Origin of the sequence: Pseudomonas sp. IT-P176 (assembly GCF_949767245.1) — a bacterium.
GTDB lineage: Bacteria > Pseudomonadota > Gammaproteobacteria > Pseudomonadales > Pseudomonadaceae > Aquipseudomonas.
The window spans coordinates 1-55659 of record NZ_CATKPN010000022.1; the positions used below are offsets into that span (position 1 = coordinate 1).

Here is a 55659-nt window from a genome sequence, read left to right on the forward strand (position 1 = left end):
GGTCTAATCCAACACCCCAGAGGCCCAGAGCTCAAGACCCAAGCAGGTCTCTCTCTCCACAGATGGAAAGTCGCACCACAGTTGTGAAGATACCTAAGCTAGTGTCAGGAAAGCCCAAGTATTGAGGGGCATCCTACTGCTCAAGCATCAAGCTGCGCCAAACGATTACAGGCGGTTCAACGGGCACAACGTCCGGTTGCTGCTTGCGCAACTCTGGCGGCGTCACCACGGGCGATGACGGTTGAAGCGGCAAAGGCTGCGCAGTGCCTGCGGTCGATTCATCGCTAGGCGGCTTGTTCATTTGAGGGTAACTACTACCTTGCCCTTGGCGCGTCCCTGCTCGACGTACTGCAATGCCTCGGCCGTGGATTCAAAGTCGAAACAGCGGTCAACCACAGGCTTGATGATTCCGGCCTCAACCAGCTCGGTAATGTGTTGCAGTTGGGCGCCATTGGCCCGCATGAACACGAACCCGTAACTGACGTTCTGCTTGCGTGCCTTGCGCCGAATACCCAGGCTCAGCAGGCGCATGATTTGCTGCAGTGGCCAGGACAACCCTTGCTCCTGCGCGAACTGCGCAGTGGGTGGCCCGGAGATGGAAATGAGTTGGCCACCGGGCTTGAGGACCTTGAGTGATTTCTCCAGTACGTCGGCGCCGAGGCTGTTCAACACCAGGTCATAGTCGTGCAAGACACTTTCGAAGTTCTGCTGGCTGTAGTCGATCACCACATCGGCCCCCAGCGCCTTCACCCATTCGACATTGCTGGTGCTGGTGGTGGTCGCGACAAAGGCGCCGAGGTGTTTGGCCAGTTGGATGGCGAGGCTGCCGACACCGCCGGAGCCAGCGTGGATCAGCACTTTCTGGCCCTTTTTCAATTGCGCGGTTTCCACCAGCACCTGCCAGGCCGTCAGCGCGACCAAGGGGATGGACGCAGCCTGTGCCATGTTGGTATTGGCAGGTTTCAGGGCGATCGCGTTTTGGTCAACTGCGATCAATTGAGCGAACGTCCCGATCCGCGCTTCGGGCGGGCGAGCATAGACGTGGTCTCCCGGTTTGAAACGCGTCACTTGCGAGCCAACCTCCACCACCACGCCCGCCAGGTCATTGCCCAATATCAGCGGTAATGCATAGGGCAGGATCAGTTTGAATTCGCCTTTGCGGATCTTCGAATCCAGCACGTTGACGCTGCTGGCGTGCACCTCGATCAACACATCCTCGGCGCCCACCGTGGGGGCGGGCGCTTCGCCAATGCGCCCGGTGTGCTTGCCATAGCGATCTATTAAAAATGCCTTCATCGTTGCGTGGCTCTTGTCGGTTGCAATAGGGGTGGGCGCAGGGTTTGCGGCGTTGCCGTTCGCTACAAAACAATCACGCCGGGTTTTGGTAGCGCTGGGCAACCGCAGACTGGCGGATCTGCTGCAGCAGGCCCTGGCGTGCGGTCTGCAGGCCATCCCAGCGCTCAGCTTCCTGCAGCGGCGGGATAGTCACCGGCTCGCGCCGATCAAAACCGACCAGTGCGGCATCCACCAGGTCGCCGACTTCCATGATTTCATTCAAGGTGTTGATGTCGACGCCGGAGCGATCCCAGATCTCCGTGCGGGTAGCGGCCGGCAGCACGGCCTGCACATAGACGCCCCGAGGCGCAAGTTCCAGGCTCAGGCCCTGGGAGAGGAACAGCACAAACGCCTTGGTCGCACCGTAGACCGTCATGCCGAACTCTGGCGCAAGGCCCACCACCGAACCGATGTTGATGATTGCACCATCGCCGGCCTTGGCCAGGCGCGGAGCGATGGCGCTGGCGAGTCGCACCAGGGCCGTGGTGTTGAGGGCGACCAGTTGCGCAATGCTCTCGGTGCTTTGCTCGATGAACTGGCCGGACAGCGCCGCGCCGGCATTATTGACGAGGATGCCGATACGGGCGTCGTCGCGCAGTCGGGACTCCACGGTTGTCAGGTCGCCGAGTTGGGTCAAGTCCGCTGGAATGACATCGATGGCGACCTGGTGTGTGCTGCGCAACCGGGCTGCCAGTGCATCCATGCGAGCCTGGTCGCGGGCGACCAATACCAGGTCGTGGCCGCGTTCGGCGAAACGTTCGGCGTAGACGGCGCCAATGCCGGTGGAGGCGCCGGTGATAAGAACAGTAGGACGAGTGCTCATGGGGTCATATCTCTTGCAGGATGGGTGATGACAGCAAGCGCGATCACTGATGCTCAGCTTGCGCTGGCGTTTGATTCAGCCAATGTCGGGTAGTCGATGTAGCCCGCCGAGCCGCCGCCATAGAGGGTAGCGGGATTGAAGGCGGACAATGGCGCGCCACTGCGCAGGCGTTCCACCAGGTCCGGATTGCCAATGAACGGGCGCCCGAACGCGATCAGATCGGCCTGGTCCGCGGCGACTTGCGAAGTCGCCAGGTCCAGGTCATAGCCATTGTTGGCGATGTAGGTGTCTTTGAAGCGCCGGCGCAAGGCGCCGAAATCGAAGGGCGCCACATCACGCGGGCCACCGGTCGCGCCTTCGACCACATGCAGGTACACCACGCCGAGGGCGGCGAGTTGATCGACGACGTAATCGAATTGCGCCTGCGGATCGCTGCTGGAAACGCCATTGGCTGGCGACACCGGCGACAAGCGCACGCCAGTACGATCCCTGCCGATTTCATCGACGACGGCGGCCGTCACCTCGAGCAACAGGCGCGCACGATTTTCGATCGAACCGCCGTAGGTATCGGTGCGCACGTTGGCGCTGTCCTTGAGGAACTGATCCAGCAGATAGCCGTTGGCGCCGTGAATCTCTACGCCATCGAACCCGGCGGCGACAGCGTTTGCCGCGGCCTGGCGGAAGTCGGCGACGATCCCCGGTAGTTCGTTGATGTTCAGCGCGCGCGGTTCGCTGACGTCTTCAAAGCGGTTGTTGACGAATACTTTTGTCGCGGCGCGCACTGCCGAAGGGGCCACGGGGGCGGCGCCGTTTTCCTGCAGGTCAACGTGCGACACGCGGCCGACATGCCAAAGTTGCAGGAAGATTTTTCCGCCCTTGGCGTGGACGGCAGTGGTCACTTCACGCCAGCCCTCTATTTGCGCCTGCGTGTAGATCCCGGGGGTGTCCTGATAGCCCTGGCCTTGCTGGGAGATCTGCGTCGCTTCGCTGATCAGCAGGCCTGCGCTCGCGCGCTGGCTGTAATAGGTGGCCGCGAACTGGCTTGGCACAAAGCCTGCGCCTGCGCGGTTGCGGGTCAGTGGCGCGAGGACGATACGGTTCGACAGCGTAAGGGTGCCGAGGGTGTAGGGGGTAAACAGATTCTGGTCGCTCATCTGGTATGTCTTCCGTGCCCGTTGGTGGAGGTCGGTGGTGCGTGCAATTAGGATGATGATCGAAATCTAAACTGTCAATAGTTTTGATTATGACCAACATCTATGTATCATTGCGGGCATGACTTCCCAATGCACATGAGGTATTGCACGTGAGAGTGACCAAGGCCCAGGCGCAGGCCAATCGGGAGCACATCGTTGAAACGGCCTCTGAGCTGTTTCGTCAACGCGGCTTCGACGGCGTCGGTGTGGCAGATCTCATGGCGGCCGCCGGCTTCACCCACGGCGGGTTCTACAAGCATTTCGCTTCGAAAGCCGACCTGATGGCCGAAGCCTCGGCTTGCAGCCTTGCCAAATCCCTGGCGGCTGCTGAAACGCTCGATGTTGCGGGCTTCATCGACGTCTATGTGACCCGCGAACATCGCGATGGACGCGGCACGGGTTGCACCATGGCGGCGTTGTGTGGCGACGCGGCGCGTCAAACGGATGATTTGAAAGCGACGTTTGCCGAAGGGATCGAGCACACCCTGCAGACACTGGGGGAGAAATACCCGACGAGGCCGGATGGCGCTGCGGATGAGGGGAGAAAGAAGATGATCGACCTGCTGTCCCGTGCGGTCGGTGCGATTGTTTTGTCGCGTGCCTGCCCGGATGACTCCGCCCTGGCGGATGAGATCCTGGAGGTGTGCCGCGCGCAAATGTTTGCTTCGTTGTCGCTCAATGAGGTGGAGACAGAGTAGGGGAAAGCCGCGCTCTGCAGCGCGGCTTCGGCTGGCGTCGCGGGTTAAAACTCGGTTATGACGGTTACACCAGCCGTCTCGAACCGATCCATATTGGTCAACGCGTCGATAGACTGCTCCAGGCTGATGGTTTTACCCACGAGTTTTTCAGGCGCCAGCTTGCCTGAGGTGATCATCTCGAGCATGGCGTCATAACGATGCGCTTGCATGCCGTGGCTGCCGTAGATCTCCAGTTCGTGCGCAATCACCTTGCTCATGGGGACCGCAGGCGTGGCGTGATCAGCGAGCATCAGCCCCACCTGGACGTGTTTGCCGCGACGGCGCAGGTTGTTGATGGAGTTGAAGCAGGTGGTGGGGTGACCCAAGGCGTCCAGCGAGACGTGGGCACCACCCTGGGTGATTTCCAGCACGGCTTCGGTGACGTCCGCGACGCACTGGGCATTGAGGGTGGCGACAGCGCCTAGCGCGCGTGCCAGTTCGAGTTTTTCCTCGCAAATATCGATGGCGATCACGTTCGCGCCGATGGCGTGGGCGATCATCACCGCAGACAGGCCGACTCCTCCGCAACCATGAACCGCTACCCACTGGCCGGCGCTGACCTTGCCTTGGTCAACGACTGCACGGAACGAGGTGGCGAAGCGACAACCCAGGCTTGCGGCGGTAGCGAATTCCATGCTCTCAGGCAATGAGACCAGGTTCAGATCGGCCTGATGGATGCCGACGTACTCGGCAAAAGAACCCCAATGAGTGAAGCCAGGTTGGAACTGCTTGTGGCACACCTGCTGATTGCCGCTGTTGCACTCTGCGCAAGCACCACACCCGCCTACGAACGGCACGGTCACACGGTCGCCGACCTTCCATCGCGTGACGTCTTTTCCCACCTCGGCCACGATGCCCGCGAGCTCATGACCTGGTACATGCGGCAGTTCAATGTCGGGGTCATGACCTTTCCAGCCATGCCAGTCGCTGCGGCATACACCTGTGCCAAGAACCTGGATAACCACACCATGCCGTTCCGGAGACGGATCTGCCACGTTCATCAGGCGCGGCGGCTTGGAAAACGCTTCGTAGACGACTGCTTTCATTCAAATTCCCTATGTTTGGATGGGCGATGCGACAGATGCGGACTCAACGGGCTACCCGTGCTGAGTCATTCGGCCTGGTGTTGTTTTTCACCCTCGATGCGCTTTGAAGCATCACTGTCCAGGCATCTCCATTATGAATAAACGCCTTGAAATTACCCTTCAAGTTGCAATTGACGGAGTGCAAGATCTGAAATTAACCTTCATTTATCGATCTGAATATGAGGAGTTATTTCATGCTTGAGCAACTTGATAAGGCGGACCTTGCAATATCAGAACGTCTGCAGCGAGACGGTAAGCTGTCGAATGTGAAGCTGGCCGAGCAACTCTCCCTCAGCGAAGCGTCCTGTTGGCGCAAGCAAAGACGGCTTGAAGAGTGCGGCGTTATCGAGGGATACCAAGCCATACTCAGTCGCAAGAAACTAGGGCTAGGCCTTACCGCTTTTGTGCAGATCTCGTGCACTGATCACAGCGAAGAAGCCACCGCATTGTTTGAAAAGATTATCCAGTCGGCCCCACAGGTATTGAGTTGCCACAACACCACGGGCGAGGCGGACTTTCTACTTGAGGTGGTTGCACGGGACTTGGATAGCTACAGCCGCTTTGTCGAAAAAGTCCTGAGGAAGCTCCCTGGCGTTTCAAGTATTCGCTCAAACCTTTCCCTGCGTGAAATGAAGACCACCAATCGACTGCCCGTCACCGAACTCTTGAGCATCTGAATGCTGGTAGGACAGGCGCCCTGACGCTGATGATCGATGTGCTCGACAAACTGACCGGCTACTCAACTAGACTCGATCACAGCTGCTCCTGACATCGCCTGGTGAGACTTCATGATTGCCCATACCCCCACGCTTTTTGCCTGTGTCGCCTTAGTAGCTACGATCATGGCGTTTTGTCTGATATTGGTCGGCCAGTTCAACCAGCGTGACGGCTTGCTGACCATTGGCTTTGGTTTGCTAGCACATGCCCTGGCTTACGTTGGATACACCTTATACGGCCATGCCCCGTTGTGGCTGACCTACGGGGCGGCGAACACATTGCTGGCGGTAGCCCTGGCTTTCTACGGGGCCAGTGTATTTCGGATCGTCGAGTTGCCCGTCGCCTGGTGGCGGATCTTCGCGCCGGCGGCATTGATGTTGGTATTGATGGCGAGTCTGATCGACACCCTGGAGCCGCGCATGCTCGCCGCCACGCTGGTGTTGATGGTGCAGTGCGGCCTGATCATCTACTGGACGCGCCGCTACGTCCCCGCTCAAGGGCGTGCGCGCATGCTGTTGATCATCGGCTCGAGTATCAGCCTGATTGGTTTGGGCATGCGGGTGCCCCGAAAACGCTGTGGCGGTTCTGGACGCGTTGCGCGCTTCGGTGGCTGAGTCACCGGCGCGGTTCGGTGAGGCAACCATCTCATTGCGCATCAGTGTGGGGGTGTGCTGCGTGGTGCCAAATGAAGATGACAGCATGGCAAGCCTGCTTGAACGTGCGGATGCAGCGCTTTATCAAGCCAAGGGGCAGGGGCGTAATACCTTGTGTTTGGCACCGTCGCATGTGCATCCCAGTAAAACCAACCGCGTTCATATCATTGAGCATTGACCGCCAGCACAAGCTGATACTCAGTAACCGTCCGATCAGCACCCTCTCCTGACCGTTCTCCAAATTAGCCAAGATAGTGGACACCATTTTTTAGTGGACACTATCTTGGATATAGCTCCCACTCGTCGCCCCGGTCGCCGCTCGAACTTCCCAACCGTATTCAAACGCAAGGTCGTCGAAGCTTCATATCAACCCGGCACTTCAGTGTCGATGATCGCTCGCGAGCACGACGTCAATGCCAACATGGTTTTTCGCTGGCGGCAGCAAGACCAGGACGGCGCATTCGGCCCGGTCAGCCAGAGCGCAACATTCTTGCCAGTCGAGGTGATCAAAGCACCCATCGACTTGCCGTCCGCAGCGCCGCTGCCGCAAGAATCCCATTCCGAGATCCTTATAGAAGTCGGAAAAGCCAAGCTGCGCATCACCGGCACACCTGACCCGCAGACCTTGCACCTCACCTTGCAGCAGTTGCTGCGATGATTTCACCTCCCGCTGGAACCCGTATCTGGATCGCCGCCGGCGTCACCGACATGCGCCGTGGCTTCGACGGATTGGCAGCATTGGTACAAACTCAGCTAGAAGCCGATCCCTTTTGCGGCCAGAACTTTGCCTTTCGCGGACGACGCGGTGGGGTGTTGGGCGGACGCTTACAATTGACCTTTGATAGAGTTCATTTGGCGATGGTTATGGTTGACTTCGCAGTTCGTTAAGTCAATGCGCGCGGATGATATCCGCTGGTGTTCGGAAACCGTCAGGACGGGAGTTTCGTCGTGCTGTTGCTCGAAGTCTTTCTCCAAACTCAGTATCAATTTTTGGCATTGAAAAACCATTGTAAAGATTCTGCAATTGTTGTTCCGGTATTTCTTTGTAGGCTAGTTCCTGTAGGTTTGGTGTTGCTCTCATAAAGCTGTGATTGTGCCTCCCGGAAATTATGGTTTGGGTATGTATGAAGTCTCCATGACTGCTTGCAAATTTATAATATAGTTCTTTGCCATGATCGTTGTGTGCTGTTGTTTTCGTATACCACTCCTCTCCGTTGTTATTTAACTTTGTAAAATGAGGTGTTGTTACTATTCTCCATTGTTCTCCGTCGCTTCCCATTGTTACCCATTGTTTTTTTGTGCTGTGAGTTGTGGTTTTTGTTGCTGTTTCAGATATGATGCCAGGGCCGTTTTTGTAGGCTGGAGATACATTGAATATACTCTTTACGAAACTCATCCACTTTACAACTCTGGCCAAAATATTTTCTACGGATCGCCCGCTGGAATCGTATTTGTTAATTGGGTCGCCCAAGCAATACGCATACGAATTTGTCCCTCCCTTCCCAAATGGACTCAAACTGTCCGGGCTGTTAAATCGCATCAACACCGGATTAAACGCCCTATACCCGTTCCCCAATAAATAATGCCCAGTCACCGCGTCCGGCCGTTCGCCGTTAAAGCCCAGCAGGCTGGTCAATCCGCTTTCGGCCTGGTGATGGCCGTAAGGCGAGTAGGCGATGGGGTGTTGCTGTTGATCGGCTGTGACGGCATGCAGCACTGAGCGTTGCAGGTCAGTCGCCAGCAACGTGCTTTTAACGGAACCGCCCTGGTTCTTGTGTTGCGCCAGCAGGAGGTCGCTATTCTGAAAGACACTGAATCCAATCGCCCCCTGTATTTCAGTGGCCAGGCGGCTTTTGCAGTAAAAACGCTGGTGAGCGGGGGCTTCCGGTTGAAGCTGGCTGATCAGGCGATCCAGAGGGTCGTAGCTGTAGCGGCAACGCAGAATGGGTTGTGTGGATTCCATGGAGGTCGCTCCAGATTCTCAAAGGGAGGGCGATTGAGTATCGGTCGGTCGGCCGCAGTTGGGTACTAGCAGAACTGATAGGTTCAGTGGTCTTTGCGACGGCTGGGCAGTCCGGAGCGCCGCAATCCCTGTGGGAGCGAGCTTGCTCGCGATAGCGGTGGGTCAGCCACCAAGTATGTTTGCTGTGCTGATGTCATCGCGGGCAAGCTCACTCCCTCCGGGGGCTCCGCTGTATTGAAATTTAGCCTTTTTCTGAAGCCGCACAGGTTTGCTCAACACCCTCAATTCAAGCCTAGTAGACAAGAAATGTATGTGCGCTAAGCGTTGTGCAGAATGAAGTCAAAATCCAGGGTGTAATAAAGCGAGTCGATCGAGTTCCCGTACGGATCGATTCCACTCTCATGGCGAACCCAGTCTGCAATCAGGGACGAACGGACACCGAATACCGCATCCGAATCCAGATAGTCGCCACCCTCTCGGAACACGTGGGTGACTAGACGCTGATATCCAGGGGCAGTGATCATGAAGTGCAGGTGGGCAGGGCGCCATGGATGCCGATTTAACGCCTCCAGCATCTTGCCAACCGGGCCATCATGTGGAATGGGGTAGCACTCAGGGACGATCGTGCGGAAGTGGTAATGCCCATTGGCGTCGGCCTGGATAATCGCCCGTCCGTGGTAGTCCCCCATATCTGGCTTCTGAACGTCGTAGAAGCCGGCGGCGTCGGCTTGCCAGACTTCGATGGTCGCATGTGGGATGGGGGTGCCATCTTTGGCCGTGACGGTGCCCTTCACAAACAAGGGCGAGCCTGGAAGCCCACCACTTATGTCTTCGCCCAAGTCGTAACGAGGGGCGTTGGCGACATGGAAGGGGCCGAAAACCGTGGCTTCAGTGCAGCCTTCCGGCTTCTTGTGATTCTGGGCGATAACCAACGTCGACAGGCCCAGCGTATCGGACAGGAGGATGAATTCCTGTCGTTTGTCGGTCGTGATATGACCGATTGCGGTCAGAAACGCGATACCCTTTTCCCATTCCTCCTCGGTCAAATTAGTCTCCCGCGCAAATGCGTGGAGGTGCTGAACGAGTGAAGTCACGATCTCATGCAGGCGCTGATTCTCGGTCCCGGCATTTCGAGTGAGGACAGCTTGTGTGATCGTCTGCTCATCTAGGTTTCGCATGGAGATGCATCCTTTTTTATTTGAGTCAGGAGAGACCTGAGGTGACCTACTCCCTAGGGAACATCAGCTGTTGGCTGGCAGATGCCTGTTCCCGAAACTATAGCGATACGGCAAAGTCACAGACGGTGGAATAAAATACAAAAAATGAAAATCTTTCTTTCACCACAGAAATAATCTTCCCCTTTTTTGTGTGGATGCCTAAGGATGGATCGATTTACTGAGCTCGAGCTTTTCGTATACACGGCTGAACTGGGAACGCTGAGTCGCGCGGCTGAAAAGTTGGAAATTTCCAATGCCGCTGCCAGTCGTCACCTCGCCGCGCTCGAAACACGGCTCGGAGTTCGACTGGTGGAGCGGAGTACGCGCCGTTTATCACTGACCAGCTCAGGGCGTGATTTTTATGCCAAATGCGATGATTTTGGTGGTTACAAAGCCAGTTGTCAGCAGCCTGGATACCCGAACCTTACCTGTACCGGAAGAATTTCTATGAAGCTACTTGAGATCAGTACGTTTATTGCTCGTTGGCCCTTGCTGGGCTTGGTACCCCCGCCGCCTGGATGGTGTCTCAAGACTGCGAAAACCAGGTTTTGGCCTTGCTGGCAGGCCTTGGCGCGGGTTATCGACGCCATGGAAACTGTGCCATCCACGAGAGTGCCGTTGTCGAGCAAGGGGCGGTGCTGAAAGGCGCGATTATCATCGGCGAAGGATCATTTGTAGCGGCGGGCGCTTACCTACGTGGAGGCGTTTACCTCGGCAGCAATTGCATTGTTGGCCCAAGCTGCGAAATAAAAAGCAGCTTCATGCTTGGTGGAAGCAAGTTGGCACATTTCAACTTTGTCGGCGACTCGTTAATTGGCGAGGGTGTAAATATTGAAGCAGGTGCAATCATTGCCAATTACCGTAACGAATTGGAGGGTGCGGATATCAAAATCCGCCATGAAGGCAATGTGATCGAGACAGGAGTGAATAAATTCGGTGCCTTAGTCGGTGACGGCTGCAAAATTGGGGCAAATGCAGTCATCGCTCCCGGCGCACTAATACGGCCAAACACCCACGTGCCACGTCTGGGGTTGATTGACCAGTTCGCCTACGACTAAGCAGCGCCAACTTTAGAGCTGCCCATGCTCGCTATCGTGAATGCTGCAGCGCCGGGGCCTTACTCGAAGCGAGTGGAGCTTGACGCTTAATGGTCGCCTTCGCTAAGGCCTCGGCAACTTCGCGGTTATTTCGCGAGACTGCCCCGTAGAAGGAACAGCGCAAGCGCGATCAGGCAGGCGGTCGTCTGCACACCGCCCAGTGCCGTGACCGGCGCAAATGTTAGTACCGATACCAGCCAGGTAGTCAGTGCAGCCGCCCCCATGGAAAAAAAGCCCAGCAGGGCGGAAGCCATCCCGGCTTCCTTGCCGAAAGGACCCATGGTGATGGCTGTGCCCAGTGGATTGGCCAGGCCCATGCCCCAAAGAAACGTGACCATTGAAAGGGCATACCACCCAAGGCTCGGATCGGACGGGCCTGCGAGGAGTAGCCCTGCGCCTGTCACGGCACAGGCAATACCGAGTGTGGTAATGAGTCTCGGGCCGTAACGGTGCGCCAGGCGCGGTGCCGCCATGCCAGCAGCGAACACAACGAATACTGTGCAGGCGAAGTACAGGCCTGTCTGCAACGACGTCAGGCCGATCCCTTTCATCAAAATAGCGGGGGCGGCGGCGAACGACGCGAACAGTCCGCTCATCAGCAGGCTCATCGAAAGGGCTGGTAGGATGAAGCGCTTATCGAGCGTCAATCGCCAATAGGCTTGCATGACGCTCTTGGCTGAATGCGGCGAGCGTCGGTCGGCTGGGTGGGTTTCACCAAGGCCGCGAACGTAGCAAAAGGCGAGCGCTATGGCCGCTAGCCCTACCAGGATAAAAATTGCCCGCCATCCAAGCGTGACCGACAGCACGCTCCCAGCCAGGGGGGAAAAACCTGGCGCTGCGGCGGTGGCAATCATGGTCAGCGACAAGGCACGAGCGAGCGCCTCTCCCTCAAACAGATCCCGCGCAATTGCGCGCGACAACACAGAGGCGGAGCACACGCCCAATGCCTGGATCACGCGCCCTGCAATTAGCGTATCGAGCGTGGTGGCGAGGCCTCCAATGACGGTGCCCACCACGAAGATCGCGAGTCCACCCAGCACCAGCTTCTTGCGCCCGTAGCGGTCAGCCAGTGGCCCGACCACCAACTGACCCAGGGCGAAGGCGATGAAAAAGCTGGACAGCGTCAGGCCAAGCTCGCGAGCGTCTACCCCCAAGTCTTCACCGATGACGGGGAACGCCGGCAGGATGATGTTCGTGGACAGCATGCTGATAGCCGCTAATCCTGCAAGCAACGCCACAACTCTCCCGGTCAGTGGCTGGCTCAAGGGTCGAGATTGCTCGCTGATAACCGCCAATGTGCCTTTAGCCTCCATGCGTCACCTCCGCTGCCGGCTGTATAAAAACAACGTGGGTAGCGTCGCCTTGGAGGCCAACCTGTCGATAGGCAAAGGATGTAGTTTTGACATCGGCCACCTGGCTTGAAGAGTGGGCAAAAGTTGTCGTCATGGATTTGAATCCGCTGGCTTCTTTATTTTCAAGGGCTTTCAGGTTCAAGTACGCGGCCGAAAAAATCAGTCCCCTGCGGTGTCATCCGCGTCGTCGCCAAGGCATTCGATGCAGGCATCCAGAAGATCGTGCAATGCGGCGACGCGCTCGATGCCCAACAGTTCGTTGAGTGCTGTTTGCGCGAGCTTCCAGGCGCGCTGTGCTTCAGCTCGCTTCGCGTGTCCAGCCTCGGTTGCGTCGACAAGACGGCTGCGCGAATCATCGCCTGCACCGACCTTCAGCAAGCCTTGGGCCGCCAAAGGCTGAAGGTTTCTGGTCAATGTCGAAGCATCCATCTGCATGCGCTTTGCCAGATCACCGGGACGAATTGGCCCTAGCTTGACGACATGCGATAGCAGCGCGTACTGCGTGTTTTTCAACCCGGTCTCTGCGACATAGTGGTCGTAGTGGCGCGTCACCATGCGTGTGAGCTGGCGAAGCTTAAGGTTGGTGCATCCTTGTGGCTTGATCGGTTTATTCATGCGGTATATTGTACCTACAACTATTGCATATACAAGTATACCAACAAGGAGCCACTGATGGATGTCGATCAGGTTGTTGCGCAATGGATTGAGGAGGAGCAGGCCGTCCGTGATCGTCTTCAGGCGCCTGATGCGATGCCCAGAGGGCAAGCTTTGAGCCTCACGGGGATGGAAGTCTTCGAGGCGATCTTTGCCGGGGAGTTGCCCCCTCCACCTATCGGAGACACTCTCGACTTTTTGCCGATGTACATGGAGCCCGGCGTGGCTGTCTTCCAGGGTCGGCCCGGGCGCAGGCATTACAACCCTATGGGCACCGTGCACGGCGGCTGGTTCGCAACGCTACTGGACTCTGCGGTGGGCTGCGCCGTGCATACAACGCTGGCGGTAGGCAAAGGCTATACCACGCTTGAACTGAAGCTTAATGTGGTGCGTGCCTTGACCGATGCGGTGCCGTTGGTGCGTGCTGAGGGCAAGGTGATTCATGTCGGGAGCCAGGTCGCCACGGCCGAGGGGCGGATCGTCGGCCCTGATGGAAGGCTATACGCGCACGCCACCACGACATGCCTGATCTTCGATCACCCCAAAACCCCTTCGATGAGCGCTGGTGGCCGAGGCTGAGATCGATGTTTGGACCCGATCCGGACGCCGATCGGCACCGGCGGCGGCGCGCTGAAAGGCACCTGATGTGATTAACGGAGAAAACATGAAATACCTATCATTCGGCAAGACGGGCTTGCAGGTTTCACAGGTAGCTCTTGGTACGGGTAACTTCGGTACTCGCTGGGGCCATGGCGCCGATCAGGATACCAGCAAGGCGATTTTCAACGCGTACGTCGAAGCGGGCGGCAACTTTATCGATGGCGCAGACGTTTACCAGTTTGGGCAATCAGAAGAGCTGCTCGGCACCCTGCTGGAGGGGCGGCGCGAGAACTTCGTACTCGCGACCAAATACTCCACGGGTGCACAACCAGACGCTAACCGGCTTGTCACCGGCAACAGTCGCAAGGCGATGGTGGCCTCGGTGGAGGCAAGCTTGAAACGTCTGCGCACTGATCGCATAGACCTCTACTGGGCGCATTGGCCGGATGATGTCACACCTGCCGAAGAAATCGTTCGAGGGTTCGAGGATCTCGCGCGGGCGGGCAAGATTCTTTACGCCGGTCTCTCCAACTTCCCAGCATGGCGGCTGTCGCGGGCAGTCACCCTCGCCGAACTCACCCATGCAGTGCCGATCGCCGCAGCGCAGTTCGAGCACAGCTTGGTTCGGCGTGAACCTGAGGCTGATTTGTTTCCAGCCTCTCATGCGCTGGGGCTCGGAATCGTCACCTGGTCCCCACTGGGCGGGGGCATGCTGACCGGCAAGTATCGCAACGGGGAGAAGGGACGTGCCGAGGCGTTGGATGGCAAGGTTTTTCAGCCGGAGAACAGCGAGCATCGCACTAAGGTGCTCGATACAGTGATCGCGGTCGCTGACGAACTTGGTGTCAGCCCAGGGCAGGTCGCAATCGCCTGGGCGGGTACACATGGTTCGGTTCCCATCATCGGCCCTCGGTCAGTTACCCAGTTGACCGACAACCTGGGTGCACTGTCGGTCGAACTGTCGGCGCAGCAGATCAGTCGCCTTGACGCCATTAGCAGTCTGCTTCCTTCGGCGACGGCAAGGACGCCCATTCCCTGGGCTACGGGTAATGCAAGTCACGCCGTTGCCTGATGTATTCGATACTCGACATACCCACTCAGGTGCAGCTGGATTTTCTGTTGGGGGCCGTTATTCGTTTTAAGCGGAGCCCGAATCGCCCCCGCCAGCTACACAAAATCCTGTGCACCCTCGCAAGTCTTCGAACGTGCTTGCACCGCCCCCGAGCCGGCTACAAAATCTTCTTTGCGCAGCGCCGTCAGGGCAATCAACGACATCACACCAGTGCCAATGTAGAAATACCACGGTGAGGTGATGTCGCCGGTTTGCTGGATCAACCACGTTGAAATAAACGGCGCGCTGCCGCCGAATACGGCCACCGGAACGTTGTAGGCCACCGCGATGCCGGTCGAGCGGATACGCGTTGGCAACAGTTCGCTCATGGTTGCGTAGGTCGACGAGGCGTACAGCCCGAAGGTGATCGCCACCGCCATCAACGGAAGGAAAAACGTCGCCGGCGTCGCGTCCGGCGCGGATTTGAAGAACCAGTACATCGCCAGCGTCGCCAACACCCCGACTACCATCAGGAATGGTTTACGCCCGTACTTGTCGGTGAACGCTCCCCCCAGCGGCATCACGAGGGCCGCCGACAGGCTGGCGATGAACACGTAAAACAATGTGGTGCCGCTGTCGAATTTCAGGATGCGCGACATGTAGGTCGAGGCGAACGTCAGCACCAGGTAAAAGATTGAACTGTGCAAGGTGATGATGAAAAACACCAAGGTAATTGCCCGCTTCCACTGCCAGACTTCACGCAAGGGTGCCTTCGACGTTTCCCCGGCCTTTTGCAGCGCCAGAAATTCCGGGCTGTCTTCCAGCTTGAGGCGGATGTACATAGAAATCAGGCCCATGGGGCCCGCGATCAGGAACGGAATGCGCCAGCCTCCGGCCTGCATCGTTTCGGCGCCGAGCACCCAGGTCATCCCGTTGGCGACAGCACCGCCCAGCACCAGCCCCAGCACGGCCGTCACCATCAGCCAGCAAGTGGAGAACCCGCGTCGACCAGGGCCCGCGTACTCGGAAATGAAGCTGGTGATGGTGCCAATTTCGCCTCCGGCCGAGAAACCCTGCACGCAGCGGATCAGCACCAGCAGGATAGGGGCCGCGATGCCGATGGACGCGTAAGTGGGCAGCAAACCCAGCAAACAGGTCGAGCCAGCCATCATGAACAGTACGGTAATCAGGGTTTTGCGACGGCCGATCTTGTCGGCCAGCGGGCCGAAAAACAGGCCGCCCAACGGCCGAATGAAGAAGCTCAACGCGAACGCGGCAAAGCTGCTGAGCAAACTGGTGGCGGGGTCATCCGACACGAAAAACGCCTGGCCGATGTACACCGCCAGAAAACCATACACGCCGTAGTCATACCATTCGATGAGGTGCCCGGACGTCGCACCGATAAACGCGCGGCGGCGCTGCCGGGCGAGATTGTGTTGTTGAGTAGCCATCGTCGTATTCCTGTCTTGTTTTTATTGATGGAAATTTCTATTGATGGAAACAGGCGCTTCACTGGGATGTAGCAACGCTCGCGGCCTCCTTGAGCCATTGGCGCAGGTCGGTTTTGAGGATTTTTCCGTAGCTGTTTTTTGGCAGCTCGGTGCGAAACAGGTATTTCTTCGGCTTCTTGAACGACGCCATACGCTCGATAAACCAGTGGTTGAGCTGACCTTCATCCAGGCTGCTCTGGTCACGGGCGACCACGAACGCCACTACCGACTCGCCCCATTGCGCATCCGGCTCGCCCACCACGCACACTTCGAATACGCCCGGATGTGCTGCCAGCACCTCTTCCACCTCACGCGGATACACGTTGCTGCCGCCGGTGATGATCACGTCCTTGGAACGGTCAGTCAGGGTCAGATAACCCTGCGCGTCGAGGTAGCCGATGTCGCCAGTGAACAGCCAACCATCCACCAGGACCTCGCGCGTCGAGGCGTCGTTGCGCCAGTAACCGTGCATCACCGTTGCCCCGCGCACTGCGATTTCTCCGGGCTGCCCGGTGCCAAGGGTTTCGCGCGTAGCGCCGACGATGCGAATCTCGATGCACGATTGCGCCCGTCCCACTGACGATGCCAGGCGTGCCCAATCCGTATGGTTGCGATCAGCGATCAGTTCCCGGGGCAGGGCGCTGACCGTCATCGGGCTTTCACCCTGGCCGTAAATCTGCACCAGCCGAGGGCCAAAGGTGTCCACGGCATTCTGCAAGTCCGCCAGGTACATCGGCGCGCCACCGTAGACGATGGTTTTCAGGCCTTCACCGGCATACCCTTGCTGGCGTGCCTGCTCGACCATGCGCTTGACCATGGTCGGCGCGGCGAATAGCGTCACATTGCCAAGTGAAGTGGCCAGTTCAAACAACTCGACCGCTTTGAATCCGCGAGACACTGGCACCACATGCCGTGCGCCGCAACGCACATGGATGAAGTTGTACAGTCCGGCGCCGTGGGACATAGGTGCGGCGTACACCACCGAATCACCTTCGTGCACCGGGTCGACATCGATCGGGTAACACAGCGACATCGCCATCAAGTTACCGTGGGATAACATCACGCCCTTCGAGCGCCCGGTGGTCCCCGAGGTATAGAACAACCAGGCCAGATCATCGGCATGCCGTGGGACCGGAGTGTTGGTCGGCAGCAACTCAATCGAGAATTCGAACATGTCGTTCAACCCAACCCATTCCCTGCACCCTTCAGGTAACTGGGCCTGGTCAAACAGCGTGCCGTCGTCGGTAAAGATCAGCCGCGCTTGCGCGTTGTCGGCGATCCAGCCGGCTTCGTTGCGATGCAGTTTGCAGTTGATCGGCACCGCAACCGCGCCGACCCACCAGATGGCGTACAGCAGTTCCAGGTATTGACAGCAGTTTTTCATGAAGAGGGCGACGCGGTCGCCGGGCTGAACGCCGTGTTGCTCGCTGAGCGTCATGGCCCGCCGCCGCACGTTTGTGGAGAACTGCTGGTAATCGGCCACTTGTCGAGCACCTTCGAACAACGCAGGCCGCATCGGCCAGCGATGGGCCGCGTCATTCAGCCAATTGGCAATGTTCATGGCTATGCTCTCCGTGCCTGAAGCACCGAGGCGTAGTTGGCCACGGCCATTCCGCCCATGTTGAACAGCAGTCCGAATTCGGCGTCGGGTACAGCGATACCGATGGCCTGTCCGGTCAGTTGTCGGAAGGCCATGGCGTGCATCGACACGCCCGTGGCGCCCACTGGATGACCCTTGGCCTTGAGCCCGCCGGACAGGTTGACCGGAAGTCGCCCGCCGGCCTGCACGATGCCGTCATCCAGCGCGCGATGGCCTTGGCCTCTCGGCGCCAGCCCCATGGCTTCGTAGATCAGCAACTCGGCGATAGTGAAACAGTCGTGGACCTCGGCGAAATTGATGTCGGTCAACGGCACATCCGCGCTGCGCAACGCGTTCTGAATTGCTCGCTGCGGACCTTCGAAGGCCAACAGATCGCGTTGGGAAATGGGTAGGAAGTCGTTGACCTGGGACATCGCACGAATCAGCACTTCGCGACGAAACTGCTTGGCGCGCTTGGCCGAGGCCAACACGATGGCCGCGGCACCATCGGTGATCAGCGAGCAATCGGTCAGGCGCAGCGGCTCAGCGATGTACGGATTGCTCTCGGACACCGTGTTGCAGTGCTCGAAACTCATCGCCTTATGCATCTGTGCCAGGGGATTGCTCAATGCGTTGGCATGGTTCTTTGCGGCAATCTTTGCCATCGACATTAGCGGGCTGTGGTAACGCTGTTGATAGTGCTGCGCCGCCAGGCCAAACAACTGCGGGAAGCTGAAACCGGATTCCTCGATATCATTCTGATAGCCCGCGCCGGCCAGGGCCTTGGTCACCTGTGCAGTGCTGTTGGCGGTCATTTTTTCAGCGCCAACCACCAATACCAAGTCTGCCGAGCCCGAGAGAATCGCATTGATCCCGGCCTGAATGGCGGCTGAGCCTGAAGCGCAGGCGTTTTCGCAACGGGTGGCGGGTTTGAAGCGAAGCGCAGGGTCCGCTTGCAGCACCAGGGAAGCCGGAAAACCGTCAGGGACCATGCCCGAATTGAAGTGTCCGAGGAAAATTGCGTCGATCTCAGATGCATCGACGGCCGCATCGGCGAGCGCTTGGTGGGTGACTTGCACGATCAGATCTTCGAGGGTCAAATCACTCAGTCGACCGAAACGGCTGTGTCCGGCGGCGACGATGGAAACGGTGTGGTTAGCCATTATTGTTTTTCCTTTGCGATTGCAGGCGTTCCCTACAATGGCCCACCGCAAAGTCTGATCGCTACTTCGTGCAACTACGTATAGGAGTGAGTAGCCGAACTGACCGATACTGGGCTCATACCCATAAAAAGCAGCAGGACTGCACGATGAAAGATCCACTGGAAGACCTTGAACGGCTGGCGTTTCAAGTGTCGCCGGCTCCCCAAGTGATCACCGGCAACCGCAGCATGCTTGATCTCAACGTGGCATTTCTTGAGTTGTTCGGGTTCCAGCGCGACGAGTTGATCGGCGAGTTGATCCTCAAGCTCTATCCCTCCCAAGCCGACTACAAGGCCATAGGCGAACGCAGCCTGAGCTGGCTACAGCACAGCAAGAACGGCTCCTATTCCGATGAGCGCTTCATGCAGCATCACAGTGGTGAAGTGTTCTGGGCCAGGGCCAATGGCTACACGCTGACGCCGGATGATCCGTTTCAGTTGATGGTCTGGCATTTCGAGCGTATGGACCGCGTGTTTCACGCGACGGTCAACTTGACGCCGCGAGAACGGGAAATCTCGGCGCACATTGTCAACGGCCTGACCTGCAAGGAAATCGGCCGTAAATTGAACATTTCCCACCGCACTGTCGAAGTCCATCGGGCCCGGCTGATGAAAAAGCTGCAGGCCAAGAACAGCGCGGAGTTGGTGTCAAAGATCATTGTGCTGAATTGAAGTCGACGTCCTCCCTGCGCATCTGCACCAGTTTGCCGGCGCGGCCCGGCAACAGAACCAGCAGGCGCATTGCGACGGCAACGCTGCCGTCGTTGCACTCCACCCAGCCGCGCCGAGCCTTAGCCATTTTGCGCTGGCGACGCAGCTGCGTAATGATCGTGGCGATGTGTTCGAGCTTGATCTTGAACTGACAATCTTCGGGGTTGGCAGTGATATCTGAGAGGCACTCCAATTTTCATCGGCTGCATGTTCACCGCTCCGCTTAAAGTCTCAGGCCGGTCTATCGATTCGCAGAGAGTGCGGTCGGCGCTGTTCTCATCAATAAAAGATCAGATGAACAGCCTGCCCGACGACGCCTAAAGACTGTCCGGATCCCCGAAAAACATCTGAATCCGCGACCGCAACCAGCGCTCCCCCGGATCGTTATCCTGGGACCCACGCCAGGCCATGTGCAGCTCGAAGGTGCGGGTTGGTAGCGGTGGGTTTTCGGCGCGCAGGCCGCCGGCGGCGGTCAGGGCTTCGGCGGTGTAGTCCGGTACGGTGGCGAGGATGTCGGTGCCGGCCAGCAGGGTGCCCAGGCCGTTGAACTGCGGGACGGCGAGCACCACGTGGCGTTTGCGACCTTGTTTCTCCAGCTCTTCATCGACGAAGCCACTGAGGTCGCCGGCAAACGACACCAGCGCATGGGGGCGGGCGCAGAAGTCGTCCAGGCTCAGTGCGCCGGGCACGGTGTCGGCGCGCAGCAGCTTGGGCTGGCTGCGGCGCAGCACTTTGCGCTTGGCATTGGCCGGCAGGTCGGTGGTGTAGCTGACGCCAATGGAAATTTCTCCTGAGGCCAGCAGATTGGGCATCAACAGGTAGTTGACCCGGCGCACCACCAGCACGATGCCCGGTGCCTCGGCGCGCAGGCGCTTGAGCAGCATGGGCAACAGGGCAAATTCGACGTCATCCGACAGGCCGATGCGAAATACCGTGGTGCTGGTAGCGGGGTCGAACTCGGCTGCGCGGCTCACGGCCGTGGAGATCGAGTCCAGGGCTGGGGAGAGCAGGGCGAAGATTTCCACCGCGCGGGCGGTCGGTTCCATACTGCGTCCGGTGCGCACGAACAGAGGGTCGTCGAACAGTCCCCGCAGGCGCGAAAGGGCCGCGCTGATGGCCGGTTGGCCGAGGAACAGCTTCTCGGCGGCACGGGTTACGCTGCGTTCGTGCATCAGGGTTTCAAACACGATCAACAGGTTCAGGTCGACACGACGCAGGTCATTACGATTCATCTGGAGTCCTGGCAGAGTCAGCAAGCTTGACGAGAGCGGCCATATGAGAACAATGACCGGCATGAATCTTACGGGGAAAGGCTGTTACTCTGCACCGAGTAATTCATTTTTCCCACAATGCTGGTTCGGTTTTCTAGATTGATTGACGGATTTCCGGAGCTGCGGAATCAATGACAGGCATGTCGACTATTAATAGCCACTGATGGTCTTGGCCACAAAGCCCGGATAAAGTTCATGGCATTAGAGGTTACTTTGACGAGGTTTGCGATGTCCCGCACGATCCGTTTTCACAAGTTTGGTCCAGCCGAGGTGCTCAAATGCGAAGAGCATGCGGCTGCTCTGCCGGCACCCGGTGAAGTACAGGTGCGTGTCGAGGCGATAGGCGTCAGCTGGTATGACATCCTCTGGCGGCAGAACCTGGCATCGTCCCATGCACGGCTGCCGTCCGGGCTGGGGCATGAGATGGCGGGCGTGGTCACGGCCCTCGGTGAAGGCGTGGATGACCTGGTAGTTGGCGACAAGGTGGCCAGCTTCCCGGCGGAAAGCCCCAATGACTACCCGGTGTACGGCGAGCAGATCGTGCTGCCGCGTTCGGCGCTGACCCGTTATCCCGATGTCCTGAGCCCGATCGAGGCGGCGGTGCATTACACGCCCTTGCTGATCGCCTATTTTGCCTACGCCGATCTGGCACGGGTCAAACCCGGGCAGTTTGCCTTGGTGACTGACGCCAGCCACTGTGCCGGCCCGTCCTTTGTGCAACTCGGCAAGGCTTTGGGTGTGCGGGTAATTGCCGCGACCAAGACTGCCGAAGAGCGCGAGTACTTGCTGTCGCTGGGTGCCGAGAAGGTGATTGTCACCGAAGAGCAGGACCTGCTCATGCAGATCAACAAGCTCACCGACAATCGTGGCGTGGATGTGGTGTTCGACGGCCTGGGCGGCCCACAGATGTCGCTGCTGGGCGACGTCCTGGCGCCACGGGGCAGTTTGGTGCTGTATGGCCTGCAAGGCGGCAACCAGACGCCATTTCCGGCCTGCGCAGCGTTCCAGAAGAACATTCAGTTTTTCGTGCACTGCATCGGTAACTTCACCGGCAAGCCCGAGTTGGGGATTGTCCAGGACCAGGCCGCGCTGCAACGGGCCCTGCGCGAAATCAACCAATTGACTGCCGACCGCGTGTTGCTGCCGCTCAAGACCCGGGTCTTCCCGTTCGCCGAGTTCGTCGAGGCGCATCGCTATATGGACGAGTGTCCGTGTCGCGAGCGAGTGGCGATTCTGGTCGAGCCCTCCTGAGATCAGCTCAACAAACAGCCCGCGAAAGCGGGCTGTTGCGTTTATAGCCCCTGATCAATCCCGCAAATTTTGTCCTGATAAACAACCCGTTCAGCAACTGAACTGGTTTTTGTCTGTGATCTGTATCTTCTAATCAATATCCAAGCCCTGATAATTGAATGATCACTTTCATCTCAAGGAATGAGTCATGGCTGAGCCTTTTGTTTTAGTCAGCGCTATTAACAGTGTCGGGTGGCGGGCGCATTGCTCGCCCACGCCGGGCGTTGGTGTTTGGCAAGTAGCGCAGCTAACTACTAGTTGCGTATTTTTTGCCGGGTTATGGCTTCTTGGTTTTGCGTACTCATTGTCTGTGGGAAGTTGTCGGAATTGTCCTAGGCGTTGCCGTATTTGCCTGAAAGCCCCTGATTCAGGCGCACGCAGGCGAACTTTCCGGCGTGCTGAATCTATTAGGGCAATAGTGTCAAATAGTTGCCGAGGTCAAAATGCCACCATTGATCGCCGATAATTACACCTCGCACTAATCAATCGAGATTGATCACTGCCACAGCGGTTGAGCGATGTTCTTTTGATACCGACTTATTGAATTTCAGGTAAATAACGATGAGCACCATGCATGATTCAGCGATGAACAATGTCTATCACCAAGTACTGACTCGACTGCTGAGTTTCTTCTCCCGGGCAGAGCGCACCGCACTGCAACTTTTGATCCAGCGTTTACTGGTAGCGGCTGGCGGCCCGGAAAGAATCGAGCATTTCAAAGTCCTGCTGGCCCACTCCGGTAGCCAGGACAGCTGCTACTCGCTGGCGTTGCTGCGTGCCGCGCAGTTGAGCATCGCCGCCCGGTCGCCAGCGACCTTCCAGCTGCGGGTGGCAACCCTGCGCATGGGCTCGACGACGCCGGCGATCATGGACAGTATTCAGCGCAGCTATGCAGCGCTGTTTGTCTACGATGACCCGCGCGTCGAGGTGCTGATGGTCGATAACCGTGAGGTATTGCCCTTTAGTCATTTACCAGCGCTGTCCGACGCCGGCCGAGAATGGAATCGCACCAGCCTGTTGTTGCTCGGCCATTCGCGAGAGCCGGGGAGTCCTTATGAAGCCTGTGATGACGGCTACCTGGCCACCGGCGAATTTTATGGGCAGATGAGCCGCTGGCAGGGTGGCGTGGATGCGCTGGTGGGCGGAGCAACGGCACGTCAGCAGCGGCAGTTCCTGGCCGGGTTGGCGCGAGCAGCCCAGCGCGCCAGCTTGCCGACGCTGGCAGAACCGGCTCTGAGCATGGATGGCCTGCTGAGCAGCCTCGAACAACTGGACAACGATTGCTACCGCGAGCTGTATGCCGAGCAACAAACCGTGGCCTGGCGACCCCAGGCGGGTTTTGACGCGCGGCGCGGGACCACCTTTATCGATATCCAGGACCTGGTGACGGGCAACGCGCAAGAGCGCTGGCTGTTGCTCAACGAATTCCTCGGCCTGCAGGCGGAGGAAGCGGATGTCGCCCTGCGGGAAAACGACTACGCCAGCGCGCTGCTGTCGGCCCATTGTCGTGGATTGCAGGCCAGCTACCTGGAGGGCCAGCCGTATGAGCGCGGATTTGCCCAGTACGTGCAGCGCGGGTTGTTGCTCATGCGTAAAAGAGGCCTACCAGAGCCCGTTTGCCAGCAGGCCTCGGCGTTTTACGACAATCCCCCGGCATTGGCCGAGCGGCGCATCGAGGCCAACGCAGAACTCCAGCAGAACCTGGGTTTGTGCGAAGCGCAACTGGTGTGCCTGTTGTTCGCGCCCTTTGTCGGCCAGGGCGCGGGTCTGGAGAGATTTCTGCGGCGTTGCCATCCCGGCATGCTGGTGGCTATTGGCGAGCTGCACAAGGCATTGCAGGGCGAGGCCGCGCCGGAGCAGGTGATGCACTGGATGGTGGATGTCAGCGGCTTGCCGATCAACCTGATGCGCACGCTATATCGCCGGCGTCCCGTGCTGGAGGCCGGCGTTGCGGACTCCAGTGGCGGGGCCTTGGTGCACGCGCTCAATGCTCTGTCAGCGCGACCTTGAGGAGCCTGGTTTGACTGATTCGAACTACATGGGCCGCGACACCAGCGGCCAGGCGTGTCTGCCCCAGGCTCGGCCCCTGACCCTTGCTGCGATTGGCCTGCGTCCATGAAAGAGCAGAGAGAGAGCGACTTTGCCTATCAGGCGGTGTACCGCTACCTGACCTGCCTGATCAATGAAATGGAGGCCGAGACGCCAATCAAGCTGCCGTCACTGCGGCAACTGGCCGAGCGCCTGAGCGTGTCGATTTCGACTATCCAGTACGCCTACTCGCTTTTGGAGAAGGAAGGGCGGGTGTACTCGGTGGCCAAGTCCGGTTACTACGCCTTGCCGGTGTCGCTGAACGCGGCGTTCTGCGGCGGCAATGACCTGCTGGAAACCCTCTACGTGAGCGCCAGGCGTCCGGGCATGTTGGTGATGAGCACCGACGAGCCGGCCCTGCTGCAGTCGCTGGACAGTCCGTTACTGCTGCTGGAGCGCGAACTGGTGCGTCAATATCCGCGCCAGCAGCAACCGCACTCCCAACCCTGTGGCGAACTGGAACTGCGTACCGCGTTGGCAGCGCGCTACACCACATCACCGATCCGTTGCTGGCACGCTGACGATGTCTACATTGGTGCCGATTTGCGCGGCGTGCTGGAGATCCTGATTGCGGTGCTGGCGCTCAAGGGCGCCACCGTGCTCGTGGAGTCGCCCTGTGACTGGGTGATCCTGCGCTTGTTGCAGGCGGCCGGGGTCCAGGTTATCGAGTTGCCGATCGGCGAGGATGGCTCGCTCGACCCGCAATGGCTGGCACACCTGTTGGCGACCGAAACAGTGCGCCTGGTGCTGCTGTCCTCCGGCGTAAGCATGCCCAGGGGCAGCCAGATGCCGGCCGCCAACCGGCAGGACATCGCGCACCTGTTGCAGGAGCACGGTTGCTGGGTCCTGGAGAATGATGTCTACGGCGAGCTCGGGCACGAGCCGAACGAGTTGCGCTTTCGCGACCTGCTCGATCCCGAGCGCTTGATCGTGTTTTCGACCTTCGAAAAGCTCATGGGGCCCGAGGCGCCTTACGGCTACCTGCTGTCGCGCCCGCTCAGCGCTGAACTGCAGCGGACCTTTTTGCTGCGCTCATTCCGCTTGTCACCGATCCGCCAGAAAGCCATTGCCCGGCTGTACAGCAGTGGACGCATCGACCAGCACCTGCTGGTATTGCGTCGCCTGCTCAGTGAACGCAAAAGCCGCATGGTGCAGCTGTTGCAGGAGCGCCTGGGTGATGCGCTGGACTTCGTCGAGCCGGCGGGTGGCGCGACCCTCTGGGCCCGCTCGCTGCGTCCGGTCGATATGCGCCGAGTGTTCCAGCGCATGCTCAAGCAGAGTGTGGTGATTGCCCCGGGGGAGCTGTTCAGCTTGCATGGCCTGCATTCGCAGCATGTGCGACTGAGCCATGCGTTCAATGGCCAGCACGATCTGGACACGACCATGGCGATGCTCGGCGATGCCCTGAGGCTGGAGTTGATGGAGTAGTCGAGGGGCAAATAATCCTGACCTGGCGCGGATAGATATCGTCGCTCTATAGTCAAACTGCCAGTAAACTCCCTGCCTATTCTTGAACCACTCTTTTTCAGAGGTTTTGCATGACACTCAGTCCTTTTGCGGGCAAGCCGGCACCAGCAGAGCTCTTGGTCGATATCCCGCGACTGGTAACAGCCTATTACACCGGTCGGCCCGATGCCTCGGTGGCGACCCAGCGCGTTGCGTTCGGCACCTCCGGGCACCGTGGCAGCTCGTTCGAGCTGAGTTTCAACGAATGGCACGTCCTGGCGATCAGCCAGGCGATCTGCCTGTATCGCCAGGCCCAAGGCATCGACGGCCCATTGTTCGTCGGTATCGACACCCACGCGCTGTCGACGCCGGCCGGTGCCAGCGCCTTGGAAGTGCTGGCAGCCAACGGCGTGACCGTGATGATCGCCGCCAATGACGAATACACCCCGACCCCGGCCATTTCCCACGCGATCCTGTGCTACAACCGCGGCCGCACTTCGGGCCTGGCCGACGGTATCGTCATTACGCCGTCGCACAACCCGCCGCAAAGCGGTGGCTACAAGTACAACCCTACCAACGGTGGCCCGGCCGATACCCACATCACCAAGTGGATCGAAGCCAAGGCCAACGAGCTGCTGGCCAACCAGTTGGCCGGGGTCAAGCGCATCAGCTACGAGCAGGCGCTCAAGGCCAGCACCACCCATCGCCATGACTTCCTCAATACCTATGTCGCCGACCTGATCAATGTGATCGACTTCGACGCAATCCGTGGGGCCAATCTGCGCCTGGGCGTCGACCCACTGGGCGGCGCCGGAGTGCGCTACTGGTCGGCTATCGCCGAGCACTACCGCTTGAACCTCGAGGTGGTAAACACCGAGGTCGATCCGACGTTCCGCTTCATGTCGGTGGACTGGGATGGGCAGATTCGCATGGACCCGTCCTCCAGCCACGCCATGCAGGGCCTGATCGGCCTCAAGAAGCGCTTCGACGTCGCGTTTGCCTGCGACCCGGACCATGACCGCCACGGTATCGTTACCCCCTCCGGTGGTTTGCTGGCGCCGAACAACTACCTGGCAGTCGCCATCGACTACCTGTTCCAGAACCGTCCGTTGTGGCGTGCCGATGCGGGCGTGGGCAAGACCGTGGTCAGCAGCGGCCTGATCGATCGCGTGGCCAAGCGCCTGGGTCGACGCCTGTACGAAGTGCCGGTGGGCTTCAAATGGTTCGCTGACGGGCTGTTCGACGGCTCCCTGGGTTTTGGTGGCGAAGAGAGTGCGGGCGCTTCGTTCCTGCGCAAGGATGGCGGCGTCTGGAGCACCGATAAGGATGGTCTGATCCCGGCGTTGCTGGCCGCGGAAATGACCGCCCGCACTGGCCGCGACCCGAGCCAGGCCTACCGTGCCCTGACCGATGAGCTGGGCGAGCCCTTCGCCGTGCGCGTCGACGCCAAGGCCAGCCCCGAACAGAAAGCCCTGCTGGGCAAACTGGCGCCGGAGCAGGTCAAGTCGACCCAACTGGCGGGCGAAGCGATCCAGAGCATCCTCAGCAAGGCGCCGGGCAACGACCAGGCCATCGGTGGCTTGAAAGTCATGACCGAAAACGGCTGGTTCGCCGCCCGTCCTTCAGGCACCGAAGACATCTACAAGATCTATGCCGAGAGCTTCATTGGCGACGATCACCTCAAGCAACTGGTGCAAGAAGCCCAGACCCTGGTGGATGGCGCGATCAGCGTCTGAACCCCGGCTCCCACCCTTGTGGGTGCGAGCCTGCTCGCGCTGGCGGTGCGTCAGGTACCGTCGGTGTTGGCCCAACCGCGAACCCGCAAAGGGCCTCAGCGGCGCAGGTACGAGCCAAAATCGATGTCCCCGGCACTGAGGATCGCCTGCACCCGGTTGTGCACGTTGAGCTTGCGCAGAATGGCCGAGACGTGGGCCTTGACCGTGGTCTCGGCGATTTCCAGGGTGTAGGCAATCTGCTTGTTCGACTCGCCCTTGGTCATCCGTTCGAGTACCAGCAACTGTTTGCGAGTCAAAGCCTGGAGCAGTTCCGGCGGGAAACTCGGGGTGTCGTTCATGCGCCGCTGGCTGCTGCTTTTTTGCGTGCGGATGATATCGGGCGGCAGGTACACGTTGCCGTTGAGAATCTGCTCGATGGCTTCGGTCATCTGCGCCCTGGGCGAGGACTTGGTGATGAAACCCACCGCGCCATAGGTAATGGCTTGCAGGACGATCTGCTTGTCCTGTTCGGCGGAGACGATTACCACCGGGATGGTCGGCGCTTCGTTGCGCAGGTTGATCAGGCCATTGAGGCCGTGCATGCCCGGCATGTTCAGGTCCAGCAGGATCAGGTCCAGGTCGTCATGGCTCTGGGTCAGGGCCAGGGCACTGTCCAGGTCGGCGGTTTCCATCACCTCGCTGCCGGGAAAACCATCGCTGATGACGTTATGAATGGCTTCGCGGAACAGTGGGTGATCGTCGGCAATCAGAATTTTGTACATAGCCTTTCACCTCGTTATTTTGATTATGGTGTGGCAACAACACGCAAGGGTGCAACGTCAGGGAAAGGGCTCCGGTTGGGCCAGGGTCACGGGCAGGTTCGCCGCCTGCCAGGCATCCAGGCCGTCGCGGTACCAGTACACCGACTGATAGCCCAAGGCTGCGGCGCGTTTTACCGCGTTCCAGCTCAGCCAGCAATCGGAGCGGCAGTAAAACACCAGTGCACGCCGGGTATCGCCCGCGGTCAATGTTTGCAGGTTACGCGCAAAGTAGGCCTGCCAGGCAGGGCTCAGATCGCCGTCACCGGTGTTGGCCAGCCAGTGGCTGCCGGGCAGATTCTCGTGGGGCTGGTCTTCAATGAAACGCTCATGCAGCCATTGCCGACGGTAGACGTCGATCAGCAGCGGACGCGGTGTCTGGCCGAGCAGGGTTTGCAGGCTGGCGGTATCGACAATACTCGCGCCCGGCGCCTGGTCGGGCGTCGGGCTGCGGTACAGGCCGATGCGGTAGCCCTGGGCGGAAAACAGCGGGCTGTCGGCGTGGGCCACGCCCAGCAGCAGGCACAGCGACAGGGCAGTGAGAGGAGGGCGCAACAGGCGATGGCAGGCACGCAGCATAGCGGTTCAGTCCTTATCGTTATGAACCTATTACATGCCAGACGTTGTGCCTTGGGAATGCGACGATAGACAGGAAAACCAGTACCAAAGTAGTAGTTTTGCGCCTTTGCTGGCAAATACCGCCTAACCTGCCTTGCGCAACGCTGCATGCTGCGGGTTGAACGTCAGCACCGCCAGCAGGCCGAACAGCAGCGTCAGCCCGGCGCACACCGCCAATGCCAGGGGGTTGAACCGCTCATACAGGGCAAACCGCACCAGTTCCACCGCATGGCTGAACGGATTGACCGCACACAGCCAGTACAGCCACTCGCTGGAGTCGCGCATTTTCCACAGCGGATACAGCGCCGACGACAGGAAAAACAACGGGAAGATCACGAAATTCATCACCCCGGCGAAGTTCTCCAGCTGGCGGATCCCATTGGACAGCAGCAACCCCAGGGCGCTGAGCATCAACGCCACCAGCAACAGCGCCGGCAGGGCGAGCAGCAGGCCCGCCACCGGCGGGCGCACCCCATACAGCCAGGCAATCGCCAGGAAGGCATACACCTGCAACAGCGAAACCAGCGCGGTCGCCAGCAACTTGCTGCACAGCAGGAAGGTCCGTGGCAGGGGGCTGGTGAGCAGCACGCGCATGCTGCCCATTTCCCGGTCGTAGACCATCGACAGCGAACCCTGCATGCCGTTGAACAGCAGGATCATGCAGGCAAGACCGGGGATGATGTAGACCTCGTAGGGGATGTAGGTGTCGTAGGGCTCGATGATTGCGATACCCAGCGCCGCCCGAAAGCCGGCGGCAAACACCAGCAGCCACAAAAGCGGGCGTACCAGGGCGCTGAGAAAGCGCGTGCGCTGCAACACGAACCGCAGCCATTCGCGCAGCACGATCCCGCGCAAGCAGTGCCAGTAGGCGTTCATCGGGTGGCTCCCATGGTGGTCAGGCGGTTGAAGGCCGTGCCGAGGTCGCCGCCATGTTCCAGGCTCAAGTCCGCGGCCTGCCCGCTGGCCACCAGGCGACCCTGATGGAGAATCAGCAGGTCGTCGCTGGGCGACACCTCGTCCAGCAAGTGAGTGGTCCACAGCACGCTCAACTGTTGCTCGCGGCACAGGCTACGCAGGTGCTGGTTGAGGGCCAGGCGGCTGGCCGGGTCGAGGCCGACGCTGGCTTCGTCGAGCAGCAACAGGCGCGGTTCGTGTAGCAGGGCGCGGGCGATCTCTACCCGGCGACGGTGGCCACCGTTGAGTTCGCGCACCCGTTCACTGCGGCGCTCGGTCAGGCCCTGGCGCGCCAGTTCGGCCTCCACCCGCTGGCTGCTCTGGTGCCGGGACAGGCCATGCAGGGCAGCGTGGTAACGCAGGTTCTGTTCGACGCTGAGGTCCAGGTCCAGGGTGCTTTGCTGAAATACCACGCCCAATTGCTTGAGCGCCGGACGCGGGCGGTCGCGCAATGAATGGCCGCCGACCCGGATCTCGCCGCGCTGCAGGTCATAGAGCCGGGTGAGCAGGGCAATCAAGGTCGACTTGCCTGCGCCGTTGGGCCCCAGCAACGCGGCAAAACGCCCTGGTGCCAGACTGAAGCCGACCTGGTTCAGCGCCTGGCGGGCACCGTAGGCGAAGCTCAGGTCGCTGACGTCCAGGGCGTTCATGGCGTGACCACCACGCCCCAGGGGTAACGCCCGACCTTCACCGACTTGACGACCTTGAGGCTGTCGACATCGATCACCGAGACATCGCCGCTGACGCCGTTGGTGGCCAGCAATTGTTTTTGATCCGGGGTGAACGCCATCTGCCAGACGCGGCGGCCCACCAGCAGGTAGTCGAGGATTGCAAAGGTCCTGGCGTCGATCACCGCCACATGGTTGGCCGGGCCGAGGGCGACAAACCCGTACTTGCCGTCGGCGCTGAGCTTGACCCCCACCGGCTGGACCTTGTCCGGGTGCACGCCCTTGATCTGGAAGTTCAGGGTCTTGAGCACCTTGCGGCTGGCCACCTCGAGAATGGTCACGGTGCCGCCGATTTCCGCCGAGGCCCAGAGCTGCTGGCCATCCGGGGAGAACTCGACAAATCGTGGGCGCTGGTCCACCAGGGTGCTGTCGGCCAGGGTCTGGGTGCTGGTGTCGATCCAGTGCAGCATGTTGGTGGTTTCACTGGTGTTCACCGCCCACTTGCCATCGGGGCTGACGGCCATGCCTTCGGGTTCGACGCCGACGCTGATCTGCCCGAGCACCTTGGCGGTCTCGGTGTCGATCACCGTCACCAGCGCATCGTCTTCGTTGGAGACGTACAGCCAGCGGTTGTTGGGGTGCAGGGCGAACTGCTCGGGGTCCTTGCCGGAAGGCAGCTCCTTGATGATCTTGCGGGTCGCCACGTCCATCACCTGGACCCGGTCCGAATCACTGGCGCAGATGTACAGCAGCTTATTGTCGTGGGACAGCAACAGGCCACGAGGGCGCTGGCCGACGGGCAGGGTGTCGGTGACTTGCAGGGTCTGCAGGTCGATCAGGCTCAGGCTGTTGTCCTTCTCGTTGGAGACCCAGGCGGTGCTGGCCGCGGCGTGCCCGGCGGCGAGCAACAGGGCGCATGAGAGCAGGGTGCGGCGCATGGCGGATACCTTCTGGTTGTTGTGGGGTGGCAATTTCAGGGAAAGCGGCAACTGACCTCGGGCTTGTCGTAACCCAGGCTGTCCATTTCGTTAAAGGGGTGCAGGAAACCCTCCTGGGGTGAAGTGCTGACCAGCGCCCGGGGCTGCACGATGGGGATGGGTTGGCGTAACTGGCCATTCCAGGGGCGATAGCTGAGCTTGCGACCCTTGAAGCCGTCCAGCGGCAGTTGGTCGCTGAGTTGCAGCTCGCGGATCGCCATGGGGTCGGCGTTGCGCAGCTTGCTCACCGCACTGGCGACGCTGCGCACGGCCATCCAGGCGGCGAAATCGCGGTCGTTCATCCAGCGCCCGGCCAGGGCCTCGAAGCGTTTTTGCAGCTGCGCGGCGCCGTAGGTTTCCACGGTCTTGTGCCAGCCCACGGGAGTCAGGCCCTGGGTGCCGGCGACCGGGCGCGGGTACCAGGTCTGGTAGGGCACGTACTCGCCGAAATCGCCGCGCTCATCGGCCACCAGCACCACGTCATACTCGGTGGTCTGGGTGAACAGCGGCATGTCGGCCTGGGCGCTGCGGCGTTGGTCGTTGTCGAAACTCCAGGCCTTTTCTGCCACCAGTTGCAGGCCAAAGCGCTTGGCGGCGCGCCGCAGGGCGGCGGCATAAGCCTGGTCGTCTGCGGTCGGGCCGACGATTAGCAAGGCCCGCTGCCATTTGCGTTGCACCAGCAATTGCCCCAGGGCATCGGCGAGCATCGCCCGGCTCGGCAGACTGTGCAGCACGTTGGGCAGGCAGTCGGTGCTGCGCAAACTGTCATCCGGACTCCCGGCATTGAACAGCAGGCTGTCGGGCAATGCCGCGCTCAGCTGGCGCAGGCTGGACGCCGGGGCGTTGACCACAAACAGCCGCAGCCCTTGCTCATGCTGGGCCTTGGCGGCGTCCAGTAGGGCTTGCGGGGTGACGACGCTGGCGCTGAGCAAGTGGTAGCTCTGGTTGAGAAAGCGCCCGGTGCTGTTGCTGTCGGTGATCGCCAGTTCGGCGCCGCGCAGGCCGGCGTCAGTCGGTTCGCCAATCACGTTGGACAACAGCGGACCCGGGTCGGGGCGATAGCCCAGGTAACCGATCTGCACCGGCAACGGTGGGTCCGCCGCCTGGCTTTGGCTCGCCACGCCGGCGGCGCAGGCAATCGCCAGCAGGTAGATCAGGGCGTAGGGGGCAAGCTGGCGCATAGGGCACTCCGTTCCAGGTAGCGCCAGCATAGGAAGCCCACGAGCAGGGGGAAATATGCAGAAAGTACCAGTCAGCCAGTACCAAGGTAGTAACTGCGCCAAGGCGGCGTGGTTTTAGCATGGGCAATAACGGCTATTTCAGTGGAGGCGATTGATCATGCGAATTCTCAAGGCGCTGCTCCTGCCGTTGTTGCTGATCCTGAGCATGATCGGCGTCGACCGCCTGCACGGTCCGCAACCGGTCGCAGCGCGGGTCATGCCCGCTCTACCGGGGCGCTAGGCGTGTCGGCCCTGTGGCGGATCAACCTGTGGGTCTGCGGCTTTTTTGCCCTGGTGACCCTGGGGTGCATGGGCTTGCTGCTGCATCAGGCGCTGGCCGATGTCGAGCGGGAACTGCAGTCGGCAGAGGCGGTGGTCGAGTATCTGAGCGAAAGCGCGGCACGCGACCCGGTCAGCCTGCAGCCCCGGCTGACCGAGGGCCTGCGTCACGTGCGGGTACGCTGGTTGCAGCCGGGGGAGGCGGCACAGGCTCCGGTGCACAAAGGAATGGATGCCTGGCTCGCCCGACTGCTGTTTGCCGAGCGCCTGCACAGCCCCCGTCTGCTTGATCTGCGCGACGGCCGGCGGGTACAAATTGCCCTGGACCCGCGGGACGAACTCGATGAAGTCTGGGACTCGGTGCAGCAACTGCTCGGCCTGTGTGCCCTGGCGTTGATTGTCAGCCTGTTGAGTATTCGTTGGGCAGTGCGCCGTGGCATGGGTTTGCTCGATGAGTTGCTGCGGGCCTTGCAGCAAGTGTGCGCTGGGCAGCTCAAGGTCCGTCTGCGCGGTACCGGCTTGGCGGAAGCGCGCCAACTGGCCCAGCAGTTCAACCGCATGACCGAGGCCCTGGAACAGGCCCATGCCGACAATGCCCGGTTGACCTGCACCCTGTTGGCCGTGCAGGAGCAGGAGCGCACCCATTTGGCCCAGACCCTGCACGACGATCTTGGCCAGTACCTGGCGGGGATTCGCGCCCAGGCCTGTCTGCTGCGCCTGGTCGCGAACCAGCCCCAGACCATCGAGCGCACGGTGCGCGAGCTGGAGCACAACTGCGAACACCTGCAGCAGGGCTTTCGCGCCCTGGTCCAGGATCTCTATCCGGTAGTCCTGCAGCACCTGCCGTTGAGTGCGGCCGTGGGCTTGCTGGTGCAGCAGTGGCAGACCCGGCAGGGCATCGATTGTCGGTTGCGGGTCAGCGCCGATCTGCCGCTGCTGTCCGCACCGCACCAGACCCATCTGTATCGGCTGCTGCAAGAAGCCCTGACCAACATTGCCCGTCATGCTGGCGCCAGTCAGGTGCGGGTGCGCCTGCATCATTGCGGCGGACGATTGCGGGTGCTGGTGCGCGATAACGGTCGTGGTGCGCAGCAACCACAGCAACCGGGTGTCGGCCTGTATTCAATGTTCGAACGGGCCCGTTGCCTGGGCGGCGAACTGCGCATCATCAGTCAGCCCGGCGCCGGTTGGGCGCTGGCCTTGAGCATGCCTTTGGAGGTGTCATGAACATTTTGCTGGTCGATGATCACGCGGTAGTCCGCCAAGGCTACGCCAGCCTGTTGCGGGCGTTGTTGCCGGCGATCGAAGTGCGCGAAGCGGCCACCGGCGAGGAGGCGTTGAGCCGGGTCCAGGAGGCGCTGCCGAACCTGGTGATCATGGATTTTGGCTTGCCGGGCATCAGTGGCCTGGAAACCACCCGCCGCCTGCGCCAGCGTTTGCCGCAACTGCGGGTGCTGTTTTTCAGCATGCACGATGAATTGCCGCTGGTGCGCCAGGCCCTCGATGCCGGGGCGTCGGGCTACCTGACCAAAAGCTCGGCGCCTGAAGTGTTGATCGAGGCGGTGCGCCGGATTCTCGCCGGTCACGCCTATATCGAGCAGCCCCTGGCTACCCAGTTGGCGTGCCACCCGCAACAGGACGCCAGCGATCCGCGCCTGCAGAGCATGACCCAGCGTGAACTGGAGATCTTTGTGATGCTCGCCAAAGGCACCCCGGCACGGCTGATTGCCGAGCAGTTGAGCATCAGCAGCAAGACTGTTTCCAACCACCTGACCTTGCTCAAGAGCAAGCTGCAGGTCAGCTCTCATGCCGAACTGGTGCACCTGGGGATTGATATGGGGGTGGTGCGGGTGGCTAGCTGACGGAGCATTCAACATCGATGTCGCCTGACACACCGCCATCGCGAGCAAGCCGCAAGCGGGCGCTCGCTCCTACAGGTTTTGCGTCGGTGTATGCAAAACCTGCGGGCGGCCAAAAAGCAATCAAATGATCGAGCGAATCCGTAGGGTTTAGTGGACGTATGCAAAATCTGCCGGTATCGAAAAATCCCACTGTGGGCACGAGCCGGGTGTTCGTAGAGTCTGGGTAAAGCCAGTCATTTATCCCAGGTCGTTGGACAACCGACACACCCCTCCATGTTCGCATCCTGAAAGTTGCCGTAATGCTGGCGCGAGCCGCTGAGGTTGGCCTGGGCCAGGTTGCTTTCGCCGAACTTGGCTTCCTGCAGGTTGGCGTCGCTGAGGTTGGCGCCTTGCAGGTCGGCCTTGCTCAGCCAGGTCATTTCCAGGTCGGCGGCGCGCAGGTTGGCGTTGTGCAGCTTGGCGCCGGACAGGCGGGCGAATTGCAGGTAGGCGCCGCCCAGGTTGGCGTCCTGGAATTGCGCGCCTTGGGCAAACAGGCCCCAGCCCTGGACCGCCAGCAGTGTCGCGCCGGTGAAGTCGGCCAGGCGCAGGTTGCTTTGTTGCAGGCTGGCGCGAGTCAGGTTAGCGCCTTGCAGTTGGGCCTTTTCCAGGTTGGCCAGGTCGAGGCGGGCGTGGCGCAGATCTGCATCGCGCAGGTCGGCGCCGCTGAGGTTCATGTTGCGCAAGTCCTGGTTGCTCAGGTTGGCGCCACGCAGATTGGCGCCGGGGCATTGGCTGTGGTCGGCGATGGTGCAGCCGTTGATGATCAGCGGGGTGTCCTCACCGTCGTCGGCGTGGGCGGCGGTGAGGCTCAGGAGAAGCAGCAGAGGTAGATAGTTCATCGCAAGGTTCTCGGAGGTGCCGATTTCCCTGTAGGAGCGAGCGGGCGCTCGCTCCTACAAAGTATGTGTCAGTAGCGAGGATCAGCGTTTGGCGGTCGGGTTATCCCAGCTCGGGATCTTGAACACCCAGAACGAGCCACCCTGGGCCACGGGTTTGGTCAGCTCGGCCATGTCGCCGCCCCACAACGGCACAGCACCGCCGTAACCGACGGTCACGCCGATGTACTGCTCGCCATCCTGTTCCCAGGTGATTGGCGGCGAGACGATGCCGCTGCCGGTCTGGAACTTCCACAGCTCCTTGCCGGTTTTCGCATCGAAGGCCTTGAAGAACCCGTCGCCGGTGCCGGTGAACACCAGGTTGCCCTTGGTCGCCAGCACGCCGGCCCACAGCGGCAAGGCCTCCTTGTGCTCCCAGACCACTTTGCCGGTGGTCGGGTTCATGGCGCGCAGGATGCCGACGTGGTCGTCGTACATGCGCTTGATGCGGAAACCCATGCCCAGGTAGGCCGAGCCCTTCTTGTAGTTGACCTCTTCGGTCCAGTATTCCTCTTTCCACTGGTTGCCCGGGATGTAGAACAGCCCGGTGTCCTGGCTGTAGGCCATGGGGTTCCAGTTCTTGCCGCCGAGGAACGGCGGCGAGACTTCCACCGGCTTGCCCTTGGTTTCCCCTGGCAGGGGCTTGGCCGGGCGTTGGCCCTCGTTCTCCACCGGACGTCCGGTCTTGAGGTCGATGTGGCTGGCCCAGGTGATGTTGTCGACGAAGGGGAAGGCGTTCTGCAGTTTGCCGTTGTTGCGGTCGACCACGTAGAAGAAGCCGTTGCGGTCGGCGTGGCCGGTGGCCTTGATCAGTTTGCCGTCCTTGTCCTTGTAATCGAACAGCACCAGCTCGTTGTTGCCGGAGAAGTCCCAGGCATCGTTCGGGGTGTGCTGGTAGAACCACTTGACCTCGCCGGTGCTCGGGTCGACCCCGACCTGGCCTGAGGTGTAGAGGCTGTCGTAATCGTGCGGGTTACCGTCCTTGGAGGTACGCGCCCAGGTGTTCCAGGGCCCGGGGTTGCCAGCACCGACGATGATGGTGTTGCTTTCCGGGTCGAAACTGGCGCTCTGCCAAGGGGCGCCGCCGCCATGGCTCCAGGCCTCGACCTTGCCGGTCTCGGTAGTCGGGTCATTGGGCCAGGACGGTGCCTTGACGTCACCGGTGGGGGTGCTGTCCTTGCCGTTCAGGCGGCCCATGTGGCCTTCGACGAAAGGCCGCATCCAGACTTCTTCGCCGGTGTCCGGGTCGCGGGCAAACAGTTGGCCGACCACGCCGAATTCATCGCCAGAGCTGCCGTGAATCAGCAGCACCTTGCCGCTGGTTTTGTCCTTGATCAGCACCGGGGCGCCGGTCATCGTGTAGCCGGCGGCGTGGTCGCCAAACTTCTTGTTCCATACGACTTTGCCGGTGTTCTTGTCGAGGGCGATCAGCCGCGCGTCGAGGGTGCCGAAGTAGATCTTGTCGCCGAAAATCGCCGCGCCACGATTGACCACGTCGCAGCACGGACGAATGTTGTCCGGCAGGCGATGGTTGTAGGTCCACAGGCGCTTGCCGGTCTTGGCGTCGAGGGCAAAGACCCGGGAGTAGGAACCGGTGACGTACACCACGCCGTCGCTGACGATGGCCTGGGATTCCTGGCCGCGCTGTTTTTCATCGCCGAAGGAGTAGGACCAGGCCGGGGTGAGCTTGAACACGTTCTGGTCGTTGACCTGGGCCAGCGGGCTCCAGCGCTGGGCGTTGGTGCCCATGCCGTATTGCAGCACGTCCTTGGTGGTCAGGTGGTCGTTGGCAATGTCTTCCCAGCTCACCTTGGCGCTGGTCGGGGCGGTGGCAGCGTACCCGGTGGTGCCCAGGGACAGGCCGCCCACCAGCAGGAAGGCCTGCACGGCGAGGGTCAGGGGGGAAAGGGCGGGTAGCGATCTTATTGTCATGGTTGCAGTTCCCAGTGGAGGTTTTGGCCTGCACAGGGTGCTGCGCCGTGTCGGTGGCGCCTACGGAAAAAGTCCCGCTGTGGCCGGGAAGACTTCCCGGTCGGGCTATGAATTGGGTGTGCGTCACAAGCCCTACTACCAAGGGAGTAGAGCGCGGCCACCAAAGCAGCATGGGGCTTGTGCCAAGGCCTTTCTAAGATGGCTGCCATAGCCTCTGCCAAGAGGTTTTGCGTGCAATCCTGAGGGCATAACAATGACAACAAAACGCAACGCCTTGCTCGTTGCCGGACTGCTGGCCGGCTTTATCAGTGCAGGTTCGGCCTGGGCCCACGGCAACGTGGTGCCACAAGCCGTCGAGACCCAGGGCCTGACCCCGATCAAGGATGCCGGCGTGACGCTGGATGGCGATGGCTGGGCCGCAGTGAACCCGTACCGCACTTCGCCGGAACACGACAAGGCCGTGGCCATCGGTTCATCGGCCTACAACCAGAACTGCGCCGCCTGCCATGGCCTGGAAGCCAAGTCCGGGGGGATTGCCCCCGACCTGCGCATGCTCGACGCCGGCGATGCCGGGGACGAATGGTTCGTCGAGCGCGTGCGCCACGGTGCCGTGCGTGACGGTCGGGTGTACATGCCGAAGATGGCCGACTACCTGAGCCAGGAAGCCCTGTGGGCGGTACGCACCTACCTCGATAGCGTGCACGTCGAGGAGTGAGCCCATGTGCCTGCTCGCGGTGTTGATCAGTGCGCTGCTGCTGTGTTGCCCAGCGGCGCAGGCCCAGGTCCGGACGTATGACGAAATGATCGCCGCCGGGGAGTTGAAGGTGGCGGTGTACAAGGACTTTGCCCCCTACAGCTTCGAGGAAGCCGGGCAGCCCCGTGGGGTCGATGTGGAGCTGGCCCAGGCATTGGCCAAGGCTCTGGGCGTGCGGCTGCAACTGATCTGGGCGCCGGCCGGGGAGAAGCTCGACGACGACCTGCGCGATTACATCTGGCGTGCCAGTGCGTTGCACAACCAGCAACTGGCCGACCTGATGATGCGCGTGCCCTACGACCGCGACTTCGCGCAGAAACGCAATGAGCTGGGCGAACTGGAAAACGGCCATGTGGTGATGTTCGGGCCGTACCAGAGCGAACAGTGGCAGGTGGCTTTTGACCGCCGGCGGCTGGACAAGGTGGCCAGTGTGGCGGTGTTCGAATACCAGCCGATCGGGGTCGAGGTCGACAGCGTGCCCTCGTTCTACCTGACCTCGGTGTTCAACGGCATGCTGGCGAAAAACACCCGGCACTATCCCGGTGTGCCGCAGGCCTTTGCCGCCATGCAGGCTGGAGAAGTTGATGCGGTCATGGCCATGCGCGGCGAGATCGACTGGCAATTGCACCAAGCCGCCGACCCGCAGTTGGCGCTGGCAGAGAACGCCTACCCGAACATGGGCAAGCAACGTTGGGAAATCGGCATGGCGGTGCACGAGAGCAACCGTCAACTGGCCTACGCCGTCGAAGAGGCGCTGGAAGGTTTGATCCGCGAGGGTGCGGTGCAAGCCCTGTATAGCCATTACGGCCTGCGCTACGACGTGCCCGAGATGTATCAATAGGAGCTGCGATGAACTGGCGAGCGAGTTGTCTGTTGGCCTGCTGGCTGCCGTTGTTGGCGGTGGCCGCGCCGGTCGACCCAGGGAAGGATCCGGTGCCGTCGGTGATGTGGGCCTTCTATCACAAGCAGATGCTCGGCGATGCGCCGTTCGTGTTCGATGAGCGGGTCAAGCTGCTGGCGCCACCGTTTGCCGAGGATGCGCGCCAGGTGCCACTGGAAATCGACGCCCGGGCATTCAAGGGCGAGGTGGTGAGAATCCTCGCCTGGGCCGAGTTGAATCCGTTGCCGAAGATCGTCGACTTCGAACCGCTCGGCGGGGTGCTGCCGTGGCTGGCGATCCGTATCCGTATCGAGCAGGCCACGCCCCTGCGCGCGGCGGTGCAGACCCGGGACGGCCTGTGGCACGTTGGCTCGACCCTGATCGACGCCGCGGGTGGCGGCTGCACGGCGCCGAGTGTGGTGCGCAGCCAGCCAGGCTGGGAAGAACACATTGGCGAAGTGCTCGGTGGCCGTTATCCGCGGGACAGCTTCAGCCGCTTGCGCCTGCAGGTAGCCCATCCGATGGACAACGGCATGGTTGGCGGGATCCCGGAATTCTTCCTCAACCACGCTGAACTGCGTGACCAGGACGACCAGCTCATGGCCCGCCTGGAGTTGTTCCCTGCGGTCAGTGAAAACCCCAGCCTGGCCTTCGATATCGAAGGGGCAGGGCAGACGCGCCTGCTGCTGCGTGACAACAGCGGCAACCAATTTTCCGCAACCCTGCCCTGAGCCCAAGGAGTACCTGATGCGCTGGATGCTGTTGTTGTGCCTGTCGCTGAGCCTGCCGGCCCTGGCGGATCTCGACTATGTGCTCAGCCCGCGACAGATCGCCGAAGACACCTGGCTGCTGGAGGGCAGCACCGACAATTTTGCCAAGGCCAACGGCGGCAATATCGTCAACACCGCGTTCATCGTCACCCGCCAAGGAGTAGTGGTGATCGACAGCGGGCCCTCCAAACGCTACGGCGAGGCCCTGCGCAAGGCGATCGCAACGGTCACTGACAAGCCGGTGATCCAGCTGCTGTTGACCCATCACCATCCTGACCACGTGCTGGGCAACCAGGCGTTCAGTGATGTGCCCATTGGCGCCTTGCCCGGTACCACCGAGCTCCTGCAACAGCAGGGTGACGCCATGGCCGAGAACATGTACCGGATGGTCGGCGACTGGATGCGCGGCACCGAGGTGGTGCTGCCAACCCAGACCCTGGCGCCGGGGCTGAAAAGTTTTGGGAATCACGATTTGCAACTGCTGAGCCTGGGTGGGCATACCGGCGCAGATCTGGCTATTCTCGACCAGCGAACCGGCGTGCTGTTTGCCGGTGACCTGGTGTTTTATCAGCGAGCCCTGACCACGCCCAACAGCCCGGGGTTGTCGGTGTGGTTGGCCGACATTGCCACGCTGCAGGGTTTGCCCTGGACGCAAGTGGTGCCCGGTCACGGCCCGGTGGCCAGCGATGCGCGTCCGTTCGAGCAGATGCGCGACTACCTGGCCTGGCTCGACCAACTGCTGCGCGACGGTGCCGCCAACGGCAGCGACATGGGCGAGATGATCCGCAGCCCGATCCCCGAGCGCTTCGCCGCCATCAGCCTGAGCCGCTACGAATTGATCCGCAGCGTCAGTCATTTGTATCCGCGCTATGAGCGCGAGCAGATGCAGCGGATTGACTCCACCCCGTAACCCCGTCGCATCGGCTACGGGCTCGACCCCCTACCAAGGAACTAACAATCTCCACACTGCGGGCAATTGTTGCCAGGGTCGTGGCGCTGAAGAATCTGCTCCAGACCGGGAAAATTTCCCGGGTATAACAAAAACCGCAGAGGTAGCCGCCATGACCCAACCCGCACGTCGCCAACCCTTCGTCCTGTGTGCACTGCTCAGCGCCATGCTGCTGTCCGGCACGGCCCTGGCCGCCGTCAGCGACCAGGACATTCTCCAGGACCCGAAAAACCCGGAGCAGATCGTCACCAACGGTCTGGGCGTCCAGGGTCAGCGCTACAGCCCGCTGGACACCCTCAACGTGAATAACGTCAAGGACCTGCGCCCCGTCTGGGCATTCTCCTTCGGTGGCGAAAAACAGCGTGGCCAGCAAGCGCAGCCGATGATCAAGGACGGCGTGATGTACATGACCGGCTCCTATTCGCGGGTGTTTGCGGTGGACGCGCGCACCGGCAAGAAGCTCTGGCAATACGATGCGCGCCTGCCCGATGACATCCGCCCCTGCTGCGACGTGATCAACCGCGGCGTGGCGCTGTACGGTGACCTGGTGTTCTTCGGCACCCTCGACGCCAAGCTGGTGGCCTTGAACAAGGACACCGGCAAAGTGGTCTGGAGCAAAAAAGTCGCCGACCACAAGGAAGGCTACTCCATCAGTGCCGCGCCGCTGGTGATCAACGGCAAGCTGATCACCGGGGTTGCCGGTGGCGAGTTTGGCGTGGTGGGCAAGATCGAAGCCTACGACCCGAAAAACGGCGAACTGCTGTGGAGCCGGCCAACGGTCGAAGGTCACATGGGCTACGTCTACAAGGACGGCAAGGCGGTCGAGAACGGCATTTCCGGTGGCGAAGCGGGCAAGACCTGGCCAGGCGATCTGTGGAAGACCGGTGGCGCCGCGCCGTGGCTGGGCGGCTACTACGACCCGGAAACCAACCTGCTGCTGTTCGGCACCGGCAACCCGGCTCCGTGGAATTCGCACCTGCGTCCTGGCGACAACCTCTACTCCTCGTCGCGCCTGGCCCTCAACCCGGACGACGGCACCATCAAGTGGCACTTCCAGAGCACGCCCCACGATGGTTGGGACTATGACGGGGTGAACGAACTGGTGTCGTTCAACTACAACGAAGGCGGCAAAGAGATCAAGGCTGCTGCCACCGCTGACCGCAACGGGTTCTTCTACGTGCTGGACCGCACCAACGGCAAGTTCATCCGTGGCTTCCCGTTTGTCGACAAGATCACCTGGGCCACCGGCCTGGATAAAAATGGCCGGCCAATCTACAACGAAGCCAGCCGACCGGGTGCTCCGGGCAGCGAGGCCAAGGGCAGCTCGGTGTTTGTCGCGCCGGCGTTCCTGGGGGCCAAGAACTGGATGCCGATGGCCTACAACAAGGACACCGGGCTGTTCTATGTGCCCTCCAACGAGTGGGGCATGGACATCTGGAACGAAGGCATCGCCTACAAAAAAGGCGCGGCATTCCTCGGTGCCGGCTTCACCATCAAGCCGCTGAACGAAGACTACATCGGCGTGCTGCGGGCAATTGATCCGAAAACCGGCAAGGAAGTCTGGCGCCACAAGAACTTCGCGCCGCTGTGGGGTGGGGTGCTGACCACCAAGGGCAACCTGGTGTTCACCGGTACGCCGGAAGGCTTCCTGCAGGCGTTCAACGCCAAGACCGGGGAAAAAGTCTGGGAGTTCCAGACCGGCTCCGGGGTCCTGGGCTCACCCGTGACCTGGGAAATGGACGGCGAACAATACGTCTCGGTGCTCTCGGGCTGGGGCGGTGCCGTACCTCTGTGGGGCGGCGAAGTGGCCAAGCGGGTCAAGGACTTCAACCAGGGCGGCATGCTCTGGACCTTCAAGTTGCCGAAGGAGCTCGTCGCCAAGCATTGATCCGGAGTTCACCGCATAACCCAGTACCAAATAACGAGAGCCCCCCTGCCAACGGCGCATACGTCTGGCACGCGGGGCTCTCTACTATCGGTGCATCGCCTGTTTGCCCGACAGGCATTGACCAAGACAGAGGCCCAGCATGATCTACGCACAACCCGGTACCCCAGGCGCTGTTGTTTCCTTCAAGCCGCGCTATGGCAATTTCATCGGCGGTGAATTTGTTGCGCCGATCAATGGCCAGTACTTCACCAACACCTCGCCGGTCACCGGCGAGGTGATCTCCGAGTTCCCGCGCTCCAGCGCCGCCGACATCGACCGCGCCCTGGATGCCGCCCATGCAGCGGCAGATGCCTGGGGCAAGACGTCGGCCCAGGATCGCTCCCTGGTGCTGCTGAAAATTGCTGACCGCATCGAGCAGAACCTGGAAATCCTCGCGGTCACCGAAACCTGGGACAACGGCAAGGCCGTGCGCGAGACCCTCAACGCCGACGTGCCGCTGGCCGCCGACCACTTCCGCTACTTCGCCGGTTGCATCCGCGCCCAGGAAGGCGGTGCCGCAGAAATCAACGAGTTGACCACCGCCTACCACTTCCACGAACCCCTGGGCGTGGTCGGGCAGATCATCCCCTGGAACTTCCCGCTGCTGATGGCCGCCTGGAAACTCGCCCCGGCGCTGGCGGCCGGCAACTGCATCGTGCTCAAGCCAGCCGAGCAGACGCCGCTGTCGATCATGGTCTTCGCCGAACTGATCGCCGACCTGCTGCCCGCCGGCGTGCTGAACATCGTCCAGGGTTTTGGTCGCGAAGCCGGTGAAGCCCTGGCCACCAGCAAGCGCATCGCCAAGATTGCCTTCACCGGCTCGACTCCGGTGGGCGCGCACATCATGCATTGCGCCGCCGAGAACATTATTCCGAGCACGGTGGAGCTGGGTGGCAAGTCGCCGAACATCTTCTTCGAAGACATCATGAATGCCGAGCCTGCGTTCATCGAGAAGGCCGCTGAAGGCCTGGTGCTGGCGTTCTTCAACCAGGGCGAAGTCTGCACCTGCCCGTCCCGGGCGCTGGTGCAGGAGTCGATCTACGAGCCGTTCATGGCCCAGGTGATGAAGAAGATCGTCAAGATCAAGCGCGGCAACCCGCTGGATACCGAAACCATGGTCGGCGCCCAGGCTTCCGAGCAGCAATACGACAAGATCCTCTCGTACCTGCAGATTGCCCAGGAGGAGGGCGCCGAACTGCTTGCTGGCGGTGCGGCCGAGCGTCTGGAGGGCGACCTGTCCAGCGGCTATTACATCCAGCCGACCCTGCTCAAGGGTCACAACAAGATGCGCGTGTTCCAGGAGGAAATCTTCGGCCCGGTAGTCGGTGTCACCACCTTCAAGGACGAAGCCGAGGCCCTGGCGATTGCCAACGACAGTGAGTTCGGTCTCGGTGCTGGCCTGTGGACCCGCGACATCAACCGCGCCTACCGTATGGGCCGGGCGATCAAGGCTGGCCGCGTGTGGACCAACTGCTACCACCTGTACCCGGCCCATGCCGCGTTCGGTGGCTACAAGAAGTCCGGGGTCGGCCGGGAAAACCACAAGATGATGCTCGACCACTACCAGCAGACCAAGAACCTGCTGGTGAGCTACGACATCAATCCGCTGGGGTTCTTCTGATCCCTTAAACACGACACAAAACCTGTGGGAGCGGGCGCCCGCTTGCGGCTTGCCCGCGATGGGGCCAGCACATTCAACATCAATGTTGAACTGTACGACCGCTATCGCGGGCAAGCCGCAAGCGGGTGCCCGCTCCCACAGGTCTGAAGGTGTTACTGAAAAATTGCGCAACACCCCCTACCAAATCACCCCGCCAACTCCTTCGAAAGTAGCATTCGGTCACCTCAAGCCCCGTGCATTAATGCCTGTACCGGAATCGCCCGGCACAAGAAGAGGAATGACCCATGTGGACTAAACCCGCGTTTACCGATCTGCGCATTGGCTTCGAAGTGACGATGTATTTCGCCAACCGTTGATTGTCCACCCGGCCAGCTACTGCGTTGGCCGGGCCTGCCTTCTGGAGCAATGCCCATGCACATCCGTGTCCTCGGTTCCGCCGCCGGTGGCGGTTTTCCGCAGTGGAACTGCAATTGCCGCCAGTGCGCTGGCGTGCGCGCGGGCAGCCTGCGTGCGCAACGGCGTACGCAGTCCTCGATTGCCCTGAGTGACAACGCTGTGGACTGGGTGCTGTGCAACGCTTCGCCAGACATTCGCGCGCAGCTGGAAAGTTTCCCCGCGCTGCAACCGGCGCGCCGGCTGCGGGATACGGCGATTAACGGAATCATCCTGATGGACAGCCAGATCGACCACTGCACCGGCCTGTTGAGCCTGCGCGAAGGCTGTCCGCACACCGTGTGGTGCACCGAACGGGTTCATCAGGACCTGAGCAGCGGGTTTCCCTTGTTTGACATGCTGGCCCACTGGAACGGCGGCCTGCAGTGGTCACCCATCGGCCTGGACCGCGCGCCGTTCAGCATCGCTGCTTGCGCGCACCTTGAGTTCCGGGCCATCCCGTTGGTCAGCAACGCACCACCGTATTCGCCGAATCGTGGCAACCCGCAGCCGGGTGACACCATCGGTCTGTTCATCGAGGACCGGCGCAGCGGTGCGTCGTTGTTCTATGCCCCGGGCCTGGGCCAGGTCGACGACGAATTGCTCGGCTGGATGCAGCGCGCCGATTGCCTGTTGCTCGATGGCACGCTGTGGCGCGACGACGAGATGCGCCTGTGCGAAGTCGGCCAGAGCCTGGGCCGCGAGATGGGGCACCTGGCGCAAAGCGGCCCGGGCGGCATGCTTGAGGTGCTGGAGGGCTTTCCACGCCAGCGCAAGGTGTTGATCCACATCAACAACACCAACCCGATCCTCGACCCGGACTCGGCCGAGCGGGCGGAGCTTGAGCGGCGCGGGATCGAAGTGGCCTATGACGGCATGCACATCGACCTGTAGGGCCTTTCGCCAGCAGGCTGCCTCGGACCCTTGTGGGAGCGGGCGTGCCCGCGATGCCCCCCAGACCTCACCGAACCGCCAGGAGAAGCACAATGATTGACCAGCCAATGACCCCCAGCGAATTCGAAGCCGCCCTACGTGCCAAGGGCGCCTATTACCACATCCATCACCCGTTCCACCAAACCATGTACGCCGGGCGTGCCACTCGCCAGCAGATCCAGGGCTGGGTCGCCAATCGGTTCTACTACCAGTTGAACATCCCGCTGAAGGACGCAGCGATCCTGGCCAATTGTCCGGACCGCGAGGTGCGGCGGCAGTGGCTGCAACGCTTGCTCGATCACGACGGCGCGCCGGGCAGCGAAGGCGGGATCGAGGCCTGGTTGCGCCTCGGCGAAGCCGTCGGGCTGACCCGCGAACAAGTGCTGTCCCAGGAGTTGGTGCTGCCGGGGGTGCGGTTTGCCGTGGATGCCTACGTCAATTTCGCCCGGCGCGCCTGCTGGCAGGAGGCAGCGAGCAGTTCGCTGACCGAGCTGTTCGCCCCGCAGATCCACCAGTCGCGCCTGGACGCCTGGCCCCAGCATTACCCCTGGATCGACCCGGCCGGCTACCAGTATTTCCGCACGCGCCTGGGGCAGGCCCGTCGCGACGTCGAGCATGGGCTGCAGATTACCTTGGCGCATTACGTCACCGCCGCCGGCCAGCAACGCATGCTCGACATCCTCCAGTTCAAGCTCGATGTGCTGTGGAGCATGCTCGATGCCATGAGCCTGGCCTACGAACTGGAGCGCCCGCCGTACCACACGGTGACCAGCGCCAATGTCTGGCACCGGGGGATCGCCCTGTGAACCTGATCAAACACGAACAGGCACCCGTGCTGCGCCGTGGTTTTCGCCTGCAATGGGAACCGCGCCAGGACTGTCACGTGCTGCTGTACCCCGAGGGCATGATCAAGCTCAATACCAGCGCCGGGCAGATCCTCAGCCTGGTGGACGGCCAACGCAGTGTGGCGGCGATCATTACTCAACTGAGCGCCAGTTTCCCCGGGGTGCCGGGGATCGACGAGGATGTCCTGGCGTTCCTGGAGGTGGCCCATGCGCAATTCTGGATTGAGTGAAACGCCACCCGGTCCACCGCTGTGGTTGCTGGCGGAGCTGACCTATCGCTGCCCGTTGCAATGCCCCTATTGCTCCAACCCGCTGGATTTTGCCCGGCACGGCGAGGAACTGAGTACCGCCGAGTGGATTCGGGTATTCCGCGAGGCCCGCGACATGGGCGCCGCGCAACTGGGCTTTTCCGGTGGCGAGCCGCTGGTGCGCCAGGACCTCGCCGAGCTGATCAAGGCCGCTCGGGACATGGGCTATTACACCAACCTGATCACCTCGGGCATTGGCCTGACCGAACAGAAAGTGCGGGATTTCAAAGTGGCCGGGCTGGACCATATCCAGATCAGCTTCCAGGCGGCCGACGAAGCGGTGAACAACATGCTCGCCGGCTCGCGCAAAGCCTTCGCGCAAAAACTGGCGATGGCCCGGGCAGTCAAGGCCCAGGGTTACCCGATGGTGCTGAATTTTGTCACGCACCGGCACAACATCGACCGCATCGAGCAGATCATCGAGCTGTGCCTGGAACTGGAGGCCGACTTTGTCGAGCTGGCCACCTGTCAGTTCTACGGCTGGGCCGAACTCAACCGGGTGGGCCTGCTGCCGACCCGCGACCAGTTGCAGCGCGCCGAGGCGATCACCCAGGAGTACCGCAAGCGGCTTGAGGCGCAAGGCCATCCGTGCAAACTGATTTTCGTCACCCCGGACTACTACGAGGAGCGTCCCAAGACCTGCATGAACGGCTGGGCCAACCTGTTTCTCGACATCACCCCCGACGGCACCGCGCTGCCGTGTCACAGCGCCCGGCAGTTGCCCGTGGCGTTCCCCAATGTGCGCGAGCACAGCATCGAGCACATCTGGAATGACTCGTTCGGCTTCAACCGTTTTCGCGGTGATGCCTGGATGAAGGAGCCGTGTCGCTCTTGCGATGAAAAGCACAAGGACCTGGGCGGCTGTCGTTGCCAGGCGTTCATGCTCACCGGCGACGCCGCCAATGCTGATCCGGTGTGCAGCAAGTCGGCGCACCACGGGGTGATCCTCAAGGCCCGGGAAGAAGCCGAGGCACCCGGGCCGGGCATGGAGGCGCTGACGCTGCGCAACGAAAAGGCTTCGCGGTTGATTTATCGCGGATAGATAGTCAGATCTGGTTCGCTCTGGGGGTACCCAATGGTCTGATTGCATTCACCACCGGATCGGTTAGTGTGGCTGTTACCTTTCAAAACAATAAAAAACAGGCTTTCCAATGAGCCAGAGTCTCAGCCAACTGCGTAAGTTCGTTTCCCCTGAAATCATCTTCGGTGCCGGTTGCCGGCACAACGTCGGCAACTATGCGAAGACCTTTGGTGCCCGCAAGGTACTGGTGGTCAGCGACCCGGGGGTGATTGCCGCCGGCTGGGTGGCCGATGTCGAGGCCAGCCTTCAGGCCCAGGGCATCGAGTATTTCCTCTACAGCGACGTGTCGCCCAATCCGCGGGTCGAAGAAGTCATGCTCGGCGCCGAGCTGTACCGGGAAAATCACTGCGACGTGATTGTCGCGGTCGGTGGCGGCAGCCCGATGGACTGCGGCAAAGGCATTGGCATTGTGGTCGCCCACGGCCGCAGCATTCTCGAGTTCGAAGGCGTGGACACCATTCGTGTCCCCAGCCCGCCGCTGATCCTGATCCCGACCACTGCCGGCACCTCGGCGGACGTGTCGCAGTTCGTGATCATTTCCAACCAGCAGGAGCGCATGAAGTTTTCCATCGTCAGCAAGGCGGTGGTGCCTGACGTGTCGCTGATCGACCCGGAAACCACCCTGAGCATGGACCCGTTCCTGTCGGCCTGTACTGGCATTGACGCGTTGGTGCATGCCATCGAAGCCTTCGTGTCCACCGGGCACGGGCCGCTGACCGACCCCCACGCCCTGGAAGCGATGCGGCTGATCAACGGCAACCTGGTGCAGATGATCGCCAACCCGGCGGATATCGCCCTGCGGGAAAAAATCATGCTCGGCAGCATGCAGGCCGGGCTGGCGTTCTCCAATGCGATCCTCGGCGCGGTGCATGCCATGTCCCACAGCCTCGGCGGCTTTCTCGACCTGCCGCACGGGCTGTGCAACGCGGTGCTGGTGGAGCACGTGGTGGCGTTCAACTACAGCTCGGCGCCGGAGCGCTTCAAGGTGATCGCCGAGACCTTTGGCATTGACTGCCGTGGCCTCAATCACCGGCAGATCTGCGGGCGCCTGGTGGAGCACCTGATCGCGCTCAAGCACGCCATCGGTTTCCACGAAACCCTGGGCCTGCATGGGGTCAGTACGGCGGACATCCCGTTTCTCTCGCAACACGCGATGGATGACCCGTGCATCCTCACCAATCCGCGCGAGTCCAGTCAGCGGGATGTCGAGGTCGTCTATGGCGAAGCCCTCTGAGCAGCAGCAACAGGCGCTGGCCGGGCTGCTGGGGCTGGGCAACCACTCGGCCCGCAAGAGTCATTACCCGGAACTGGCGGCGCGCCTGCAAGAGCTGGAAGCCGAGCGCAATCGCTACAAGTGGCTGTTCGAAAACGCCGTGCACGGGGTGTTCCAGGCCAGCTTGCTGGAAGGCATGCGTGCGGCCAACCCGGCGCTGGCGCGGATGCTCGGCTACACAGACCCGCAGGATGTCCTGTTCTCCCTGACGGACCTGGCCGACACGCTGTTTGTCGGCGGTGCCCGCGAGCTGGAGCAGATCCGCGAGATCCTGCAGCGCGAGCGCAGCCTGCTGGGCTACGAAACCCAACTGCGGCGCAAGGACGGCAGCGCACTGGACGTGCTGATGAACCTGTTGCTCAAGCCCGATCAGGAGGGCTTGGTGGAAGGGTTTGTCGCCGACATCACCGAACGCAAGCTGGCCCAGGAGCGCCTGCAACAGCTCAATGATCAACTGGAGCAACGGGTCACCGCACGCACCGACGAATTGCTCGAGGCCAACCGCAACCTGCAACAGCAGATCGCCGAGCGCGAGCAGATCGAGCAAGCCCTGCGTGATGCCCGGGATGCCGCCCAGGCCGCCAACCACAGCAAGGACAAGTACCTGGCCGCGGCCAGTCACGACCTGCTGCAACCGCTAAACGCCGCGCGGCTGCTGGTTTCGACCCTGCGCGAGCGTCATCTGCCCGAGGTCGAGCAGGTGTTGGTGGAGCGCACTCACCAGGCCCTGGAAGGGGCCGAGGATTTGCTCACTGACTTGCTGGATATCTCGCGCCTGGATCAGGCAGCGGTAAAACCGGACGTCGCCCTGTATCGGCTCGACGAATTGCTCGGCCCGCTGGTCTCGGAGTTCCAGTCGGTGGCTGAAGCCGCCGGGCTGAATTTGCGGGTGCGCATGGGTGACTTCGGGATCCGTACCGACCTGCGACTGATGACCCGCATCCTGCGCAACTTCCTCAGCAACGCCTGCCGCTACACCGAGCAGGGCAGCATCCTGCTGGCCGCTCGCCGACGGGGCGCACTGTTGCGCCTGGAAGTCTGGGATACCGGGCGTGGGATTGCGGCAGATCGCCTGGAATCGATCTTCCTCGAATTCAATCAACTGGATGTCGGCCGCGCGGCCGACCGCAAGGGCGTCGGCCTTGGGCTGGCGATCGTCGAGCGGATCGCCAAGATCCTCGATTACCGGGTCCAGGTGCATTCCTTGCCAGGACGCGGTTCGATGTTCAGCATCGATGTGCCGATTTCCGACGACATCCCTCTGCCCATCAGTCTCGCGGTGCCCCAGGCGGGCACCGGCAATCCGCTGCCGGGCCGACGGCTGCTGGTGCTGGACAACGAAGTGAGCATCCTGCAAAGCATGAGTGCGTTGCTCGGGCAGTGGGGCTGCGAGGTGGTCACGGCCACCGATGAAAGCTCGGCCCTGAGCAACTTGATGGGCCAGGCTCCGGAGTTGATTCTGGCGGACTATCACCTGGACCACGGGGTAGTGGGCTGTGAGGTGGTGCGGCATTTGCGCGAGCATTTCCAGCAGGTGATCCCGGCAGTGATCATCACCGCCGACCGCACTGACCAATGCCGGCAATCCTTGCAGAAACTCGATGCGCCGCTGCTGAACAAACCGGTGAAACCCGGCAAGTTGCGCGCGGTGTTGAGCCAGTTGCTGGGTTGAGCGGTAATCATTGGTGGCCCTGGGCGTACACGTTTCGTTTCGTGTGTCGCCAATGCTAGTCTTGGACAATGCCGCTGACAGGGAGCCCCCATGGGCAATCACAAGATCGAGATCCGTCGCAGCAACGTCGAGAAAATCCTCCTGGCCGCGGAAAAAGTCTTCGCCGAAAAAGGCTTTGGCAGCACCGCGATGGCGGACATCGCCAGGGAAGTGCAACTGCCACGCTCCAACCTGCATTACTACTTCAGCACCAAGACCGAACTCTACAGCGCGGTGCTCTTCGACTTGCTGGAAGTGTGGAAGCAGGACGCGCTGTGCTTCGAGATGTTCGACGATCCGCGGGTGGTCCTGAGCAGCTACATTCGCGCCAAGATGAACCATTCGCGCAGCCGACCCTATGGCTCGAAAGTCTGGGCCAATGAAATCATCCACGGCGCACCGACCCTGGGCCAGGCACTGGACGCCAGCCTGTACGACTGGGCCAAGATGAAGGAAGCCAAAATCCGCCAGTGGGTCGACGACCAACGCATCCTCCCGGTCGAGCCTTCCAGCCTGCTGTACATGATCTGGGCCTCGACCCAGCACTACGCTGACTTCGATCACCAGGTGAACATTCTCAACGAGCACCAGCCGCTGTCGGACATGCAGTTCGAGCGGGCGGTGCAGACGGTGACGAGTGTGATCTTGCGGGGGATTGGGTTGGAGCCTTGAGGGGTACGTTGTGGTTATGACACGCTATGCCTGATGTTGTTCCGGGTTTCATAGATATTAACGCTGTCGGTCTTTATTCTGGCCGCTAGGTCTTCTAGTTTACGAATTATTTTCTGATGGGTAAGAGGTTTTTTTTGTTTGTGCGTTGAGTCTAGTTTTGTATTCAACGCACTCCATTGGGTGCTCTGGTAATCGCTGGCTATGGTTGTGAAGTTTGGTGTTTTATCTTTTATGTGCTGATCGTATTTATCTACGTTAGTTTTTAGTTTTGATGTAAATTTTTTGTTGCTGTTGCTGTTGTTGATGTTTTTAGTGTAGCGTGAAGTTATCCACTTATTGGTGGCGGCAGGAAGCGGGTGAGGAACGTTAATGGGCTGGGCGATCACGCTGGAATTGCTGGGTCCTGGTTGTTGGGTTGAAGGTCCGGTTGGTGCGTTGATGTGCTGTGGAGCGCTGAGACTGGCTGTTGTGGCAGTGGTTTTTTTTACATTGTACATTGGGTTGCGCACTATTACCGAATCACGTGTTGGGTTCATGCCCATAATTAATACATGGAACCGCGCATTGCCGGTTGGATCGTAATAGTTGATAGGATCACCGGCACAATAAGCATATGCATTAAGTCCCCCTTCTTCGAAAGGGCTTAATTCATCCGGGCTATTGAACCGCATCAATGCCGGATTAAAGGCGCGCTTGCCTTTTCCCAGTAAATAGTGCCCGGTGATTCGATCCGGGCACCCGCCATTGAACCCCAGCAAACGACTCAATCCACTCTCGACCGGCGCGTGCCCGTAGCCGGTGTAACTCAGGTGTTGCAAGAAGGCACCGGTCAAGGTCAGCAGCAGCGAATGTGCTCGATCGGTTACCAATAGCGTTGTCTCGCTGACACCGGCCATGCTTTGTCGCTGTGCCAACGGCTGGGCTGCATGGCGAACGATCGATCGTTGCCCCTGGCCGTCCAGCTCGGTCACCAGATAGTTCTCCTGATAGAAGCGTCGCGTGCTCGCGCGTTCCAGGAGTCCCACGCCCATGAGACGGTCCAGTGGGTCGTATTGATACCGGGCCAGTATCGTCAATGATGAAGGGGCCATGGGCAGGGGGCTCTGTGGCTGGTTGGGCTTGTCTGAGCCTGTGATACTTCTTCAGTGTTGTCTAGCTAGCAGATCTGCTAGTTCGTGGGGACGCTCAATTACGCTTGAGGTTTGTGGGATACCAGGAATTCGGCGGCGTCGCTCCAACCTGCATTACTACTTCAGCACCAAGACCGAACTCTACAGCGCGGTGCTCTTCGACTTGCTGGAAGTGTGGAAGCAGGACGCGCTGTGCTTCGAGATGTTCGACGATCCACGGGTGGTCCTGAGCAGCTACATTCGCGCCAAGATGAACCATTCGCGCAGCCGACCCTATGGCTCGAAAGTCTGGGCCAATGAAATCATCCACGGCGCACCGACCCTGGGCCAGGCGCTGGACGCCAGCCTGTACGACTGGGCCAAGATGAAGGAAGCCAAAATCCGCCAGTGGGTCGACGACCAACGCATCCTCCCGGTCGAGCCTTCCAGCCTGCTGTACATGATCTGGGCCTCGACCCAGCACTACGCCGACTTCGACCACCAAGTGAACATTCTCAACGAGCACCAGCCGCTGTCGGACATGCAGTTCGAGAAGGAGGTACAAACGGTGACGAGTGTGATCTTGCGGGGGATTGGGTTGGAGCCTTGAGCTGTGCGCTGAGGTTGTGAGGCGTAGTAACCGTAGCGCACGGATAAGTTATTTTTTCCTGATTTGTTGGGCGCTAGCCTGTTGTTCAAAAATATCGACGCTGTGCTGTTTTATTTGCATCGCGGTACGTCGAAGGTCGGCGTTAAGTCCCCCGAGTTCGGCGATTGGCACTTTTTGACGGGTAAGGTCTGATATCGTGCTGGTCAGTTCATCCCATTTTTTTTGTTGCTGTTCAGTGGCCCATGTTTTAAACTTCGGCGTTTTTTCTTGTTTGTACTTGTCATATTTTTTTGCGCTACTGGTAAGCGTCCTACCCCTAAGACCACTTTTGGAGTATGGCGCTTTTTCTTTGCGTTTATTGGTTTTTGTGACAGGAAGTTCGTGTGTAAACTCCTCACTCTGTAGCCGAGAATGGCTGTTCGTGCTCGGTATGTTCAGTGATGCAGTTGATTGAGCACGGCTCGCTGTAGAGGTTATAGGTGCGTCCAGTAGATCATTCAGGGTCGGGATTGTTCTTGGGGGGAGAACCGGGGCTCTTGCCGCAAATGCCTGCTGACTTCGATTGTGGAGTTCCGTTACGATACGGAGCTTCACATTGCCAGTCGGGTCGCTGAAGTTGATAGGGTCGCCGGCACAATAAACATACGGGTTAAGTCCGCCCTCTTCGAAAGGGCTTAACTCATCCGGGCTATTGAACCGCATCAATACCGGATTAAAGGCACGCTTGCCCTGTCCCAGTAAATAGTGTCCGGTTATTGAGTCCGGACACTCCCCGTTGAAGCCGAGCAAATGGCTTAAAGCGCTTTCGGCCGGATGGTGTCCGTAGGCCGTGTAGGCCAGTTGCTGCGGGTTGTTGCCGGTCAAGGTCAGCAGCAGCGAATGTGCTCGATCGGTTACCAATAGCGTTGTCTCGCTGACACCGGCCATGCTTTGTCGCTGTGCCAACGGCTGGGCTGCATGGCGAACGATCGAACGTTGTCCCTGGCCGTCCAGCTCGGTCACCAGATAGTTCTCCTGATAGAAGCGTCGCGTGCTCGCGCGTTCCAGGAGTCCCACGCCCATGAGACGGTCCAGTGGGTCGTATTGATACCGGGCCAGTATCGTCAATGATGAAGGGGCCATGGGCAGGGGGCTCTGTGGCTGGTTGGGCTTGTCTGAGCCTCCGATTTTTCTTCAGTGTTGTCTACTAGCAGATCTGCTAGGTCGTGGGGGTGACAATCTCCCGCTGATTTCACCCCGCAACGTGGTAGGGGTTCCTCGGATCGTGGTTCCAGTCGAGGAAGGGTTTGCCGTTATCGACCGCCACCATCTCGATGCAGTCCTGCACCGGGCAGGTGATCTGGCACAGGTTGCAGCCCACGCATTCGTCGTCGATCACCTGGTACTTGTGGCTGCCGTCGGCCTGCTTGAGGCTGGCCACGGCTTGGTGCGAGGTATCTTCGCAGGCGATGTGGCAGCGTCCGCAACCGATGCAGGCTTGCTGGTCGATCCGGGCGATCACCTGGTAGTTGATGTCCAGGTACTTCCAGTCGGTGGTGTTGCCCACCGCGCGCCCGGCGAAGTCCTGCACGCTGGCGTAACCTTGGCTGTCCATCCAGCGCGACAGGCCGTCCTTCATGTCCTCGACGATCCGAAAACCATGCAGCATCGCTGCGGTGCACACTTGCACTGCGCCGCTGCCCAGGGCGAGGAATTCGGCGGCGTCGCGCCAACTGCCGATGCCACCGATACCGCAGATCGGCAGGCCCTGGGTCTGCGGGTCGCGGGCGATTTCGGCGACCATGTTCAAGGCAATCGGCTTGACTGCCGAACCGCAGTAACCTCCGTGGGTACTCTGGGTGCCAACCATGGGCAGGGCGACCATGCGGTCGAGGTCGACGCTGGTGATTGAGTTGATGGTATTGATCAGCGACACCGCATCGGCCCCGCCACGATGGGCTGCACGGGCGGCGACGCGGATGTCGGTGATGTTCGGCGTGAGCTTGACGATCACCGGCAACGAGCAATAGGTCTTGCACCAGCGGGTGACTTGCTCGACGTATTCCGGCACCTGGCCCACTGCCGCGCCCATGCCGCGCTCCGGCATGCCGTGGGGGCAGCCGAAGTTCAGCTCGATGCCGTCGGCGCCGGTGGCTTCCACCAGCGGCAGGATGTGTTTCCACGACTCTTCGACGCAGGGCACCATCAGCGAGACGATCAGGGCGCGATCCGGCCAGTCTTTCTTGACCTGGGTGATTTCCCGCAGGTTGATCTCCAGCGAGCGGTCGGTGA

Annotated in this window: 53 protein-coding genes and 4 pseudogenes (1 of these 57 only partly in view); 33 read left to right on the forward strand and 24 right to left on the reverse strand. The window is 60.7% G+C overall.

The annotated features are described in order from the left end of the window. Window positions 1–297: 297 nt before the first annotated feature. The 3 genes from ACM6IP_RS00975 to ACM6IP_RS00985 all read right to left on the reverse strand — a co-directional run bounded on the left by ACM6IP_RS00975 (window position 298) and on the right by ACM6IP_RS00985 (window position 3312). Window positions 298–1296 carry an NADP-dependent oxidoreductase gene (locus tag ACM6IP_RS00975; protein WP_414860735.1) on the reverse strand — a complete coding sequence of 333 codons (999 nt, stop codon included), beginning with the start codon at window positions 1294–1296 and terminating at the stop codon, window positions 298–300. 73 nt (window positions 1297–1369) lie between these two features. Further along, window positions 1370–2158, reverse strand: coding sequence for an SDR family NAD(P)-dependent oxidoreductase (locus ACM6IP_RS00980; RefSeq protein ID WP_414860736.1), 789 nt, complete (start codon window positions 2156–2158; stop codon window positions 1370–1372). Between the two features lie 53 nt (window positions 2159–2211). Beyond that, complete coding sequence (locus ACM6IP_RS00985; RefSeq protein WP_414860737.1) at window positions 2212–3312, reverse strand: alkene reductase; 1101 nt, start codon at window positions 3310–3312, stop codon at window positions 2212–2214. A 149-nt stretch (window positions 3313–3461) separates the two neighbouring features. Here ACM6IP_RS00985 and ACM6IP_RS00990 point away from each other — a divergent pair, with 149 nt between their 5' ends. Next, window positions 3462–4049, forward strand: a complete 588-nt coding sequence (locus tag ACM6IP_RS00990; protein WP_414860738.1) for a TetR family transcriptional regulator — start codon at window positions 3462–3464, stop codon at window positions 4047–4049. A 44-nt stretch (window positions 4050–4093) separates the two neighbouring features. On the opposite strand, the gene ACM6IP_RS00995 is transcribed toward ACM6IP_RS00990, so the two are convergent. Then, window positions 4094–5134: a zinc-dependent alcohol dehydrogenase family protein gene (locus ACM6IP_RS00995; RefSeq protein WP_401128752.1), complete on the reverse strand. Its 1041-nt coding sequence runs from the start codon at window positions 5132–5134 to the stop codon at window positions 4094–4096. 233 nt (window positions 5135–5367) lie between these two features. Here ACM6IP_RS00995 and ACM6IP_RS01000 point away from each other — a divergent pair, with 233 nt between their 5' ends. From ACM6IP_RS01000 to tnpB, 5 genes are all read left to right on the forward strand, one after another. Next, a complete protein-coding gene (locus tag ACM6IP_RS01000) occupies window positions 5368–5850 on the forward strand; it encodes an Lrp/AsnC family transcriptional regulator (RefSeq protein ID WP_095168889.1) in 483 nt (160 codons plus the stop codon). Between the two features lie 111 nt (window positions 5851–5961). Beyond that, window positions 5962–6504, forward strand: a complete 543-nt coding sequence (locus tag ACM6IP_RS01005) for a hypothetical protein (RefSeq protein WP_414860739.1) — start codon at window positions 5962–5964, stop codon at window positions 6502–6504. Further along, entirely contained in the window at window positions 6497–6721 is a 225-nt protein-coding gene (locus ACM6IP_RS01010; RefSeq protein WP_414860804.1) for a GGDEF domain-containing protein, read from the forward strand. The genes ACM6IP_RS01005 and ACM6IP_RS01010 overlap by 8 nt, the downstream gene beginning before the upstream one ends. Before the next feature lie 105 nt (window positions 6722–6826). After that, window positions 6827–7201 carry an IS66-like element accessory protein TnpA gene (tnpA, locus tag ACM6IP_RS01015; protein WP_414860740.1) on the forward strand — a complete coding sequence of 125 codons (375 nt, stop codon included), beginning with the start codon at window positions 6827–6829 and terminating at the stop codon, window positions 7199–7201. Beyond that, entirely contained in the window at window positions 7198–7431 is a 234-nt protein-coding gene (tnpB, locus tag ACM6IP_RS01020) for an IS66 family insertion sequence element accessory protein TnpB (RefSeq protein WP_414860741.1), read from the forward strand. The genes tnpA and tnpB overlap by 4 nt, the downstream gene beginning before the upstream one ends. 1 nt (window position 7432) lies before the next feature. On the opposite strand, the gene ACM6IP_RS01025 is transcribed toward tnpB, so the two are convergent. Then, the gene (locus ACM6IP_RS01025; protein WP_414860742.1) at window positions 7433–8506 is read right to left on the reverse strand and encodes an RHS repeat-associated core domain-containing protein; all 1074 of its coding nucleotides are present in this window, start codon (window positions 8504–8506) and stop codon (window positions 7433–7435) included. Between the two features lie 317 nt (window positions 8507–8823). Further along, a complete protein-coding gene (locus ACM6IP_RS01030) occupies window positions 8824–9684 on the reverse strand; it encodes an intradiol ring-cleavage dioxygenase (protein WP_414860743.1) in 861 nt (286 codons plus the stop codon). Window positions 9685–9888: 204 nt separating this feature from the next. On the opposite strand from ACM6IP_RS01030, the pseudogene ACM6IP_RS01035 reads away from it, so the two are divergent. Then, window positions 9889–10065 (forward strand): annotated as a pseudogene (locus ACM6IP_RS01035) (helix-turn-helix domain-containing protein); the annotation flags it as partial. A 105-nt stretch (window positions 10066–10170) separates the two neighbouring features. After that, window positions 10171–10781, forward strand: a pseudogene (locus tag ACM6IP_RS01040) (transferase). Window positions 10782–10906: 125 nt separating this feature from the next. On the opposite strand, the gene ACM6IP_RS01045 reads toward ACM6IP_RS01040, so the two are convergent. Next, window positions 10907–12133, reverse strand: a complete 1227-nt coding sequence (locus tag ACM6IP_RS01045; RefSeq protein WP_414860744.1) for a multidrug effflux MFS transporter — start codon at window positions 12131–12133, stop codon at window positions 10907–10909. 198 nt (window positions 12134–12331) lie between these two features. Continuing rightward, on the reverse strand, window positions 12332–12787 hold the full coding sequence (locus ACM6IP_RS01050; protein WP_095168886.1) for a MarR family winged helix-turn-helix transcriptional regulator: 456 nt from the start codon (window positions 12785–12787) through the stop codon (window positions 12332–12334). Between the two features lie 57 nt (window positions 12788–12844). On the opposite strand from ACM6IP_RS01050, the gene ACM6IP_RS01055 reads away from it, so the two are divergent. Continuing rightward, the gene (locus tag ACM6IP_RS01055; protein ID WP_095168885.1) at window positions 12845–13405 is read left to right on the forward strand and encodes a PaaI family thioesterase; all 561 of its coding nucleotides are present in this window, start codon (window positions 12845–12847) and stop codon (window positions 13403–13405) included. A gap of 85 nt (window positions 13406–13490) precedes the next feature. Further along, entirely contained in the window at window positions 13491–14498 is a 1008-nt protein-coding gene (locus ACM6IP_RS01060; protein ID WP_414860745.1) for an aldo/keto reductase, read from the forward strand. A gap of 95 nt (window positions 14499–14593) precedes the next feature. Here the strand turns inward: ACM6IP_RS01060 and ACM6IP_RS01065 are convergent, their stop codons facing one another. From ACM6IP_RS01065 to ACM6IP_RS01075, 3 genes are read right to left on the reverse strand one after another with little or no spacing between them, the layout of a single operon-like run. Continuing rightward, window positions 14594–15928, reverse strand: coding sequence for an MFS transporter (locus ACM6IP_RS01065; RefSeq protein ID WP_414860746.1), 1335 nt, complete (start codon window positions 15926–15928; stop codon window positions 14594–14596). A 58-nt stretch (window positions 15929–15986) separates the two neighbouring features. Then, window positions 15987–17528, reverse strand: a complete 1542-nt coding sequence (locus tag ACM6IP_RS01070; protein WP_414860747.1) for a class I adenylate-forming enzyme family protein — start codon at window positions 17526–17528, stop codon at window positions 15987–15989. Window positions 17529–17530: 2 nt separating this feature from the next. Further along, window positions 17531–18709 carry an acetyl-CoA acetyltransferase gene (locus ACM6IP_RS01075; RefSeq protein WP_414860748.1) on the reverse strand — a complete coding sequence of 393 codons (1179 nt, stop codon included), beginning with the start codon at window positions 18707–18709 and terminating at the stop codon, window positions 17531–17533. A 146-nt stretch (window positions 18710–18855) separates the two neighbouring features. Between ACM6IP_RS01075 and ACM6IP_RS01080 the strand changes: the two genes are divergently transcribed. After that, a complete protein-coding gene (locus ACM6IP_RS01080) occupies window positions 18856–19419 on the forward strand; it encodes a LuxR C-terminal-related transcriptional regulator (RefSeq protein WP_095168880.1) in 564 nt (187 codons plus the stop codon). On the opposite strand, the pseudogene ACM6IP_RS01085 reads toward ACM6IP_RS01080, so the two are convergent. Continuing rightward, window positions 19409–19603: pseudogene (locus tag ACM6IP_RS01085) on the reverse strand (integrase); the annotation flags it as partial. The gene ACM6IP_RS01080 and the pseudogene ACM6IP_RS01085 overlap by 11 nt on opposite strands. 172 nt (window positions 19604–19775) lie before the next feature. After that, window positions 19776–20690 (reverse strand): LysR family transcriptional regulator, encoded by a 915-nt coding sequence (locus tag ACM6IP_RS01090; protein WP_166591581.1) that lies wholly within the window; start codon window positions 20688–20690, stop codon window positions 19776–19778. 267 nt (window positions 20691–20957) lie between these two features. On the opposite strand from ACM6IP_RS01090, the gene ACM6IP_RS01095 reads away from it, so the two are divergent. From ACM6IP_RS01095 to pgm, 4 genes are all read left to right on the forward strand, one after another. After that, the gene (locus tag ACM6IP_RS01095) at window positions 20958–21980 is read left to right on the forward strand and encodes a zinc-dependent alcohol dehydrogenase family protein (RefSeq protein ID WP_159995725.1); all 1023 of its coding nucleotides are present in this window, start codon (window positions 20958–20960) and stop codon (window positions 21978–21980) included. Window positions 21981–22580: 600 nt separating this feature from the next. Next, window positions 22581–24029, forward strand: coding sequence for a hypothetical protein (locus ACM6IP_RS01100; protein ID WP_414860749.1), 1449 nt, complete (start codon window positions 22581–22583; stop codon window positions 24027–24029). 105 nt (window positions 24030–24134) lie between these two features. Then, window positions 24135–25535 carry a PLP-dependent aminotransferase family protein gene (locus tag ACM6IP_RS01105; RefSeq protein ID WP_414860750.1) on the forward strand — a complete coding sequence of 467 codons (1401 nt, stop codon included), beginning with the start codon at window positions 24135–24137 and terminating at the stop codon, window positions 25533–25535. Between the two features lie 110 nt (window positions 25536–25645). Beyond that, a complete protein-coding gene (gene pgm / locus ACM6IP_RS01110; RefSeq protein WP_414860751.1) occupies window positions 25646–27289 on the forward strand; it encodes a phosphoglucomutase (alpha-D-glucose-1,6-bisphosphate-dependent) in 1644 nt (547 codons plus the stop codon). Between the two features lie 95 nt (window positions 27290–27384). Here the strand turns inward: pgm and ACM6IP_RS01115 are convergent, their stop codons facing one another. The 6 genes from ACM6IP_RS01115 to ACM6IP_RS01140 all read right to left on the reverse strand — a co-directional run bounded on the left by ACM6IP_RS01115 (window position 27385) and on the right by ACM6IP_RS01140 (window position 32484). Then, complete coding sequence (locus tag ACM6IP_RS01115; protein WP_095168874.1) at window positions 27385–28050, reverse strand: response regulator transcription factor; 666 nt, start codon at window positions 28048–28050, stop codon at window positions 27385–27387. A 57-nt stretch (window positions 28051–28107) separates the two neighbouring features. Next, window positions 28108–28665 (reverse strand): PQQ-dependent catabolism-associated CXXCW motif protein, encoded by a 558-nt coding sequence (locus tag ACM6IP_RS01120; RefSeq protein WP_414860752.1) that lies wholly within the window; start codon window positions 28663–28665, stop codon window positions 28108–28110. A gap of 123 nt (window positions 28666–28788) precedes the next feature. After that, on the reverse strand, window positions 28789–29580 hold the full coding sequence (locus tag ACM6IP_RS01125; RefSeq protein WP_414860753.1) for an ABC transporter permease: 792 nt from the start codon (window positions 29578–29580) through the stop codon (window positions 28789–28791). Beyond that, a complete protein-coding gene (locus ACM6IP_RS01130) occupies window positions 29577–30308 on the reverse strand; it encodes an ABC transporter ATP-binding protein (protein WP_414860754.1) in 732 nt (243 codons plus the stop codon). The genes ACM6IP_RS01125 and ACM6IP_RS01130 overlap by 4 nt, the downstream gene beginning before the upstream one ends. Then, window positions 30305–31264, reverse strand: coding sequence for a YVTN family beta-propeller repeat protein (locus ACM6IP_RS01135; protein WP_095168870.1), 960 nt, complete (start codon window positions 31262–31264; stop codon window positions 30305–30307). The genes ACM6IP_RS01130 and ACM6IP_RS01135 overlap by 4 nt, the downstream gene beginning before the upstream one ends. Before the next feature lie 35 nt (window positions 31265–31299). Beyond that, on the reverse strand, window positions 31300–32484 hold the full coding sequence (locus ACM6IP_RS01140; protein ID WP_414860755.1) for an ABC transporter substrate-binding protein: 1185 nt from the start codon (window positions 32482–32484) through the stop codon (window positions 31300–31302). Window positions 32485–32641: 157 nt separating this feature from the next. On the opposite strand from ACM6IP_RS01140, the gene ACM6IP_RS01145 reads away from it, so the two are divergent. The 3 genes from ACM6IP_RS01145 to ACM6IP_RS01155 are packed head-to-tail and all read left to right on the forward strand — an operon-like array spanning window position 32642 to window position 34664. Continuing rightward, entirely contained in the window at window positions 32642–32764 is a 123-nt protein-coding gene (locus ACM6IP_RS01145) for a hypothetical protein (RefSeq protein WP_256585469.1), read from the forward strand. Window positions 32765–32766: 2 nt separating this feature from the next. Continuing rightward, a complete protein-coding gene (locus ACM6IP_RS01150) occupies window positions 32767–34029 on the forward strand; it encodes a histidine kinase (protein WP_414860756.1) in 1263 nt (420 codons plus the stop codon). Then, window positions 34026–34664, forward strand: coding sequence for a response regulator transcription factor (locus ACM6IP_RS01155; RefSeq protein WP_159995743.1), 639 nt, complete (start codon window positions 34026–34028; stop codon window positions 34662–34664). Before ACM6IP_RS01150 ends, ACM6IP_RS01155 begins: the two co-directional genes overlap by 4 nt. 233 nt (window positions 34665–34897) lie before the next feature. Here ACM6IP_RS01155 and ACM6IP_RS01160 read toward each other — a convergent pair whose 3' ends face one another. Together ACM6IP_RS01160 and exaA are read right to left on the reverse strand one after the other, a co-directional pair. After that, complete coding sequence (locus tag ACM6IP_RS01160; protein WP_414860757.1) at window positions 34898–35545, reverse strand: pentapeptide repeat-containing protein; 648 nt, start codon at window positions 35543–35545, stop codon at window positions 34898–34900. Between the two features lie 81 nt (window positions 35546–35626). Beyond that, window positions 35627–37513: a quinoprotein ethanol dehydrogenase gene (gene exaA, locus ACM6IP_RS01165; RefSeq protein WP_414860758.1), complete on the reverse strand. Its 1887-nt coding sequence runs from the start codon at window positions 37511–37513 to the stop codon at window positions 35627–35629. A gap of 253 nt (window positions 37514–37766) precedes the next feature. On the opposite strand from exaA, the gene pedF reads away from it, so the two are divergent. The 14 genes from pedF to ACM6IP_RS01235 all read left to right on the forward strand — a co-directional run bounded on the left by pedF (window position 37767) and on the right by ACM6IP_RS01235 (window position 51669). After that, on the forward strand, window positions 37767–38228 hold the full coding sequence (gene pedF, locus ACM6IP_RS01170) for a cytochrome c-550 PedF (RefSeq protein ID WP_095168864.1): 462 nt from the start codon (window positions 37767–37769) through the stop codon (window positions 38226–38228). Between the two features lie 4 nt (window positions 38229–38232). Continuing rightward, the gene (locus tag ACM6IP_RS01175; protein WP_414860759.1) at window positions 38233–39108 is read left to right on the forward strand and encodes a substrate-binding periplasmic protein; all 876 of its coding nucleotides are present in this window, start codon (window positions 38233–38235) and stop codon (window positions 39106–39108) included. Between the two features lie 8 nt (window positions 39109–39116). After that, complete coding sequence (locus tag ACM6IP_RS01180; RefSeq protein WP_095168862.1) at window positions 39117–39878, forward strand: quinoprotein dehydrogenase-associated SoxYZ-like carrier; 762 nt, start codon at window positions 39117–39119, stop codon at window positions 39876–39878. Between the two features lie 16 nt (window positions 39879–39894). After that, window positions 39895–40827, forward strand: coding sequence for a quinoprotein relay system zinc metallohydrolase 1 (locus ACM6IP_RS01185; protein ID WP_414860760.1), 933 nt, complete (start codon window positions 39895–39897; stop codon window positions 40825–40827). 151 nt (window positions 40828–40978) lie between these two features. After that, window positions 40979–42754, forward strand: coding sequence for a PQQ-dependent methanol/ethanol family dehydrogenase (locus ACM6IP_RS01190; protein ID WP_159995753.1), 1776 nt, complete (start codon window positions 40979–40981; stop codon window positions 42752–42754). A 139-nt stretch (window positions 42755–42893) separates the two neighbouring features. After that, window positions 42894–44414 carry an aldehyde dehydrogenase family protein gene (locus tag ACM6IP_RS01195; RefSeq protein ID WP_414860761.1) on the forward strand — a complete coding sequence of 507 codons (1521 nt, stop codon included), beginning with the start codon at window positions 42894–42896 and terminating at the stop codon, window positions 44412–44414. Window positions 44415–44698: 284 nt separating this feature from the next. Further along, on the forward strand, window positions 44699–44770 hold the full coding sequence (pqqA, locus tag ACM6IP_RS01200) for a pyrroloquinoline quinone precursor peptide PqqA (protein ID WP_003253598.1): 72 nt from the start codon (window positions 44699–44701) through the stop codon (window positions 44768–44770). Window positions 44771–44825: 55 nt separating this feature from the next. Continuing rightward, a complete protein-coding gene (pqqB, locus tag ACM6IP_RS01205; protein WP_159995755.1) occupies window positions 44826–45740 on the forward strand; it encodes a pyrroloquinoline quinone biosynthesis protein PqqB in 915 nt (304 codons plus the stop codon). Window positions 45741–45832: 92 nt separating this feature from the next. Further along, entirely contained in the window at window positions 45833–46585 is a 753-nt protein-coding gene (gene pqqC, locus ACM6IP_RS01210) for a pyrroloquinoline-quinone synthase PqqC (RefSeq protein ID WP_095168857.1), read from the forward strand. Next, a complete protein-coding gene (pqqD, locus tag ACM6IP_RS01215) occupies window positions 46582–46854 on the forward strand; it encodes a pyrroloquinoline quinone biosynthesis peptide chaperone PqqD (protein ID WP_095168856.1) in 273 nt (90 codons plus the stop codon). The genes pqqC and pqqD overlap by 4 nt, the downstream gene beginning before the upstream one ends. Beyond that, the gene (gene pqqE, locus ACM6IP_RS01220; protein WP_414860762.1) at window positions 46832–47974 is read left to right on the forward strand and encodes a pyrroloquinoline quinone biosynthesis protein PqqE; all 1143 of its coding nucleotides are present in this window, start codon (window positions 46832–46834) and stop codon (window positions 47972–47974) included. Before pqqD ends, pqqE begins: the two co-directional genes overlap by 23 nt. Before the next feature lie 109 nt (window positions 47975–48083). Next, complete coding sequence (gene ercA, locus ACM6IP_RS01225) at window positions 48084–49247, forward strand: alcohol dehydrogenase-like regulatory protein ErcA (RefSeq protein WP_414860763.1); 1164 nt, start codon at window positions 48084–48086, stop codon at window positions 49245–49247. After that, a complete protein-coding gene (locus ACM6IP_RS01230) occupies window positions 49231–50958 on the forward strand; it encodes a NahK/ErcS family hybrid sensor histidine kinase/response regulator (RefSeq protein WP_095168853.1) in 1728 nt (575 codons plus the stop codon). Before ercA ends, ACM6IP_RS01230 begins: the two co-directional genes overlap by 17 nt. Before the next feature lie 90 nt (window positions 50959–51048). Then, on the forward strand, window positions 51049–51669 hold the full coding sequence (locus tag ACM6IP_RS01235; protein ID WP_159995763.1) for a TetR/AcrR family transcriptional regulator: 621 nt from the start codon (window positions 51049–51051) through the stop codon (window positions 51667–51669). 14 nt (window positions 51670–51683) lie between these two features. On the opposite strand, the gene ACM6IP_RS01240 is transcribed toward ACM6IP_RS01235, so the two are convergent. Beyond that, entirely contained in the window at window positions 51684–52760 is a 1077-nt protein-coding gene (locus tag ACM6IP_RS01240) for an RHS repeat-associated core domain-containing protein (protein ID WP_414860764.1), read from the reverse strand. A 139-nt stretch (window positions 52761–52899) separates the two neighbouring features. Between ACM6IP_RS01240 and ACM6IP_RS01245 the strand changes: the two are divergent. Next, a pseudogene (locus ACM6IP_RS01245) lies at window positions 52900–53388 on the forward strand (TetR family transcriptional regulator C-terminal domain-containing protein); the annotation flags it as partial. A gap of 48 nt (window positions 53389–53436) precedes the next feature. Here ACM6IP_RS01245 and ACM6IP_RS01250 read toward each other — a convergent pair. Both ACM6IP_RS01250 and preA read right to left on the reverse strand, forming a co-directional pair. Further along, window positions 53437–54510: an RHS repeat-associated core domain-containing protein gene (locus ACM6IP_RS01250; protein WP_414860765.1), complete on the reverse strand. Its 1074-nt coding sequence runs from the start codon at window positions 54508–54510 to the stop codon at window positions 53437–53439. 109 nt (window positions 54511–54619) lie between these two features. Further along, on the reverse strand, window positions 54620–55659 hold the 3' portion of the coding sequence (preA, locus tag ACM6IP_RS01255; RefSeq protein ID WP_095168849.1) for an NAD-dependent dihydropyrimidine dehydrogenase subunit PreA. The gene runs 235 nt beyond the window's last position; 1040 of the gene's 1275 nt are visible here — the last part of the coding sequence; its start codon lies beyond the right edge, outside the window — the gene reads right to left on this strand; its stop codon occupies window positions 54620–54622.

Excerpts from the sequence above, each read along its gene's own strand:
- pqqE (WP_414860762.1), top strand. The coding sequence starts at position 46,832 with ATGCGCAATTCTGGATTGAGTGAAACGCCACCCGGTCCACCGCTGTGG.
- ACM6IP_RS01240 (WP_414860764.1), bottom strand. The coding sequence starts at position 52,760 with ATGGCCCCTTCATCATTGACGATACTGGCCCGGTATCAATACGACCCA.
- ACM6IP_RS01100 (WP_414860749.1), top strand. The coding sequence starts at position 22,581 with ATGAGCACCATGCATGATTCAGCGATGAACAATGTCTATCACCAAGTA.
- ACM6IP_RS01080 (WP_095168880.1), top strand. The coding sequence starts at position 18,856 with ATGAAAGATCCACTGGAAGACCTTGAACGGCTGGCGTTTCAAGTGTCG.
- exaA (WP_414860758.1), bottom strand. The coding sequence starts at position 37,513 with ATGACAATAAGATCGCTACCCGCCCTTTCCCCCCTGACCCTCGCCGTG.
- ACM6IP_RS01145 (WP_256585469.1), top strand. The coding sequence starts at position 32,642 with ATGCGAATTCTCAAGGCGCTGCTCCTGCCGTTGTTGCTGATCCTGAGC.
- ACM6IP_RS01120 (WP_414860752.1), bottom strand. The coding sequence starts at position 28,665 with ATGCTGCGTGCCTGCCATCGCCTGTTGCGCCCTCCTCTCACTGCCCTG.
- ercA (WP_414860763.1), top strand. The coding sequence starts at position 48,084 with ATGAGCCAGAGTCTCAGCCAACTGCGTAAGTTCGTTTCCCCTGAAATC.
- ACM6IP_RS01130 (WP_414860754.1), bottom strand. The coding sequence starts at position 30,308 with ATGAACGCCCTGGACGTCAGCGACCTGAGCTTCGCCTACGGTGCCCGC.
- ACM6IP_RS01195 (WP_414860761.1), top strand. The coding sequence starts at position 42,894 with ATGATCTACGCACAACCCGGTACCCCAGGCGCTGTTGTTTCCTTCAAG.
- ACM6IP_RS01070 (WP_414860747.1), bottom strand. The coding sequence starts at position 17,528 with ATGAACATTGCCAATTGGCTGAATGACGCGGCCCATCGCTGGCCGATG.
- ACM6IP_RS01055 (WP_095168885.1), top strand. The coding sequence starts at position 12,845 with ATGGATGTCGATCAGGTTGTTGCGCAATGGATTGAGGAGGAGCAGGCC.
- ACM6IP_RS01140 (WP_414860755.1), bottom strand. The coding sequence starts at position 32,484 with ATGCGCCAGCTTGCCCCCTACGCCCTGATCTACCTGCTGGCGATTGCC.
- pgm (WP_414860751.1), top strand. The coding sequence starts at position 25,646 with ATGACACTCAGTCCTTTTGCGGGCAAGCCGGCACCAGCAGAGCTCTTG.
- ACM6IP_RS00975 (WP_414860735.1), bottom strand. The coding sequence starts at position 1,296 with ATGAAGGCATTTTTAATAGATCGCTATGGCAAGCACACCGGGCGCATT.
- ACM6IP_RS00980 (WP_414860736.1), bottom strand. The coding sequence starts at position 2,158 with ATGAGCACTCGTCCTACTGTTCTTATCACCGGCGCCTCCACCGGCATT.
- ACM6IP_RS01045 (WP_414860744.1), bottom strand. The coding sequence starts at position 12,133 with ATGGAGGCTAAAGGCACATTGGCGGTTATCAGCGAGCAATCTCGACCC.
- ACM6IP_RS01185 (WP_414860760.1), top strand. The coding sequence starts at position 39,895 with ATGCGCTGGATGCTGTTGTTGTGCCTGTCGCTGAGCCTGCCGGCCCTG.
- ACM6IP_RS01060 (WP_414860745.1), top strand. The coding sequence starts at position 13,491 with ATGAAATACCTATCATTCGGCAAGACGGGCTTGCAGGTTTCACAGGTA.
- ACM6IP_RS01090 (WP_166591581.1), bottom strand. The coding sequence starts at position 20,690 with ATGAATCGTAATGACCTGCGTCGTGTCGACCTGAACCTGTTGATCGTG.
- ACM6IP_RS01230 (WP_095168853.1), top strand. The coding sequence starts at position 49,231 with ATGGCGAAGCCCTCTGAGCAGCAGCAACAGGCGCTGGCCGGGCTGCTG.
- ACM6IP_RS01175 (WP_414860759.1), top strand. The coding sequence starts at position 38,233 with ATGTGCCTGCTCGCGGTGTTGATCAGTGCGCTGCTGCTGTGTTGCCCA.
- pqqC (WP_095168857.1), top strand. The coding sequence starts at position 45,833 with ATGATTGACCAGCCAATGACCCCCAGCGAATTCGAAGCCGCCCTACGT.
- ACM6IP_RS01105 (WP_414860750.1), top strand. The coding sequence starts at position 24,135 with ATGAAAGAGCAGAGAGAGAGCGACTTTGCCTATCAGGCGGTGTACCGC.
- ACM6IP_RS01125 (WP_414860753.1), bottom strand. The coding sequence starts at position 29,580 with ATGAACGCCTACTGGCACTGCTTGCGCGGGATCGTGCTGCGCGAATGG.
- pqqB (WP_159995755.1), top strand. The coding sequence starts at position 44,826 with ATGCACATCCGTGTCCTCGGTTCCGCCGCCGGTGGCGGTTTTCCGCAG.
- ACM6IP_RS01155 (WP_159995743.1), top strand. The coding sequence starts at position 34,026 with ATGAACATTTTGCTGGTCGATGATCACGCGGTAGTCCGCCAAGGCTAC.
- ACM6IP_RS01235 (WP_159995763.1), top strand. The coding sequence starts at position 51,049 with ATGGGCAATCACAAGATCGAGATCCGTCGCAGCAACGTCGAGAAAATC.
- ACM6IP_RS01025 (WP_414860742.1), bottom strand. The coding sequence starts at position 8,506 with ATGGAATCCACACAACCCATTCTGCGTTGCCGCTACAGCTACGACCCT.
- ACM6IP_RS01065 (WP_414860746.1), bottom strand. The coding sequence starts at position 15,928 with ATGGCTACTCAACAACACAATCTCGCCCGGCAGCGCCGCCGCGCGTTT.
- ACM6IP_RS01250 (WP_414860765.1), bottom strand. The coding sequence starts at position 54,510 with ATGGCCCCTTCATCATTGACGATACTGGCCCGGTATCAATACGACCCA.
- ACM6IP_RS01190 (WP_159995753.1), top strand. The coding sequence starts at position 40,979 with ATGACCCAACCCGCACGTCGCCAACCCTTCGTCCTGTGTGCACTGCTC.
- tnpB (WP_414860741.1), top strand. The coding sequence starts at position 7,198 with ATGATTTCACCTCCCGCTGGAACCCGTATCTGGATCGCCGCCGGCGTC.
- ACM6IP_RS01030 (WP_414860743.1), bottom strand. The coding sequence starts at position 9,684 with ATGCGAAACCTAGATGAGCAGACGATCACACAAGCTGTCCTCACTCGA.
- ACM6IP_RS00985 (WP_414860737.1), bottom strand. The coding sequence starts at position 3,312 with ATGAGCGACCAGAATCTGTTTACCCCCTACACCCTCGGCACCCTTACG.
- ACM6IP_RS01135 (WP_095168870.1), bottom strand. The coding sequence starts at position 31,264 with ATGCGCCGCACCCTGCTCTCATGCGCCCTGTTGCTCGCCGCCGGGCAC.
- ACM6IP_RS01005 (WP_414860739.1), top strand. The coding sequence starts at position 5,962 with ATGATTGCCCATACCCCCACGCTTTTTGCCTGTGTCGCCTTAGTAGCT.
- ACM6IP_RS01160 (WP_414860757.1), bottom strand. The coding sequence starts at position 35,545 with ATGAACTATCTACCTCTGCTGCTTCTCCTGAGCCTCACCGCCGCCCAC.
- ACM6IP_RS00995 (WP_401128752.1), bottom strand. The coding sequence starts at position 5,134 with ATGAAAGCAGTCGTCTACGAAGCGTTTTCCAAGCCGCCGCGCCTGATG.
- ACM6IP_RS01000 (WP_095168889.1), top strand. The coding sequence starts at position 5,368 with ATGCTTGAGCAACTTGATAAGGCGGACCTTGCAATATCAGAACGTCTG.
- ACM6IP_RS01180 (WP_095168862.1), top strand. The coding sequence starts at position 39,117 with ATGAACTGGCGAGCGAGTTGTCTGTTGGCCTGCTGGCTGCCGTTGTTG.
- pedF (WP_095168864.1), top strand. The coding sequence starts at position 37,767 with ATGACAACAAAACGCAACGCCTTGCTCGTTGCCGGACTGCTGGCCGGC.
- ACM6IP_RS01075 (WP_414860748.1), bottom strand. The coding sequence starts at position 18,709 with ATGGCTAACCACACCGTTTCCATCGTCGCCGCCGGACACAGCCGTTTC.
- ACM6IP_RS01115 (WP_095168874.1), bottom strand. The coding sequence starts at position 28,050 with ATGTACAAAATTCTGATTGCCGACGATCACCCACTGTTCCGCGAAGCC.
- ACM6IP_RS01050 (WP_095168886.1), bottom strand. The coding sequence starts at position 12,787 with ATGAATAAACCGATCAAGCCACAAGGATGCACCAACCTTAAGCTTCGC.
- ACM6IP_RS01095 (WP_159995725.1), top strand. The coding sequence starts at position 20,958 with ATGTCCCGCACGATCCGTTTTCACAAGTTTGGTCCAGCCGAGGTGCTC.